This window comes from Streptomyces kronopolitis (assembly GCF_014646275.1).
GTDB lineage: Bacteria > Actinomycetota > Actinomycetes > Streptomycetales > Streptomycetaceae > Streptomyces > Streptomyces kronopolitis.
This window is the reverse complement of the sequence record NZ_BMND01000013.1, coordinates 56,453-113,674: the sequence shown is the minus strand read 5'-3', so window position 1 is coordinate 113,674 and position 57,222 is coordinate 56,453. Positions and strand designations below refer to the sequence as shown.

The 57,222-nt window shown below is 71.8% G+C and carries 52 protein-coding genes, 1 tRNA gene and 1 pseudogene (2 of these 54 only partly in view); 38 read left to right on the top strand and 16 right to left on the bottom strand.

Translation table 11 applies throughout. The features are described 5' to 3' along the window. On the bottom strand, nt 1-190 hold the start of the coding sequence (locus tag IEY78_RS16630) for a lysozyme (protein ID WP_189099003.1). Its footprint begins 686 nt before the window's first position; 190 of the gene's 876 nt are visible here — the first part of the coding sequence; its start codon is at nt 188-190; its stop codon lies off the left edge, out of view. A 295-nt stretch (nt 191-485) separates the two neighbouring features. Here IEY78_RS16630 and IEY78_RS16625 point away from each other — a divergent pair, with 295 nt between their 5' ends. Further along, complete coding sequence (locus IEY78_RS16625; RefSeq protein ID WP_189099001.1) at nt 486-986, top strand: MarR family winged helix-turn-helix transcriptional regulator; 501 nt, start codon at nt 486-488, stop codon at nt 984-986. Between the two features lie 109 nt (nt 987-1,095). Here IEY78_RS16625 and IEY78_RS16620 read toward each other — a convergent pair whose 3' ends face one another. Beyond that, a complete protein-coding gene (locus tag IEY78_RS16620; protein WP_189099000.1) occupies nt 1,096-1,941 on the bottom strand; it encodes a protein phosphatase 2C domain-containing protein in 846 nt (281 codons plus the stop codon). A 619-nt stretch (nt 1,942-2,560) separates the two neighbouring features. Between IEY78_RS16620 and IEY78_RS16615 the strand changes: the two genes are divergently transcribed. The 5 genes from IEY78_RS16615 (at nt 2,561) to IEY78_RS16595 (ending at nt 8,299) form a co-directional block, all read left to right on the top strand. Beyond that, complete coding sequence (locus tag IEY78_RS16615) at nt 2,561-5,419, top strand: nitrate- and nitrite sensing domain-containing protein (RefSeq protein WP_189098998.1); 2,859 nt, start codon at nt 2,561-2,563, stop codon at nt 5,417-5,419. Further along, nucleotides 5,416-5,910 (top strand): roadblock/LC7 domain-containing protein, encoded by a 495-nt coding sequence (locus IEY78_RS16610; protein WP_189098996.1) that lies wholly within the window; start codon nt 5,416-5,418, stop codon nt 5,908-5,910. Before IEY78_RS16615 ends, IEY78_RS16610 begins: the two co-directional genes overlap by 4 nt. After that, nucleotides 5,907-6,302 carry a DUF742 domain-containing protein gene (locus IEY78_RS16605; protein ID WP_189098994.1) on the top strand — a complete coding sequence of 132 codons (396 nt, stop codon included), beginning with the start codon at nt 5,907-5,909 and terminating at the stop codon, nt 6,300-6,302. The genes IEY78_RS16610 and IEY78_RS16605 overlap by 4 nt, the downstream gene beginning before the upstream one ends. After that, nucleotides 6,283-6,957: a GTP-binding protein gene (locus IEY78_RS16600; RefSeq protein ID WP_189098992.1), complete on the top strand. Its 675-nt coding sequence runs from the start codon at nt 6,283-6,285 to the stop codon at nt 6,955-6,957. Before IEY78_RS16605 ends, IEY78_RS16600 begins: the two co-directional genes overlap by 20 nt. An 88-nt stretch (nt 6,958-7,045) precedes the next feature. Next, entirely contained in the window at nt 7,046-8,299 is a 1,254-nt protein-coding gene (locus IEY78_RS16595) for a styrene monooxygenase/indole monooxygenase family protein (protein WP_189098990.1), read from the top strand. Between the two features lie 40 nt (nt 8,300-8,339). Here the strand turns inward: IEY78_RS16595 and IEY78_RS16590 are convergent, their stop codons facing one another. The 3 genes from IEY78_RS16590 to IEY78_RS16580 all read right to left on the bottom strand — a co-directional run bounded on the left by IEY78_RS16590 (nt 8,340) and on the right by IEY78_RS16580 (nt 10,400). Continuing rightward, on the bottom strand, nt 8,340-8,603 hold the full coding sequence (locus tag IEY78_RS16590; RefSeq protein WP_189098989.1) for a DUF8847 domain-containing protein: 264 nt from the start codon (nt 8,601-8,603) through the stop codon (nt 8,340-8,342). A gap of 36 nt (nt 8,604-8,639) precedes the next feature. Then, nucleotides 8,640-9,380 carry a TetR/AcrR family transcriptional regulator gene (locus tag IEY78_RS16585; RefSeq protein WP_189099099.1) on the bottom strand — a complete coding sequence of 247 codons (741 nt, stop codon included), beginning with the start codon at nt 9,378-9,380 and terminating at the stop codon, nt 8,640-8,642. Between the two features lie 72 nt (nt 9,381-9,452). Further along, the gene (locus IEY78_RS16580) at nt 9,453-10,400 is read right to left on the bottom strand and encodes an AurF N-oxygenase family protein (RefSeq protein WP_373294171.1); all 948 of its coding nucleotides are present in this window, start codon (nt 10,398-10,400) and stop codon (nt 9,453-9,455) included. A gap of 166 nt (nt 10,401-10,566) precedes the next feature. Here IEY78_RS16580 and IEY78_RS16575 point away from each other — a divergent pair, with 166 nt between their 5' ends. Next, nucleotides 10,567-11,676, top strand: a complete 1,110-nt coding sequence (locus IEY78_RS16575) for a ferritin-like domain-containing protein (protein WP_189098987.1) — start codon at nt 10,567-10,569, stop codon at nt 11,674-11,676. Nucleotides 11,677-11,798: 122 nt separating this feature from the next. Here IEY78_RS16575 and IEY78_RS16570 read toward each other — a convergent pair whose 3' ends face one another. The 5 genes and pseudogenes from IEY78_RS16570 to IEY78_RS16550 form a co-directional block, all read right to left on the bottom strand. Then, nucleotides 11,799-12,656, bottom strand: coding sequence for an ABC transporter ATP-binding protein (locus IEY78_RS16570; RefSeq protein WP_373294169.1), 858 nt, complete (start codon nt 12,654-12,656; stop codon nt 11,799-11,801). Nucleotides 12,657-12,756: 100 nt separating this feature from the next. Next, the gene (locus tag IEY78_RS16565; RefSeq protein WP_229699995.1) at nt 12,757-13,242 is read right to left on the bottom strand and encodes an HD domain-containing protein; all 486 of its coding nucleotides are present in this window, start codon (nt 13,240-13,242) and stop codon (nt 12,757-12,759) included. An 80-nt stretch (nt 13,243-13,322) separates the two neighbouring features. Next, nucleotides 13,323-14,777 (bottom strand): penicillin-binding transpeptidase domain-containing protein, encoded by a 1,455-nt coding sequence (locus IEY78_RS16560; protein WP_189098985.1) that lies wholly within the window; start codon nt 14,775-14,777, stop codon nt 13,323-13,325. A 296-nt stretch (nt 14,778-15,073) separates the two neighbouring features. Next, nucleotides 15,074-16,459, bottom strand: a pseudogene (locus IEY78_RS16555) (FtsW/RodA/SpoVE family cell cycle protein); the annotation flags it as partial. A gap of 197 nt (nt 16,460-16,656) precedes the next feature. Continuing rightward, entirely contained in the window at nt 16,657-17,040 is a 384-nt protein-coding gene (locus IEY78_RS16550) for a hypothetical protein (protein ID WP_229699994.1), read from the bottom strand. A gap of 879 nt (nt 17,041-17,919) precedes the next feature. Between IEY78_RS16550 and IEY78_RS16545 the strand changes: the two genes are divergently transcribed. Further along, nucleotides 17,920-19,206: a cytochrome P450 gene (locus IEY78_RS16545; protein WP_189098983.1), complete on the top strand. Its 1,287-nt coding sequence runs from the start codon at nt 17,920-17,922 to the stop codon at nt 19,204-19,206. Nucleotides 19,207-19,632: 426 nt separating this feature from the next. On the opposite strand, the gene IEY78_RS16540 is transcribed toward IEY78_RS16545, so the two are convergent. Next, nucleotides 19,633-19,704, bottom strand: a tRNA-Arg gene (locus IEY78_RS16540). Nucleotides 19,705-19,914: 210 nt separating this feature from the next. On the opposite strand from IEY78_RS16540, the gene IEY78_RS16535 reads away from it, so the two are divergent. From IEY78_RS16535 to IEY78_RS16415, 25 genes are all read left to right on the top strand, one after another. Then, nucleotides 19,915-20,436 carry a response regulator gene (locus tag IEY78_RS16535; RefSeq protein WP_373294168.1) on the top strand — a complete coding sequence of 174 codons (522 nt, stop codon included), beginning with the start codon at nt 19,915-19,917 and terminating at the stop codon, nt 20,434-20,436. A 297-nt stretch (nt 20,437-20,733) separates the two neighbouring features. Next, nucleotides 20,734-21,963 carry an ArgS-related anticodon-binding protein NrtL gene (gene nrtL, locus IEY78_RS16530; protein ID WP_189098979.1) on the top strand — a complete coding sequence of 410 codons (1,230 nt, stop codon included), beginning with the start codon at nt 20,734-20,736 and terminating at the stop codon, nt 21,961-21,963. Nucleotides 21,964-21,986: 23 nt separating this feature from the next. Beyond that, nucleotides 21,987-23,378: a diaminopimelate decarboxylase gene (gene lysA, locus IEY78_RS16525; protein WP_189098977.1), complete on the top strand. Its 1,392-nt coding sequence runs from the start codon at nt 21,987-21,989 to the stop codon at nt 23,376-23,378. A gap of 136 nt (nt 23,379-23,514) precedes the next feature. Further along, nucleotides 23,515-24,807, top strand: coding sequence for a homoserine dehydrogenase (locus IEY78_RS16520; RefSeq protein WP_189098975.1), 1,293 nt, complete (start codon nt 23,515-23,517; stop codon nt 24,805-24,807). Between the two features lie 8 nt (nt 24,808-24,815). Beyond that, nucleotides 24,816-25,901, top strand: a complete 1,086-nt coding sequence (gene thrC, locus IEY78_RS16515; protein ID WP_189098973.1) for a threonine synthase — start codon at nt 24,816-24,818, stop codon at nt 25,899-25,901. A 411-nt stretch (nt 25,902-26,312) separates the two neighbouring features. Then, nucleotides 26,313-27,230, top strand: a complete 918-nt coding sequence (gene thrB / locus IEY78_RS16510) for a homoserine kinase (RefSeq protein ID WP_189098971.1) — start codon at nt 26,313-26,315, stop codon at nt 27,228-27,230. Between the two features lie 386 nt (nt 27,231-27,616). After that, entirely contained in the window at nt 27,617-29,653 is a 2,037-nt protein-coding gene (gene rho, locus IEY78_RS16505) for a transcription termination factor Rho (protein ID WP_189098969.1), read from the top strand. Nucleotides 29,654-30,064: 411 nt separating this feature from the next. Continuing rightward, nucleotides 30,065-31,189 (top strand): LCP family protein, encoded by a 1,125-nt coding sequence (locus tag IEY78_RS16500; protein WP_189098967.1) that lies wholly within the window; start codon nt 30,065-30,067, stop codon nt 31,187-31,189. Nucleotides 31,190-31,364: 175 nt separating this feature from the next. Beyond that, nucleotides 31,365-31,586, top strand: coding sequence for a 50S ribosomal protein L31 (rpmE, locus tag IEY78_RS16495; protein WP_189098965.1), 222 nt, complete (start codon nt 31,365-31,367; stop codon nt 31,584-31,586). A 112-nt stretch (nt 31,587-31,698) separates the two neighbouring features. Next, complete coding sequence (gene prfA / locus IEY78_RS16490; RefSeq protein ID WP_189098963.1) at nt 31,699-32,778, top strand: peptide chain release factor 1; 1,080 nt, start codon at nt 31,699-31,701, stop codon at nt 32,776-32,778. Between the two features lie 94 nt (nt 32,779-32,872). Further along, complete coding sequence (gene prmC, locus IEY78_RS16485; protein ID WP_189098961.1) at nt 32,873-33,718, top strand: peptide chain release factor N(5)-glutamine methyltransferase; 846 nt, start codon at nt 32,873-32,875, stop codon at nt 33,716-33,718. Nucleotides 33,719-33,785: 67 nt separating this feature from the next. Next, a complete protein-coding gene (locus IEY78_RS16480) occupies nt 33,786-34,433 on the top strand; it encodes an L-threonylcarbamoyladenylate synthase (protein WP_189098959.1) in 648 nt (215 codons plus the stop codon). Next, nucleotides 34,433-35,104, top strand: coding sequence for an arsenate reductase/protein-tyrosine-phosphatase family protein (locus tag IEY78_RS16475; RefSeq protein ID WP_189098957.1), 672 nt, complete (start codon nt 34,433-34,435; stop codon nt 35,102-35,104). Before IEY78_RS16480 ends, IEY78_RS16475 begins: the two co-directional genes overlap by 1 nt. Before the next feature lie 104 nt (nt 35,105-35,208). Next, entirely contained in the window at nt 35,209-36,588 is a 1,380-nt protein-coding gene (glyA, locus tag IEY78_RS16470) for a serine hydroxymethyltransferase (RefSeq protein WP_189098955.1), read from the top strand. A gap of 99 nt (nt 36,589-36,687) precedes the next feature. Beyond that, nucleotides 36,688-38,037, top strand: coding sequence for an MraY family glycosyltransferase (locus IEY78_RS16465; RefSeq protein WP_189098953.1), 1,350 nt, complete (start codon nt 36,688-36,690; stop codon nt 38,035-38,037). Between the two features lie 289 nt (nt 38,038-38,326). After that, nucleotides 38,327-38,764, top strand: a complete 438-nt coding sequence (locus IEY78_RS16460; RefSeq protein WP_189098951.1) for a Cg1360 family ATP-synthase-associated protein — start codon at nt 38,327-38,329, stop codon at nt 38,762-38,764. 279 nt (nt 38,765-39,043) lie between these two features. Continuing rightward, nucleotides 39,044-39,841, top strand: a complete 798-nt coding sequence (gene atpB, locus IEY78_RS16455; RefSeq protein ID WP_189099090.1) for a F0F1 ATP synthase subunit A — start codon at nt 39,044-39,046, stop codon at nt 39,839-39,841. Between the two features lie 76 nt (nt 39,842-39,917). Continuing rightward, entirely contained in the window at nt 39,918-40,178 is a 261-nt protein-coding gene (atpE, locus tag IEY78_RS16450; RefSeq protein WP_085922929.1) for an ATP synthase F0 subunit C, read from the top strand. Between the two features lie 41 nt (nt 40,179-40,219). Then, complete coding sequence (locus IEY78_RS16445; protein ID WP_189098949.1) at nt 40,220-40,786, top strand: F0F1 ATP synthase subunit B; 567 nt, start codon at nt 40,220-40,222, stop codon at nt 40,784-40,786. Continuing rightward, nucleotides 40,783-41,598, top strand: a complete 816-nt coding sequence (locus IEY78_RS16440) for a F0F1 ATP synthase subunit delta (protein ID WP_189098947.1) — start codon at nt 40,783-40,785, stop codon at nt 41,596-41,598. Before IEY78_RS16445 ends, IEY78_RS16440 begins: the two co-directional genes overlap by 4 nt. Nucleotides 41,599-41,812: 214 nt before the next feature. After that, nucleotides 41,813-43,405 (top strand): F0F1 ATP synthase subunit alpha, encoded by a 1,593-nt coding sequence (gene atpA / locus IEY78_RS16435; RefSeq protein WP_189098946.1) that lies wholly within the window; start codon nt 41,813-41,815, stop codon nt 43,403-43,405. Between the two features lie 20 nt (nt 43,406-43,425). After that, nucleotides 43,426-44,346, top strand: coding sequence for a F0F1 ATP synthase subunit gamma (locus tag IEY78_RS16430; RefSeq protein WP_189098944.1), 921 nt, complete (start codon nt 43,426-43,428; stop codon nt 44,344-44,346). A 5-nt stretch (nt 44,347-44,351) separates the two neighbouring features. Continuing rightward, nucleotides 44,352-45,794 (top strand): F0F1 ATP synthase subunit beta, encoded by a 1,443-nt coding sequence (atpD, locus tag IEY78_RS16425; RefSeq protein ID WP_189098942.1) that lies wholly within the window; start codon nt 44,352-44,354, stop codon nt 45,792-45,794. 108 nt (nt 45,795-45,902) lie between these two features. Beyond that, nucleotides 45,903-46,286, top strand: a complete 384-nt coding sequence (locus IEY78_RS16420; protein WP_189098940.1) for a F0F1 ATP synthase subunit epsilon — start codon at nt 45,903-45,905, stop codon at nt 46,284-46,286. 145 nt (nt 46,287-46,431) lie between these two features. Further along, the gene (locus IEY78_RS16415; RefSeq protein WP_189098938.1) at nt 46,432-46,878 is read left to right on the top strand and encodes a DUF2550 domain-containing protein; all 447 of its coding nucleotides are present in this window, start codon (nt 46,432-46,434) and stop codon (nt 46,876-46,878) included. Between the two features lie 210 nt (nt 46,879-47,088). Here IEY78_RS16415 and IEY78_RS16410 read toward each other — a convergent pair whose 3' ends face one another. Beyond that, nucleotides 47,089-47,802 (bottom strand): response regulator, encoded by a 714-nt coding sequence (locus tag IEY78_RS16410; RefSeq protein WP_189098936.1) that lies wholly within the window; start codon nt 47,800-47,802, stop codon nt 47,089-47,091. After that, complete coding sequence (locus tag IEY78_RS16405; RefSeq protein ID WP_229699993.1) at nt 47,799-49,043, bottom strand: sensor histidine kinase; 1,245 nt, start codon at nt 49,041-49,043, stop codon at nt 47,799-47,801. The genes IEY78_RS16410 and IEY78_RS16405 overlap by 4 nt, the downstream gene beginning before the upstream one ends. Before the next feature lie 202 nt (nt 49,044-49,245). On the opposite strand from IEY78_RS16405, the gene IEY78_RS16400 reads away from it, so the two are divergent. Next, nucleotides 49,246-49,833 carry a hypothetical protein gene (locus IEY78_RS16400; RefSeq protein WP_189098934.1) on the top strand — a complete coding sequence of 196 codons (588 nt, stop codon included), beginning with the start codon at nt 49,246-49,248 and terminating at the stop codon, nt 49,831-49,833. A 99-nt stretch (nt 49,834-49,932) separates the two neighbouring features. Here the strand turns inward: IEY78_RS16400 and IEY78_RS16395 are convergent, their stop codons facing one another. After that, nucleotides 49,933-50,505 (bottom strand): cob(I)yrinic acid a,c-diamide adenosyltransferase, encoded by a 573-nt coding sequence (locus IEY78_RS16395; protein ID WP_189098932.1) that lies wholly within the window; start codon nt 50,503-50,505, stop codon nt 49,933-49,935. Between the two features lie 538 nt (nt 50,506-51,043). Here IEY78_RS16395 and IEY78_RS16390 point away from each other — a divergent pair. The 3 genes from IEY78_RS16390 (at nt 51,044) to IEY78_RS16380 (ending at nt 55,286) form a co-directional block, all read left to right on the top strand. Then, on the top strand, nt 51,044-51,892 hold the full coding sequence (locus IEY78_RS16390; RefSeq protein ID WP_189098930.1) for a 3-hydroxyacyl-CoA dehydrogenase family protein: 849 nt from the start codon (nt 51,044-51,046) through the stop codon (nt 51,890-51,892). 145 nt (nt 51,893-52,037) lie between these two features. Continuing rightward, nucleotides 52,038-52,361, top strand: coding sequence for an STAS domain-containing protein (locus IEY78_RS16385; protein ID WP_006603077.1), 324 nt, complete (start codon nt 52,038-52,040; stop codon nt 52,359-52,361). A 360-nt stretch (nt 52,362-52,721) separates the two neighbouring features. After that, complete coding sequence (locus tag IEY78_RS16380; RefSeq protein WP_189098929.1) at nt 52,722-55,286, top strand: ATP-binding protein; 2,565 nt, start codon at nt 52,722-52,724, stop codon at nt 55,284-55,286. A 128-nt stretch (nt 55,287-55,414) separates the two neighbouring features. On the opposite strand, the gene nucS is transcribed toward IEY78_RS16380, so the two are convergent. Beyond that, on the bottom strand, nt 55,415-56,077 hold the full coding sequence (gene nucS, locus IEY78_RS16375) for an endonuclease NucS (protein WP_189098927.1): 663 nt from the start codon (nt 56,075-56,077) through the stop codon (nt 55,415-55,417). 249 nt (nt 56,078-56,326) lie between these two features. On the opposite strand from nucS, the gene IEY78_RS16370 reads away from it, so the two are divergent. Next, nucleotides 56,327-56,719: an SCO5389 family protein gene (locus IEY78_RS16370; RefSeq protein ID WP_189098925.1), complete on the top strand. Its 393-nt coding sequence runs from the start codon at nt 56,327-56,329 to the stop codon at nt 56,717-56,719. 155 nt (nt 56,720-56,874) lie between these two features. Here IEY78_RS16370 and IEY78_RS16365 read toward each other — a convergent pair whose 3' ends face one another. After that, a protein-coding gene (locus IEY78_RS16365; RefSeq protein ID WP_189098923.1) for an LLM class flavin-dependent oxidoreductase crosses the window boundary here: on the bottom strand, nt 56,875-57,222 show its final stretch. The gene runs 702 nt beyond the window's last position; the window shows 348 of its 1,050 coding nt (coding positions 703-1,050); its start codon lies off the right edge, out of view — the gene reads right to left on this strand; its stop codon occupies nt 56,875-56,877.

Here is a 57,222-nt window from a genome sequence, read left to right as displayed (position 1 = left end):
AGCCGGCCCAGTCCTGGTCGGGGTGGCGGGGCTCGGGCGCGCGCCGGACATCCGCGGCGCCCGCGGTACCGGCGAGGCCCAGGAGGAGCGCGAGGAGCGCGAGGAGGGAGAGAAGGGAAAGGAAGACCCCGGCCGCGGTCGCCGTGGTGCGGGCGGGCCGGTGGGGGGAGCCGGATCTGAGCACGGACATACGTGCCTCCGAAGAGCTCGGGGGGAGGAGCTGAGGGGGGAGGAGCTGGGGGGGGGGAGCCGACGGCATGACCCGGGCGTGCGGACACAAGGGGGGTGCGGCGTGCGGGACCGCGGCGGACCCGCCGGCGTCCGGGGCCGAAGGTACGGCCATACCGGAAATGACGGTACGCGCGTAGACCGGTGTGCCAAAAGGGGGTGCGCGAGCTGCCGTTGGTCTAATCCTGCGAAATACTGGCCGAGCTGCGGCTTCAGCCGCCGAGGGCGGAAACTTTCAGGTGAGGGAAAGCGGAAGAATGGGCGCTGACGTGCACGACACCGGAGCCGACGGGGCGGCGGAGGGCGAACCGGTCGGGGTGGACCACGTATTCCTCGCCCTGGAACGTGAATTGGCGGTGTTCCTCCGCCGGGCCCGCGCCTCGTCCGGCGAACTGGCCCGGGAGGTGCATCCCGATCTGGAGCCTGCCGCCTACGGCCTCCTCTTCCGGCTGGCCGACGCCGGCGCCCAGCGCGCCACCGCACTCGCCGGCTTCTTCGGCGTCGGCAAGGCCACCATGAGCCGCCAGCTGCACGCCCTGGAGAAGCTCGGACTGGTCGCCCGCGAGCCCGACCCGGCCGACGGCCGCGCGGTCCTGGTGCGCCTCACCGACGAGGGTCACGCGCGCTTCACCCGCGTCCGCACCGGCCGCCGCGCCCGCTACGCCCGCAACCTGGCCTCCTGGGACCGCGGCGAGGTCGCCGAACTCGCCCGCCTGCTGCACCGGCTGAACGCCGAGCAGGAGTGCGACGAGGCGTAGGGCGGGTACGGGGCGCCCCCTAGCCGCGGTCCGCCGCTCCGTCACCGTCCGCGGCCGTCGAGGCGGCGCGCCGCGGCGGCGGGGGAAAACCGTACCCGCCGGTGATTTGTCACGGCGCCACAAAAATCACCGCCGCGTCGTCGCGCGCCTTGCCGCGCGGATACGCCGCGCCCGCGGGGTCGGCCGCCTCCGCCGCGCGGACCCGGTCGATCAGCGCCTGGGGACCCTGCCCGGCCACCAGGGCCACGCAGTCGGCCCAGGAGCCCTCCCGGAAGACCTCCACCCAGCGGCTCGCGCCGTCGCTGAGCGCGGTCAGCGAACGGACCGCGGAGCGCGGGGTGGTGCCGGTGACCGCACGGGCGGCCACCGAGGGGTCGGCGGCCGCGGTGAAGAAGCCGCCCTCGGCGTTGCGCAGCGCCTCGACCGCGCGGACGTACTCCCGGCCCGCCGCCGCCCGCTCCGCCGAGCCGCGCGGCAGCGCCCGCACGGCCGCCCGCAGCTCCCCCACCGCGGGCGGCAGTTCGTCCAGCCGGGGGTCCAGCACCGGCAGCACCGAGCCGTCCGTCCGCTCCAGCAGCAGCACCGAGTCGGACAGCACGAGATGCTCGACGGTGTGCTCGGACCACCGCGCGGCGACCACGGTTGCCTGCGGAGTACGTGGGTGAGAAAGGTCACAGGAGGCGCGGTGTCCGTCGGCCGTCCGGGAGATGGCCGCGGCGAGTGCCTTCGGGAGCGTCATATCCGGGTGTGAAACCGACAGTTCGAGCATTGCGCCGCCCAGCCGCGCGGTGAACCACGGCACCGTGTGCACACAGCCGTGGTCGTCCTCGGGCGGTGTCACCCCGTCCAGCAGGACCAGGACCCCGCCCTGGCCGGAGGCCGGAACGGCTACCGATGCGTAGTCCTCGTTCGGGTGTTGGGGGTCGCCCGGCTCGGTGGCGAGTGCGAGTTGCATGGCCGCCAGTCTGCCGGAGGGCGTGCGCGCGCCCCGCGGGCCGGACACGCACGGCCGCGCCCGGTACGGGAACACCACAGATGTGCAGGGATCGTGTGGACCGCGGCCCGGCGGCGTGCGGGCGCGCATCCTGCCAGGACCCGGACGCATCTCCAAACCCGTCCGGGGGTTGCCCGACGTTGCGGCCGAAAACCTTCGCGCGCGGAAGTTGATGGCCAAACTCCGATTGATGTTCACTCGTTCAGGTGGCCGGGCATGTGTTGCCGAGCCACTGCGCGGCGCCGGTGGAATGGTCGTTGCCCGGATCATGGGGTGGGGCCAGGACGCTCGTCGCGACGCGCAGAGCCGGGCTGCTTCCCCTCGCGGACGTGTGCGTTGCTGCGGTTTTCGCGCAGATCCGCCCCGCCCCCGCGAGCGGAGAGCGAGCCGGGTCCGCGACGCCACAGGGCGCGAGCAGGGCGAGACAGGAATGCGAGCAGCGGTGCGGAAGATGCGGCTTCGGGGCGGCGCAGGGAAGCCGGAAACACCGGCCGGTTCGAGCACGGGCACGGGCTCGGCTCCTGGTAAGGGCACGGGCACGGCGGACGGCGCGGGCCGCCCGGGACGGCGACCCGCGCGGGTGCGCAACCGCCTCCTCGGGGCGGTGGCCGTGGTGGCCGCCGCGGTCCTCGGAGCAGGCGCCCCCGGCCTCGCGGCGACGGCCGACGACGCCACCACCGGACAGCACCTGGTCGACCTGGCGGAGCTGAACGTCCGCGCCGTCGCCCTGGCGCACTCCCTCGCCGACGAACGCGACGGCATGACCGCCTACGCCGCGGGCCACCGCGGCGCCGCGGCGACCGGCGCCCGGGCCGCGGCGGCCACGGCCACCCGGACCCAGCGCGCCCAGGTGGACCGGCAGATCGACGACCTGCGCACCGAGGCCCAGGACGCCTCGGGCGACACCGCCGCCTACGACACCGCCGCCAAGCTGCTGGCCGCCCTCCCCGGGACCCGGCAGAAGGCGCTGTCCCGCACGGCCTCGGCCGACCAGGTCTACGGCGCCTACACCCGCACCCTCCAGGCGCTCGGCACGATCGGCGACGACATCGCCCGCGGGCTGCCCGCCCGCGCGGACGCCGCCGACGCCGACCTGCGGGCCCTGCCCGCGCTGGGCCGTGCCACCGAACAGGCCGCCGGGACCCGCGCCCTGCTGCTGGCCGCCCTCGACGCGGGCGGCGGCCAGCCCGGGCTGACCGCCCTCGCCCAGGTCGCCCACACCCGCGCCCAGGGCGCACTGGGCGACTTCGAGCAGGCCGCGAGCGCGCGCGCCCGCGACCGCTACGTCGCCACCGTCAACGGCGCGGACGTCACCGACGCCGAGCGCTATCTGACCCGGCTGACCGACCAGCCCCGGCTGGACGCGGCCGATCTGCGGCTGAACCGCGCGCGGGTGCGCAGCACCCTGACCACCCGTGTCGGGCTGATGCGCGGCGTCGAGTCCGCCATGGCCACCGCGGACGTCCAGCGGCTCGGCGTGCTGCGCGACGACGCGGTGACGGAGCTGGAGATCCGCATCGGGCTGGAGGCGCTGTGCCTGCTGCTGGCCGTCGGCGCCGGCGTCTGGGCGGCCCGCTCGCTGACCCAGCCGCTCGCGGCGCTGCGGATCGGCGCCAAGCGGCTGGCCGCCGACCCCGCCCACGAGGAGCCCCTCGCCTACAAGGGCCGCAACGACGAATTCGCCGCCGCCGTGGGGTCCGTCAACGCGCTGCACGCCCAGGTCGGCGAGCTGGCGCGGCGCACCTCCGAGCTGGAGGGCGAGCGCAAGCGGCTGATCGGCGGCCGGCAGCGGCTGGTCGCCGAACGCGAGGTGCTCCAGGAGCAGGGCGAGACGCTCCGGGAGGAGATCGCCGATCTCACCGAGCGGCTGGCGGCCCTGCACAGCGGCGTGCACGGCCGGTTCGTGAACCTCTCGCTGCGCACCCTGGGCCTGGTGGAGCGCCAGCTGGGCGTCATCGAGTCGCTGGAGGAGAGCGAGCAGGACCCCGAGCGGCTGGAAACCCTCTTCAAGCTGGACCACTTCGCCGCCCGGATGCGCCGCAACAGCGAGAACCTCCTCGTGCTGGCGGGCGCCGAGCAGCACAGCACCAACCACCAGGGGCCGGTGCCGCTGCTGGACGTGCTGCGCGCCGCGATCAGCGAGATCGAGCGCTACGAGCGGGTGCGCATCCAGTCGCTGCCGCCGCACTCCCAGGTCGCCGGGTTCGCCGCCGACGACCTCAGCCACCTGGTCGCCGAACTCCTGGAGAACGCCACCGCGTTCTCCCCGCCGAACGCCCATGTCGAGCTGTCCGGCTGGCTGCTGGAGAGCGGTGAGGTGATGCTCTCCGTCGAGGACGAGGGCATCGGGATGACCGCGGAGCGGCTGGCCGAGCTGAACGAGCGGCTGGTCGACGTCGAGGCCGCCTCGTCCTCCGAGACCATCGACGAGGCGCTGGGCCTGGGGCTGTACGTCGTGGTGCGGCTGGCCGCCCGGCACGGTGTCCGGGTCCAGCTGCGGGACGGCAAGCACGGCGGGGTCACCGCCGTCATCGTGCTGCCCGGCTCGATCCTGCCCACCCGCCCGGCGCCGTCCGGCCCCCCGGCGTCGGCCTCCCCGGACCTGGCGCACTCCCCGGGGCTGCCCGGCTCGGTCGCCGAGGCCAACTCCAACGCGCTGCCGGCGCGGGGGGCGCGCACCGGACCGGCGGCCCGGGCCGCGGCTCCGGCCCCCGCGTCCCCGGCCCCCGCCTCCCCGCCCCTGGGCGACCGCGACCCGGCCGCCGGCGCCGGGCCCTCCGACGCCCCCGCGGCCGCACCGGAGCCCCGCGACGAGAACACCGCGGCGGCCCCCGGCGCCGACCCGTTCGTCGCCGCCGCGGAGCGCGCGATCGACGCCGCCGGGCTCGGCGGCCCGGAGGAACCGGCGCCCGCGGCGCAGCCGTCCGGCCCGACCACCTACTCCCCGTCGGAACCGAGCCCGTACGGCCCGCGGTCGCCCGGACCGTACGCCGCCACCACCCACGGCACCGGTGACCACCTCCCGGACGGGGACGGGGGGCGCCCCGACCCGGCGCCCGCCGCCCCGGCACCGGCTCCCGCGCCGGCCCCCGACGCCGAGGCACCGCCCGCCGCGGAGCCCGCGGCCGGCGAGCCGGCCGACCCAGAGACTGCCGCCGCCCCCTCGGGGAAGCGGCGGACGGCCACCGGGCTGCCCAAGCGCACGCCCAAGGTCGTGGCGCAGCAGCAGGCGCCCGCCGCACCGCGCAAGAGCGGTGCGGCAAACGCCGAGGCGCTGCGGCGCCGGCTCGGCGGGTTCCAGGCGGGGGCGCGAGTCGGCCGGCGTGAGGTCGAGGCCGAAATCGCGGAGCGTACAACGGAGCAGACCATCCCACAGACGGACACCGACGGAGCGGGGGCCCCGGGAGAGAGCCACGTTGTCGAGGAGGCACGCGATTGAACGCGCAAGCGCCCACTGCTTACGGACACGGCCTGAGCAGCCAGGCCCAGAACCTGCACTGGCTGTTGACGAACCTGGTGGACGAGGTACCGGGCATCCGCTCGGTGGCGGTCGTCTCCTCCGACGGCCTGCTGCTGCTGTCCTCCGACCCCGACCGCACGGACGAGGGGGCACGGCCGGGCGAGCGTGACGGGCCGCGGGGCTCCAGCGCGGATCTGGCCACCATCGTCTCCGGGCTCGGCAGCCTCACCAACGGCGCCGCGAAGCTGATGGAGGGCGGCGCGGTCAAGCAGACGATGATCACGATGGACGAGGGCAGCCTGTTCGTCATGTCGATCAGCGACGGGTCGCTGCTCGGCGTGCACGCCACCCCCGACTGCGACATGAACGTCATCGCCTACCACATGGCGCTGTTCGTCGGCCGGGCCGGACATGTCCTCACCCCCGAACTCCGCAGTGAATTGCGCAAGTCGATGGAGAACGCCAAGTGAGTACTCCCAAACTCCCCGTACGCGGGGACCGGAAACCCTCGCGCGTGCGGCCGTATTCGCTCACCGGCGGCCGGACGCGATTCGGCCATGTGCTGCTGGTGGAGACGTTCGTGGCCGCGCTGGAGGCGCCCGAGGAGCGCCGCGAGCTCACCTCCGGGGGCTGGGGTGACCGGGTGATGCCCGAGATGCGGGCGATCGTCGAGCTGTGCCGGCGGATGCGCTCGGTCGCGGAGATCTCCGCGCTCCTCAAGATGCCGCTGGGCGTGGTCCGGGTACTGCTCAGCGACCTCGCCGACCAGGGAAAGATTCGCGTCTACGGCACCGGGCACGGCTCCGGCCGGCCCGACCGCGCGCTGCTCGAAAGGGTGCTGAGTGGACTTCACAGGCTCTGACACGATATCGGCCGGACCGGCGGCGACCGCCGGATCCGCGGGCCGGTCCGACCCCGCGGCCGAGGCGGCCGACGCGGGGCTGCAGAGCTGGCAGACGGACCGTTCGCAGGCGCCGATCGCCACCAAGATCGTGGTGGCGGGCGGCTTCGGCGTCGGCAAGACCACGTTCGTCGGATCGGTCTCGGAGATCACCCCGCTCCAGACCGAGGCGGTGATGACCCAGGCCAGCGAGGACACCGACGATCTGACCGCCACCCCGGAGAAGACCACGACCACGGTCGCGATGGACTTCGGGCGGATCACCCTCGACCAGGAACTGGTGCTGTACCTCTTCGGCACGCCCGGGCAGCAGCGCTTCTGGTTCATGTGGGACGACCTGGTGCGCGGGGCGATCGGCGCGATCGTGATGGCCGACACCCGCCGCCTGGAGGACTGCTTCCCGGCGCTGGACTACTTCGAGAGCTGCGGACTGCCGTACGTCGTCGCGGTCAACCACTTCGAGGGGACCGACTCCTACGACGCGGAGGACGTCCGCGACGCGCTGACCGTCCCGCCGCACGTGCCCGTGGTGGTCATGGACGCACGCCGGCGGGCCACGGTCATCGAGGCGCTGCTGGCGCTGGTCGGCCACGCCCTGGAGACCGCACCCGAGTAGCGGCCGCCGCGGAGGTCCGCCCCCGCGGGCGGCCCGCCACCCCCCACTCCACCCCCGAACACCCGCAGTAGCAGAGAAGAGTGCCGCCATGCGGAAAATACTCATCATCGGGGCCGGCCAGTCCGGTCTCCAGCTGGCCCTCGGCCTCCAGTCACAGGGCTATGAGGTCACCCTCATGTCCAACCGCACCGCCGATGAGATCCGCGCGGGGCGCGTGATGTCGACCCAGTGCATGTTCCACACCGCCCTCCAGCACGAGCGCGATCTCCAGATCAACTTCTGGGAGAGCCAGGCTCCGCGCATCGAGGGCCTCGGCGTCTCGGTCGCCGCCCCCGGCAGCCACGAGTCGCCCGAGGGCTCGCAGCGCGCCATCGACTGGGTCGGCCGGCTCGACGGCTACGCCCAGTCCGTCGACCAGCGCGTGAAGATGGCCGGCTGGATGGAGACCTTCGCGCAGCGCGGCGGGCAGCTCGTCATCCACGGCGCGGCCGTCTCCGACCTGGACTTCTTCGCGAGCCGCTACGACCTGACGCTGGTCTCGGCCGGCAAGGGCGAGCTGGTGTCCATGTTCGGCCGGGACGCCGCCCGTTCCCCCTACGACGCCCCGCAGCGCGCGCTCGCCGTCTCCTATGTGCACGGCATGGGCCCGCGCCCCGAGCACCCCGAGTTCGACGCGGTGCGCTGCAACCTGGTGCCCGGCGTCGGCGAGCTGTTCGTCATGCCGACGCTCACCACCTCCGGCCGCGCCGACATCCTCTTCTGGGAGGGCATACCCGGCGGCCCGCTGGACGCCTTCCAGGGTGTCAAGGACCCCCGGGAGCACCTGGCCGTCACCCTGGACCTGATGAAGACCTTCCTGCCCTGGGAGTACGCCCGGGCCACCGAGGTCGAACTGACCGACGCCAACGGCACCCTGGCCGGCCGCTACGCCCCCACCGTGCGCAACCCCGTCGGCCGGCTGCCCTCGGGCGGTCTGGTGCTCGGGGTCGCGGACGTCGTGGTCGCCAACGACCCGATCACCGGCCAGGGCTCGAACTCCGCCGCCAAGTGCGCCGCGTCCTATCTGGCGTCCATCGTCGAGCGCGGCGCGGAGCCGTTCGACGGGGAGTGGATGCGGGCCACCTTCGAGCGCTACTGGAACACCGCCCAGCACGTCACCAAGTGGACCAACGCGATGCTGGCCCCGCCGCCGGAGCACGTGCTGAACGTCATCGGCGCGGCCGGCCAGCTCCAGCCCGTCGCCGACCGCTTCGCCAACGGCTTCGACGACCCGTCCGACTTCGAGAACTTCTTCTACGAGCCGGAGAAGGCGAACGCCTACCTGGCGTCGCTGACGGGCTGATCCCTCGGCGGTGCGCCCCCCCTCGCGCGGGGCGCACCGCTCAGCGGGGCCTGCGCCAGGGCCACCGCGGCCCGTCGCCGGCCTCGGCCTCCGGGTCGTACTCGTAGCGCCAGCCGCTCGGCAGCCCCAGCCGGCCCACCCGCCCCGGCACCCGCCGGTAGACATACCGCCGCGGCGGCCCCTGGCCGTCGTCCGGCACCGGGACCTCGTAGGTCTTCGGCGGCTGCCCGGTCATGCCGACCAGTACGGGCAGTACCCGGCCGTCCAGCGGCCCGCCGACGAACGGGGTGTTCTCGCTTCGCACGCCGTCAGTCTCCCACCGACACTGCGGGGCGGCAGCTCACAGCAGATGCGTGGCGTCGCTCACCACGGGCAGCAGCCGGCGGGCCAGCGCGCCGGCCGGGCCGTCGGCGGCCTCCAGCTTCAGCGCAGCCCGCGTCACCCGGGCGGTCTGCGTATCGCGGGCCGCGGTCGCGGTCAGCAGGGCGATGAAGTGGTCGACCAGCCAGTCCCGCAGCTCGTCGAGGCCCGGCTGCTTGTCCTCGTCGAGCCAGATCAGCGAGGCGCCCTCGACGGCCGTGATCCACATGCGCACGGTCATCCGCAGCCGCAGGCCCGGCTCGGGCTCGCCCAGATGCCGCAGGATCTGGTCGGCCGCGGCCCGCCGCACCTCGTCCACGATGGCGCCGGTGCGGGCGGTCTCCACGACGCTGCCGCCCTGGAGCAGCGCGCTGAAGCCCGCGTCGTGCTCGTCGACGAACGCCAGATAGCGATCCAGCGCGCGCGACAGCCGCTGGGTCAGCGGTCCGCTCTCCGGCTCGGCGAAGCAGCGCTCCAGCATGTCGGCCGCGCTGCGCAGCGCGGCCTCGTACAACTGCTGCTTGCCGCCGGGGAAGTAGCGGTAGACCAGCGGGCGTGAGACCTCGGCCGCGTTCGCCACGTCGTCCAGCGAGACGTCCTCGGGGGCGCGCTGGGCGAACAGGCCCAGGGCGGCGGTGAGCAGTTGGCTGCGGCGCTGCTCGACGCTCAGCCTGCGGTAGGCGGGTCGGGGTACTGCTGGGGCGGTGCCGCTGCCGTTCATGAACAGCAGCGTATCCGGCCCGGATTCCGCTTCGGACAGCCGCTCGGTTACCGGACGGTTCACAAGGATCCTTCAGGCCAGCAGGCCCGAGCGGCGCCACAACCTGCGTCCCACGCCGCTCAGTACGCCGATGTCGTCCAGGAAGTCGGTGAGCCGCTTCGCGCCGGACTGCATCACCTCGCGGCGGTGGCCGCTGGCCTTGACCTGGGCGAGGGCCGCGCGCCGGTCCAGCCCGACCCGGGAGTAGACGTCGGGGTTGACGAAGGCGAGCGAGAAGACCCGGGCCGCCTCGCCGGAGCTGACCCGGGTCAACTCCCGCTCCCAGCGCGGTGCGGTGATCATCTGGCGGCGCAGCTCCTCACGGGCGTAGCGCACGTGCCGGGCCTCCTCGACGACATGGATGCGGGTCACCCCGCGCACGATCGGCTGCACCCGCTCGTCCGGGAAGGTCAGCCGCTGCATCCAGTCCAGGATCTCCTCGCCGAGCAGGGTGCAGGCGAACGAACCCGGGGTGGTGGAGACGGTCTTGAGGACGCGGGCGAGGTTGTGGTGCACCCGCGAGACCGGGTACGCGGGGGTGCCGCCCTTGTGGATCATGCGGGCGAACATCTTGGAGTGCCGGCACTCATCGGCGATCTCGGTGAGCGCGTAGCGGACGTGCGCGCTGGTCACCGGCTTGTCGTAGATGTGCCGCACCAGCAGCTGCATCAGGATGATCTCGAACCAGATGCCCAGCGAGGCGAGCGAGGCGGCCTCGTGCCGGGCGAGGTCCTGCTGCTGCTCCAGGGACATCCTCCGCCACAGCGGGGTGTCGTAGAGCGAGACCAGCTCCGGCGGCCAGAACCACTTGTCCTCCTCCAGGGGCGCGTCCCAGTCGAGTTCGGTGTCGGGGTCGAAGGAGTGCCGGGCGGAGGAGTCCAGCAGCCGCTCGGCGACCTGCTCCCGGTCCTTGAGCAGACCGAGGGCGTCCCGCAGGACCTCGGTGTCCGTCTCGGTCATGTCGGTGGGCGCGCTCGTCATGATCTGGCTACCTCGCTCCTGGGTTTCCCGCGTTCCCTCTTATGAGACTGCTTGTCAGCAAGCGCGTCAATCCCCCGTGCGCGACTTATTGACCCGCCGGTAAGAAGCGTGTGAGCCTGCCAACGACCGCCCGTGACAAGGCGTTTGGCGAGCCGAGGAGGCGTCCGTGTCGACCCGAGACCTCTATGTGCACGACCCAGGCGACCCCGTGTGGAAGGTGCCCGCCTCCGGCGCGGCCCGCTTCAGCTGGGACTACGACGACGGACGCGAACGGCTGCTCGCGCTCTACCAGAAGGGCAAGGACAAGCAGTGGGACGCCACCCTGCGGATCGACTGGGACCTCGAAGTGGACCCCCAGGACCCGCTCGGCACCCCGGACGAGTCCATGTCCCTGTACGGGACCCGGTACTGGGACAAGATGACCGAGAAGGACCGCGGCGATCTGCGCCGGCACTACACCTCCTGGCAGTTCAGCCAGTTCCTCCACGGTGAGCAGGGCGCGATGGTCTGCGCGGCCCGGATCGTCGAATCCGTCCCGGACCTCGACGCGAAGTTCTACTCCGCCACCCAGACCATGGACGAGGCCCGGCACGCCGAGATCTACAGCCGCTTCCTCCAGGAAAAGGTCGGGATGCTCTACCCGATCAATGACAACCTCCAGGCGCTGCTGTCCGACACCCTGAAGGATTCCCGCTGGGACATGCCGTACCTCGGAATGCAGGTGCTGATCGAGGGCCTGGCGCTGGCCGCATTCGGCATGATCCGCGACACCACCACCAAGCCCCTGCCCAAGCAGATCCTCGCCTATGTCATGCAGGACGAGGCGCGGCACGTCGCCTTCGGACGCATGGCGCTGCGCGATTACTACCGGCAGCTCACCGACGCCGAACTCCGCGAGCGCGAGGAATTCGTCATCGAGGGCTGCTACTTGATGCGCGACCGGCTGCGCGGCCTGGAAGTCCTGGAGAACTTCGGTATTCCGTCGAAGGAGGCCGCCGAATTCACCGAGAACTCCGAGTTCCTGCACCTCTTCCGGAAACTGCTGTTCAGCCGCATCGTGCCCTGCGTCAAGGACATCGGGCTGTGGGGCGAGCGCCTCCAGCGCGCCTATGTGGACATGGGCGTCTTCGAGATGGGCGATTCCAACCTCGATCTGCTGATGGCCGAGGACGAGGAACTCGCCGAGAAGCTGGACGCCGAGCGCTTCGCGGCCGAGGAGCAGGCCCGTACGGCGGAGGTCGCGGCGGCCATCGAGGAGGGGGCGGCGCAGGACTGACCGGCGGGGCGGGCCGGGCCGGTGGGATGGGACGGGCCGGTGGGATGGGACGGGCTCGCGGGGTGCGACGGCCCGGCACGGCCCCGCACCGGATCAGCGCGGCCCCGCCCCGGTTCAGCGGGTCAGCGCTTCCCCGACCGCGCCAGCCAGCGCCCCTCGTGCCGCGAGACCTCGATCGGCCGGCCGAAGCAGGCCGTCATCCGCGCCCCGGTCAGCACCTCGTCCACCGGGCCGCGCGCCTGCACCCGGCCCTCGCGCAGCAGCAGGGCGTGGCCGATGGCCGGGGACAGCTCCTCCAGGTGATGGGTGACCGTCACCGTCGACAGCTCCGGCCGCCCCGCCGCCAGCCGGTGCAGCGCGTCGATCAGGTCCTCGCGGGAGGGCAGGTCGAGCGCGTTGAACGGCTCGTCGAGCAGCAGCAGCCGGGGCTCGGCCATCAGCGCGCGGGCGATCAGGATCCGGGCCCGCTGGCCGCCCGAGCACACCCCGTACGGCCGGTCCGCCAGCTCCTTGCAGTCCAGTTCGGCGAGCAGCTCATGGGCGCGCTCACGGGTGGCCCCGTCGTACTTCCGCCACAGCGGCTGCACGGTGCCGGTCGCGCCGGTCAGCACGACGGTGTGGCCGGTCGCGTCCTGTGGGACCTTCTGCGCGCCGGAGACCAGGCCGATGGCGGCGCGCAGTTCCCGCACGTCCACCGAGCCGAGCCGGTGGCCCAGCACCTCGACGCTGCCGACGGTGGGGAACATCAGCGCCCCCACGAGGCGCAGCACGGTGGTCTTGCCGGCACCGTTCGCGCCGAGCAGCGCCCAGTGCTCACCGGACCGCACGGTCCAGTCGACGGCGTCGAGGATGACCTGCCCCGTGGTGTGCCGGCGGACGCCGACGCCCTCCAGGGCGGCGATCACACGGGCGGCTCCCGGGTCCGGCGGCGGTGCGGACGGCGCGGGCTCCGGGGGCGGCGAAGGCTGCGGAGTGGTCATCACCGCAGACTAGCTGCGTATGACACCTTTCTGCGGAGCTGTCCGATGTGTGGACCCCCGGGGCCGGTCGCGGCCGCCCGGCGGCCGGGCCCCGCGCCGGTCACGGGCCGGTCAGCCCCAGCAGGGCCCGCACCCGCGCGTACTTCTCCGCCAGCCGCTCCCGGGTCGGCGCGTCCAGGACGGCCAGCCGCTCCGGATCGGCGTTGTGCGCCAGATCCGACTCCTTGATCAGCAGCGCCCCGGGGGTGGCCAGGATGCGGGCGGTGTACTCCTCGACCGGTTCGTCCGGCGCCTTGGTGACCGCCAGGATCATCGCCTTGACCGGCTGGCTCAGCGCCGCACCGGCCAGCCACTCACGGCTCAGCGCCCCGTCCTCGACCGCGTCGTGCAGCCAGGCCGCGGCGATCTGCTCCTCGCTGCCGCCCCGCTCCCGCACGCCCGCCGCGACCGCGGCCAGATGCTCGGTATAGGGGCGGCCGGCCTTGTCGGTCTGGCCGGAGTGCACCCGCCGGGCCAGCGCCTCCACCTCGGCCAGGGACAGCATCGGGGGCGGAGCCGGTTCCATGGGCGGGATCGCATCAGCCATACGGCCATTGTGACCCGGCGCCGAGGCCGGGCGACGGCGGGTCCGGCCGCACGATCCCGCACGGGGCGGCGCACCGCGCCTCAGCCCAGCGCCGCCGCCATCACCGCCTGCGCGATCGGCGCCGCGCTCCCGCCGCCGCTGATGTCCGCGCGGTCGGCGGCCGCGTCCTCAACCACCACGGCCACCGCCACGGCCGGCTGGTAGCTGTCCTTGGCCCGCGCCCAGGAGATGAACCAGGCGTAGGGCATGCCCTCGTTGCGCACCCCGTGCTGCGCGGTGCCCGTCTTGCCGCCGACCGTGACGCCCTTGAGCGCGGCGCGCCGGCCGCTGCCGTGCGCGACCACGTCGACCATCATCTCCTGGAGCTGCTGGGCCGTGACCGGGCCGATCACCTGGCGGGTGGCCGGGCGCGGACCGTCCTCGACCAGCACCCCCCGGGCGTCGGTCACCTTGTCGACGAGGTACGGCGGTGCCAGCCGCCCCCCGTTGGCGACCACCGCCGAGACCATCGCCATCTGGAGCGGCGTGGCGGCGGTGTCGTACTGGCCGATGGCCGACAGCGCGACCTGCGAGGGGTCCATCCGGGTGTCGAAGTTGCTCGGCGCCACGAGCGAGGGGATCCGCAGCCGGCGGTCGTTGAAGCCGAACTTCCGGGCGGTGGCGGCCATGCCGCGCAGCCCGACCTCGGCGCCCAGCCGTGCGAAGACGGTGTTGCACGAGGCCCGGAAGGCGTCCTTGAGCGGGGCGTCCGCACAGCCCTTGGCGGCATTGCCGAGCCGGGTGGCGGTGCCGGGCAGCGGATAGGGGTCGGGGGAGTCCGTCGGGGCGTCGATATCGGTGACCGCGCCGCTCTCCAGCGCGGCCGCCGCGGTGACGACCTTGAAGGTGGACCCGGGCGGATAGGTCTCCCCCAGGGCCCGGTTGAGCATCGGCCGCCGCTCGGCACCGTTCAGCCGCCGCCAGGCCGCACCGGCCGCCCGGCCGTTGCCGGACAGCTCACCCGGGTCGTACGACGGCGTGCTGACCAGCGCCAGCACCCGGCCGGTCTGCGGCTCGATGGCGGCCACCGCGCCCTTCTTGTCCCCCAGGCCCTCGAACGCGGCGCGCTGCATCCGGGGGTCGATGGTGGTGTGGACCCGGCCGCCCGCCCGGTGGGTTCCGGTGAGACGGTCCCACCAGGGGAAGGCCGCGAGCCGGTCGTCGGCGCCGGAGAGCACCCCGTCCTCGGCGCTCTCCAGCAGCGAGGTCCCGTAGATCTGCGAGGAGTAGCCGGTGACCGGCGCGTACAGGGGGCCGTCGGTGTAGCTGCGCTCGTAGCGCAGCCGCCCGCCGCTGTCCCGGGAACCGGTCACCGGGCGGCCCGCTACGAGCAGGGCACCGCGCGGCTGCGCGTAACGGGCGATCGCGGTGCGGCGGTTGGCCGGGCTGTTCCCGTAGTGCTCGGTCTCCAGGATCTGCACCCGGGCCGCGTTGACCAGCAGCGCCATGAGCAGCAGGAACGAGAAGGCGGCGGTGTGCCGGATGCAGCGGATCACCGGCCGGCCTCCGGGGCGGAGGCGTCATCGGCGGGGGCGGCCGGGGCAGCGGGGGCGGCTGGTGCGGCCGGTGGGGACGAAGGGGCGGACGCGGCCGACGGGGGCCGGCTCCGGGCCGCCGGGGAACCGGTCGGCTTCAGGAAGCCCACCACCCAGCTGCCCGACCCGAACAGCCCGTCCCGCCCGGCCAGGGCCCCTGCACCGCTCGCGCCGTGCGCCGCCTCTCCTGCCGGGACCGCAGGGGGCCCGGCCGTCGAGCCACCGGCCTCCGCGCCCCCCGCCGCGGAGCCGCCGTCTGCCTCTCCCGCCTTTCCCGTCTCGCCCTCCCCCTCCTTCCCCGGCATCCGCGCCCGGTTACTGATCCGCAGCAGCAGCGCGACGATGATCCAGTTGGTGACGACCGACGACCCGCCCTGCGCGAGGAACGGCATCGCCATCCCCGTCAGCGGAATCAGCCCCATCACCCCGCCCGCGATGACGAAGACCTGGAGGGCGGGGAGCGCCGCGAGGCCCACCGCCAGCAGGCTGCCGAACGCGTCCGGCAGCCCGAGCGCGGCCCGGTAGCCGCGGGCCACCAGCAGCGCGTACAGCAGGAACAGCGCGGTCAGCCCGGCCAGCCCGAGCTCCTCGCCGAACGTCGCCAGGATGAAGTCGGACTTCATCGCGAAGCCGATCAGATACGAGTGCCCCTGGCCGAGGCCGGTGCCGAACATCCCGCCGGCCGCGAACGCGAACAGCGACTGGGCGAGCTGCCCCGGCCCCTGGCCCGCCGCGATCCCGGCGAACGGATGCTGCCAGTCCTCGACCCGGACGTGCACATGCGGCTCCAGCGTGCCGACGGCGGCCGCCCCGATGCCCGCCAGGAGCAGCCCGACCGCGATCCAGCCGGTCCGCCCGGTGGCCACGTACAGCAGCACGACGAAGATCCCGAAGAACAGCAGCGAGGTCCCCAGATCCCGTTCGAGGACCAGCACGGCCACGCTGACCAGCCAGATCGCCACCACCGGCCCCAGCACCCGGCCGGCGGGCAGCTGCAACCGCCCCATACTGCGGCCGGTGCGCGCCAGCACCCCGCGGTTGGCCGCGAGGTAGGCCGCGAAGAAGACGGTGATCAGCACCTTGGCGAACTCACCGGGCTGAATGGAGAATCCGGCCAGCCGGATCCAGATCTTCGCCCCGTTGACGGCGGGGAAGAGGATCGGCGAGGCCATCAGCAGCAGCGCGAGCGCCGCACAGCGCGCGGCGTGCCGCTGCAGCGTCCGGTGGTCGTCCAGCAGCACCACCACCGCGATGAAGAGCACGAACCCGACCGTCGACCACACCAGCTGGGTGGGTGCGGCATGGTCCGCCGGGGTGTCCAGATCGAGCCGGAAGATCAGCACCAGCCCGAGCCCGTTGAGCAGCACCGCGGTGGGCAGCAGCAGCGGATCGGCGTACGGGGCGCGGAAGCGGACGGCGAGATGCGCCAGCAGCGCGAGCCCGCCGAGCCCTGCCCCGTACCGCAGCGCCCCGGCCGGCAGCGCATGCCACCGGGCGAGCCCCACGACGACGTACCCGCAGACGCTGATCAGGACGGCGCCCGCCAGGAGGGCCAGTTCGACGCCCCGTCGCCGGGGCAGTAGCGGCAGCGGTGGGGGAGTGTCCAACGGGCGCGCGGCGGCCGCCCTTGCCAGTGCCGTCATGCCTGGCAACGTAGCAAGCTGTGGCCGCTATTTCCGTTATGTCGGATACGGCGTCCGGTGCGTCCGAAGAGGCTGGAGAGTTCCGGGCGTGCGGGGCACGTACGCCGCCGCACGCCCCGGACTCCGCGACCGGGGGCGACCCCGAGGCCACCCCGGGACGTCCCCAGGAGTATCCCCGGGGCGCACGCCCGGCCGCCTCAACACCAGCGGGGCGGCTCCGTCCCGACCCGCACGATGTGCCGCTCCGAGGACCAGACGTACGAGGAGTCGCTGAGCTTGTACCAGACCCGGTTGCCCTCGACCTTCTGCCCGTTGAGCCTGCAGGCGATCCCCACCACCGCCCCGTAGCCCTTCGAGCCCACCGCGCTGAACTCGTAGCTCGGCCCGGTGCGCAGCACCACCCCCGCCTTGGCGACGATGTGCGCCTCGTACGGGGCGAGGCTGCCGTCCCCGTCAGCCGCCCGCGCCGGACCCGCCACGACGGCCCCGGTCAGTGCACCGGACAGCACGCACAGGGCGAACGCACCGGCCACGCCGGTCTTCGGCCTCGGAAACAGGCCGGTCTTCGGCTTCGGAAACATGCGCTTCCTCCTGCGAAGGGGAGAGCCCCGGGGGAGTCCCCACGGGGTGGATCGAGTGGTGTCACCGGGCGTCACCTGACGGACGGGCCGGGGCCTGTGCCCCACCGGCGGTGCTCCTCGCACCCTTCCCCGGCAGCGAGTGCGGCTCCTGCCTGCCGTGCGCCACGCTCCCGCGACGCGCCCTGCCGCCTGCCTCACCTCTCCTTTCACGCTAGGGAGACACCGGACGGTACGCAACTCGTCACTTTGGGTAACGGGGTGGGAGGGGGTGTCAGGGTCCCGCGGGACGGCCTCGCTCCCGGGGGTGCGGGGGCCGGGAGCCTCAACTGTTCATCGCCGGAACGTATTTGACCGGCGCGGAAGTGGAGCGGGCTCGCACGCCGGCTCGCCGGGTTGCCGGGTCTCTGGGCTGCCAGGCCGCCGGTTCGCCGGTTCGTTGCGGCCTGTAGAAAAGTGCAGAATCGCGGGCCCAGGAGGACACCGTCGCGGATCCAAGAGGGCACTGCCACCGGCCCGGCGTCACGGCCCCCGGCCGGTGGTCGCGACCTCCGAACCACTGGTCACCTCAGGGGAGAATCAGGGATCGCCCCGGGGTGACTCGGGGGCATTCCGGGTTGTTCCGCGAACGCGCCCAATGGCACTTTGTAAACTCGTCCAGACCGAAGAGAAGAAGAAGGCCGAGGCCGAGCTCGTCACGCTGATGCGGATGACCGAAGACACCGGTCGATGGCATGGACCTGGTCCATGACCACCGTGAGCGAGGGGCTATGGCGTACGTCACACCCGTGCACGCCGAGTGGAGGGCCCGTGCCGTCCCGCCTGTTGCGGGCCGCGGAGCGCGGGTGACCGTCCCCCTCGACGAAAGGCAGTATTAGCGTCATGACGACTCTCCGTTCCCGGATCATCGCCTGGGCCGGCCGTATGTATCTGGCGAGAACGCGCAGGAAAGGATTCGACCTGTCTCGAATGTCTTTCTTGCCCGAGTCCGTCCTGATGCCATTGCGGCGCGATGGCCTCGACCCCGTGGGCGATTTGGCGGCCGTCCGGGAGGAGGAGCCGATCAGCCGGCTTCCCGTACCCATAGCCGCCAACGTCTGGCTGGTCACCGGCTACGACGAGGTCAAGGCGGTACTGGGAAAGGCCAATGCCTTCAGTTCGGACTTCACCAACCTCGTCGGCAAGGCCGGCGCGGGCGCCGAACAGAACCCCGGCGGGCTGGGATTCGCCGACCCGCCGGTGCACACCCGCCTCCGGCGCCTTCTCACGCCCGAATTCACCATGCGCCGGCTCGGCCGGCTCACCCCCCGCATCCACGAGATCGTCGAGGAACAGCTCGACGCCATGGAAAAGGCGGGCAGGGACGGCGATCCGGTCGACATCGTCCACTCTTTCGCCCTGCCCATCCCCTCCCTCGTCATTTGCGAACTCCTCGGCGTCCCTTATGAGGACCGCGCCGACTTCGAGCGCCTCAGCGCCGCCCGCTTCGACCTTTTCAGCGGCGCCAATGCCTCCTTCGGCGCCATATCGGAATCCCTTTCCTATTTCCGGGACATCGTCAAGAAGCAGCGTGAGAACCCGGGTGACGGTCTGCTCGGGATGATCGTGAAGGAACACGGCGACTCGGTCAGCGACGAGGAGCTGGCCGGCCTCGCCGACGGCGTCCTGACCGGCGGCTTCGAAACCACCGCCAGCATGCTGGCGCTCGGCGCCCTGGTCCTCCTCCAGGACCCCAAGCACTTCGCGGCCCTGCACGACGGCGACGACGTCGTCGACCGCTACGTCGAGGAACTCCTGCGCTACCTGACCGTCGTACAGGTCGCCTTCCCGCGCTTCGCCCGCGAGGACCTGGAGATCGGCGGCGTCCAGATCACCGCCGGCGACGTGGTGCTGTGCTCCCTGAGCGGCGCGGACCGCGATGGCGATCTGGGCCCCGACATGGAACGCTTCGACCCCTCCCGCAACGTCCCCTCCCACCTTGCCTTCGGCTACGGCATCCACCGCTGCGTAGGCGCCGAACTCGCCCGCATGGAACTCCGCGCCGCCTACCCCGCCCTGGTACGCCGCTTCCCCCACATGCGCCTGGCCACCACCCCCGAAGCCCTCGAATTCCGCAAACTCTCCATCGTCTACGGCATCGAGTCCCTCCCGGTCCACCTGAACGGCTGACGCCGGGAAACTCCCCGCCGACCGGGCGCACGGCCACCGAGCCGGCTGCCGGTCGCTGTGTCGCCACGGCGACGCCGAGAGAAGCCGCGACGCACTCACTCCCGACGTGCCCCGTCTGCCTCAACTCCCCAAATATTCGGCGAGTTGGGGCCGCTGTGCTGTGAGCGTTCCGCACGGCAGGCGGGCTGGACTGCGAGGGGGATTCCGCACTCGTGCACCGACTCCCGGCGGGCGGGCGGCCAGGCAGGCCGCCAAGGCGGATCTCAATCTTCGCGACCTGGCGGAGAGGCGGCGCGGGGGAGTTCCGAGGTCCTCGTCCACGGCATCACCGCAGGTCCGCCTCCGGCTGGACCTGTCCGCACATACGCGAAGACCCCGGCCTCAGCGTTTCCGCTGATGTCGGGGTCTTGGGCACCTCATACAAGGTGCCCCCGGCAGGATTCGAACCTGCGCACACGGCTCCGGAGGCCGTTGCTCTATCCCCTGAGCTACGGGGGCGTTGCCGCCGGTTTGTGCGGCGACGGGTAGAACCCTACCAGCTCTGATGGGGTGTTCATGAACAGGTTTGGTGGGTGGCGGGGGAGGGGCTCCCGGGGGCTTAGCGCATGGGTGGTGGGTGGCGGTGGCGGTCGGGGAAAGGTCCCTCACACGGGGGCGGAAGTGGGGAAAACCGGGACGCAGTCGCAGGTGGGGTCCTAGTCTCATGGTGTGCCTGGCTTGTCCGGTCGGATCCTTGTAGTCGATGACAACAAGGTGATCCGGCAGTTGATCAGGGTCAATCTCGAGCTGGAGGGCTTCGAGGTCGTGACCGCGGCTGATGGTGCCGAGTGTCTGGATGTCGTGCACCACGTGAGACCTGATGTCGTGACCCTTGATGTCGTGATGCCGCGACTCAACGGTCTGCACACCGCGGCGCGGTTGCGCTCCGATCCGCGGACGTGGGACATCCCGATCGCCATCGTCAGTGCGTGTACCCAAGGCGAGGTGGACAACGGGGAGTCGGTCGGGGTGGACGCGTTTCTGGCGAAGCCGTTCGAGCCGGCCGATCTGGTGCGGACCGTGGGGAAGCTGGTGCGCGAGGGGCGGCAGCGGCAGCGTGGGCCCCAGGGCGGTGCCGACGACGAGGACGGGGAAAGCGACGGGGGCGGGGGAGTGGCGGAGCGCGGTGCTTCGTCCGGTGGGGTCGCGACATCCGGTGGGGTCGGCATGGTGGACGCGGGTGGGGAGTGAGGGACGCCCTGATGCCCTCCGGGAGGCGCGTCCTGGTTCGCCCGCCCCTCTTTGACCGCTGATCTTCGAGCGCTGGTCTTCGCGTGCTGATACCCGTCGGCCTCTGACTGCTGATTCCCGTGATTCCCGCTGATCTGTGACCGCTGATTTCCGGCGTCTGAGTGCGGTGCTGCGCCGCTGGGTGGCGCCGGGCGCTGATCGGTTCGGTCTCGTGTTGCCGGGTGGATCGGGGTGCCGACTGTCCACAGGGCGAAACCGGGTCGCACGGGTACCCCCGGTCTCCCATACGCTTGTCCTGTGACACCCGCTGAGCTCTCCCGTACCGTCCTGCGCTCCGTGCGTGGTGCGGTGGAGGAGCAGGAGCTCTCCGTGGCCGTGCCGGCGCGGATCGTGGTGCAGCCGCCGCCGCGGCCCGGCTGTGGGGACTACGCCTCCAATGTCGCGCTGCAGCTCGCCAAGCCGGCGGGCCGGCCCGCCCGTGAGGTGGCCGAGATTCTGCGGAAGCGGCTGGCCGGGAGCCCCGGGATCGCCCGGGTCGAGATCGCCGGGCCGGGGTTCTTGAACTTCACGCTGGGGGATGATGCGCAGGTCGCCCTGGTGCGGCAGGTGCTGGCCCAGGGGGCCGGATACGGCGATCGGAGTGCCGCCGAGGGTGCCGCTGTCGCCCCTGCCCCCGCTGATTCCGTTTCCCCCGCTGATCCCCTCGCTGGTCCCGGTGCCGTCGTCGCCCCCCGTTCTCCCGCCGCCCGTAGTGCCCGCGAGGCAGTGGTGGCCGAGGTCCTCGCGCGGATCGACGCGGCGGCCGGAGTGCCGGACCGGCGGCAGGACCGGGCCGACACCCGCCCCGCCCCCGCGACCCTCCCGCCGAACGGTCCCGCGGACCCCCTCGCCCCCGTCGGCCCCCACGCCCCCGCCGACCTCCTGGACCTCCTCCGCCGCCTCGGCTCCGACGAGGCGCGCTGGGTGCTGTTGCGGCCGGCCGCGCACGATCCGGTGCGGGCGCCGGAGCGGCCGGTGCAGCGGGAGAGCAATCCGCGGTTCCGGGTGCAGTACGCGCATGCCCGGGTCAGGGCGCTGCTGCGCAACGCCGGTGAGCTGGGGTTTTCCGGGGAGCCGGGGGACGTGGGCCCGCCCGTGACCGAGGGCTTTCCGGAGGTCCCGGACGAGGCGTCTCGACGGTCCGCATCCGGTGGTGGCGGGAGCCGCCTGCCGGACGCCCCCGCCCGTCTGCCCCGGACGCAGGACGCCCCCGCCCGGGCCCTTCAGGGGTTCCTCGCGCTGCTTGCCGCCTATCCCTCCGCCGTCGAGGCCGCCGCGCGGCTGCGGGCGCCGGACCGGGTGGTGCGGCATCTGGAGGCGACGGCGGACGCGTTCTTCCGCTGGCACGACGAATTTCCGCCACTGCCCGTCGGGGAGCAGAAACCCTCGGCCGTGCACCGGGCCCGGCTGGCGCTTGCCGAAGCCGGCGGGACGGTGCTCGCCAACGGCCTGCGTCTGCTCGGCATCTCCGCTCCCGAACACCTCTGAACCATGGTGAGGATCTCTCCGCTATGAGCCGTTCCGCGCATCCCGCAGGGCCCCGGCACGCCGACGTGCTGCCCGAGGGGCACTACGCAGGCCCGCCCGCCGATCTCAACACTCTGGACCCGCGCGTCTGGTCCCGTACCGTCCGGCGCAATGCCGACGGTGTGGCCACCGTCGGCGGGCTGGACGTCACCGCGCTCGCCGAGGAGTTCGGCACGCCGGCGTACTTCCTGGACGAGGACGACTTCCGGGCGCGCTGCCGGGCCTGGAAGGACGCCTTCGGGGCGGACGCGGACGTGTTCTACGCCGGGAAGGCCTTCCTGTCGCGGGCGATCGTGCGGTGGCTGAACGAGGAAGGGCTGCATCTCGACGTCTGCTCGGGCGGGGAGCTGGCCACGGCGCTGGCGGCGGGCATGCCGGCCGAGCGGATCGCGCTGCACGGCAACAACAAGAGCACCGAGGAGATCACCCGGGCCGTCGAGGCGGGGGTCGGGCGGATCGTGCTCGACTCGTTCCAGGAGATCGTCCGGGTCGCGCACATCGCGGAGCGGCTCGGCCGGCGCCAGCGGGTGCAGATCCGGGTGACGGTCGGTGTCGAGGCGCACACGCACGAATTCATCGCGACCGCGCACGAGGACCAGAAGTTCGGCATCGCGCTGGCGGGCGGGCAGGCGGCCGAGGCCGTCCGGCATGCGCTCAAGCTGGACGGGCTGGAACTCATCGGAATTCACAGCCATATCGGGTCGCAGATTTTCGATATGGCCGGATTCGAGGTTTCCGCCCGCCGCGTCGTGCAATTGCTGACCGAGGTCCGCGACGAGCACGGCGTCGAGCTGCCCGAGATCGACCTCGGTGGCGGCCTGGGCATCGCCTACACCTCGGACGACGACCCGCGCGAGCCGCACGAGATCGCGGCGGCGCTGGGCGACATCGTGCGCCGCGAGTGCGCGGCGGCCGGGCTCGCGGTGCCGCGGCTGTCGGTCGAGCCGGGCCGGGCGATCGTGGGGCCGACGGCGTTCACGCTGTACGAGGTCGGCACGGTCAAGGAGCTGGAGGGCCTGCGGACGTATGTGTCCGTGGACGGCGGGATGTCGGACAACATCCGCACCGCGCTCTACGACGCGGAGTACAGCGTGGCCCTGGTCTCGCGGACCTCCGACGCCGAGCCGATGCTCTCGCGGGTGGTCGGCAAGCACTGCGAGAGCGGGGACATCGTGGTGCGCGACGCCTTCCTGCCGGCCGATGTGGCGCCCGGGGACCTGCTCGCGGTGCCGGCCACCGGTGCGTACTGCCGTTCCATGGCGAGCAACTACAACCACTCGCTGCGGCCGCCGGTCGTAGCTGTCAGGGACGGTGCGGCCAGGGTGATCGTCCGGCGGGAGACAGAGGAAGATCTCCTGCGGCTGGACGTGGGCTAGGACCGGATCGCCGGGCCCCGGCCCGGGATGAAATAAATGTCTCGGTATCCGGACGACGAACGGAATTCGCCGTCCGGTGCGTGAGACTGGTGCATGAGCAACCGATAATCGCCGATCGATGAGAAGCAGGGGTCGAATGATGCGCACGCGTCCGTTGAAGGTGGCGCTCCTGGGCTGTGGAGTTGTCGGCTCAGAGGTGGCGCGCATCATGACGACGCACGCCGACGACCTCGCCGCCCGCATCGGCGCGCCCGTGGAACTCGCCGGGATCGCCGTACGCCGCCCGGACCGGGTGCGCGAGGGCGTCCCGGCCGAGCTGGTCACCACCGATGCCACCGCGCTGGTCAAACGCGGCGACATTGATGTCGTGATCGAGGTGATCGGCGGAATCGAGCCGGCCCGCGCGCTCATCACGGCCGCCTTCGAGCACGGCGCGAGCGTGGTCTCCGCCAACAAGGCGCTGGTCGCGGCGGACGGCGCGGCGCTGCACGCGGCGGCCGAGGCCAACGGCGCGGACCTCTACTACGAGGCCGCCGTCGCCGGCGCGATCCCGCTGGTGCGGCCGCTGCGCGAGTCGCTGGCCGGCGACAAGGTCAACCGGGTGCTCGGCATCGTCAACGGCACCACCAATTTCATTCTCGACAAGATGGATTCGACCGGCGCCGGCTACAGCGAGGCGCTGGACGAGGCCACCGCGCTGGGCTACGCCGAGGCCGACCCGACCGCCGATGTCGAGGGCTTCGACGCCGCCGCCAAGGCCGCGATCCTGGCCGGTATCGCCTTCCACACCCGGGTGACCATCGACGATGTGCACCGCGAGGGCCTCACCGAGGTCACCGCGGCCGACATCGCCTCCGCCCAGCGCATGGGGTGCACGGTCAAGCTGCTGGCGATCTGCGAGCGGGCCGCGGACGGCGCGTCCGTGACCGCGCGGGTGCACCCCGCGATGATCCCGCTGACGCATCCGCTCGCCTCCGTCCGCGAGGCGTACAACGCGGTCTTCGTCGAGGCCGACGCGGCGGGTCAGCTGATGTTCTACGGGCCGGGCGCGGGGGGCTCGCCGACCGCCTCCGCGGTCCTCGGCGACCTCGTGGCGGTCTGCCGCAACAAGCTCTCCGGCACCACCGGGCCCGGCGAGTCCGCCTACACACGGCTGCCCGTCAGCCCCATGGGCGCGGTCATCACGCGGTACCACATCAGCCTCGACGTGGCCGACAAGCCCGGTGTACTCGCGCAGGTCGCGACCATCTTCGCCGAACACGGCGTATCGATCGATACGGTCCGTCAGCAGGGCAAGGACGGCGAGGCATCGCTCGTCATCGTCACCCACCGGGCGGCGGACGCGGCCCTGTCGTCGACCGTCGGGGCTCTGCGCGAGCTCGACACCGTCCGCGGTGTCGCCAGCATCATGCGGGTCGAAGGGGAGTAGAGGAACCCATGTCAGCCAATTCCACCGTGTCCACGACGAGCAGTCAGTGGCGCGGAATCATCGAGGAATACCGCGGCCGGCTCCCGGTCAGCGACACGACCGAGGCCGTCACCCTCCGGGAGGGCGGCACCCCCCTCGTACCGGCCCAGGTCCTCTCCGAGCGCACGGGGTGCGAGGTGCACCTCAAGGTCGAGGGCGCCAACCCCACCGGTTCCTTCAAGGACCGCGGCATGACGATGGCCATCACCCGCGCCAAGGAGGAGGGCGCGAAGGCGGTCATCTGCGCGTCCACGGGCAACACCTCCGCCTCGGCCGCGGCCTACGCGGTCCGCGCGGGCATGGTCTGCGCGGTGCTCGTCCCGCAGGGCAAAATCGCGCTCGGCAAGATGGGCCAGGCCCTGGTCCACGGCGCGAAGATCCTCCAGGTCGACGGAAACTTCGACGACTGCCTGACGCTGGCCCGCCGGCTCTCCGACAACTACCCCGTCGCACTCGTGAACTCCGTGAACCCGGTGCGCATCGAGGGCCAGAAGACCGCGGCCTTCGAGATCGTCGACATGCTCGACGACGCGCCGGACATCCATGTGCTGCCGGTCGGCAACGCCGGCAACATCACCGCGTACTGGCGCGGCTACCAGGAGTACGCGGCCGACGGCATCGCCTCCCGCACCCCGCGCATGTGGGGCTTCCAGGCCTCCGGCAGCGCCCCGATCGTGCGCGGCGAGGTCGTCAAGGACCCGACGACCATCGCCACCGCGATCCGCATCGGAAACCCCGCCTCGTGGGCGAACGCCGAGCGGGCGCGGGACGAGTCCGGCGGCTTCATCGATGACGTGACCGACCGTCAAATCCTGTCCGCCTACCGCCTGTTGGCCGCGCAGGAGGGCGTCTTCGTGGAGCCCGCCTCGGCCGCTTCGGTGGCCGGCCTGCTCAAGGCCGCCGAGGAGGGCAAGGTCGACCCCGGCCAGCGCATCGTCTGCACGGTCACCGGCAACGGCCTCAAGGACCCGGACTGGGCGGTGGCCGGCGCGCCGCAGCCGGTGACGGTCCCGATCGACGCGGACGCCGCCGCCGAGCGCCTCGGCCTCGCCTAGGACGCCGCCGTGCGGGCGGGGCCGCCCGCACGGCATCCGGTGGCGGGACGCGATGTGCGTCCCGTCACCTCCGCGCGGCGCCCTGCTGCGCAGCCGCAAAGCCAGCAATGCCGCGAAGGCGGCGAAGTCGGCCCGGCCGGCGCGGCCTGCAAAGGCCGCAAAGGCCGCAGAAGCCGGGGAACGCGGCGCCGGTGCACGAGGCGGTGCGCGACACGCATCGTGCGCCTCCTGTGCGCCCTATGTCGCGACAGAACCTTCCTTCGATAGGCTGGCAGCCAACTCCCCTCCCCACGGCATGACGCAGTGGTGTGCAGGGCAGGTCAGAACGGTCCCCATGAGCCGGCCGGGCGCCTCGGCGCCGCGGCGTTCCGGGGCAGTACCGCAGCATCAATCAAGGAGAGTCATCGAGCGATGGCCGGTCCCGCGTTCCGCGCCGCCGCCGTCCGGGTGCGCACCCCCGCTACCAGCGCCAATCTCGGTCCCGGCTTCGATGCCCTGGGTCTTTCCCTGGGCCTGTACGACGATGTCGTGGTCCGGGTCGCCGACTCCGGCCTGCACATCGACATCGCAGGTGAGGGCGCCGACGGCCTGCCCCGCGACGAGAGCCATCTGCTCGTACGGTCGATGCGCACCGCCTTCGAGCTGCTCGGCGGACAGCCGCGCGGCCTGGAAATCGTCTGCGCCAACCGCATTCCGCACGGCCGTGGCCTGGGGTCCTCCTCCGCCGCCATCTGCGCCGGCATCGTCGCCGCGCGCGCCGTGACGATAGGCGGCGAGCAAAAGCTCGACGACACCGCACTGCTGGAACTGGCCACCGAGATCGAGGGCCACCCCGACAATGTCGCCGCGTGCCTGCTGGGCGGATTCACGCTCGCCTGGATGGACTCCGGAACCGCACGCGCGATCCGGATGGATCCCGCCGATTCCATCGTTCCGGTGGTCTTCGTGCCCGGAAAGCCGGTGCTCACCGAGACCGCCCGCGGACTGCTGCCGCGCACCGTCCCGCATGTGGACGCCGCGGCCAACGCCGGTCGCGCCGCACTGCTCGTCGAGGCCCTGACCAGGCGCCCCGAGCTGCTGCTCGCCGCGACCGAGGACCGACTCCACCAGGAATACCGCGCTCCGGCGATGCCGGAGAGCGTGGCCCTGGTGAACCGGCTGCGCGCGGACGGCGTCCCCGCAGTCGTGTCCGGTGCGGGCCCCACCGTGCTCGCGCTGGTCGAGGACGCGGCGGCCGAGAAGGTCGCGGCACTGGCGGGCGAGGGGTGGGCGGCGAACCGCCTGGCCCTCGACGCGGCGGGCGCCTGCGTACTGCCGCTCGCCGGGTGAGCACGCAGGTGGCCGACGATTGCCGGTCTTGGAGAGGGGGAATGTTTGTTGGATCCGGTAGTGTTAACCTCAAGTCAGTACTCGACGCCTGAGCGGCGCGGTGCTTCGTGTCCCCCATCGGGACCACTTTCTTCCGGGAGCCTCCCAAATTGCTTGGCGCAATTGTCGAAACCGGCAATTGCCTGAGCGGGAGTGAGCACGCTCCGGAATCGGCGTGGTGAATGGCCACTCTGCATCTCCTCACGCCGGCGCCATGAACTGATCTCTCCGCCATTTCCGGCGGGACCACCGCCCCGGCCCGGTCCAGCAGACCAAGGACCCAGCCGGACAGCACAACCGGTCGCCGAGCCAGACAGGCCGACGCCCGCTCCAGGGAAGGACCCTTCGTGAGCGACACCACCGATCTGATGGGCGCGCGTACCGATGGCAGTGCCACCGCGCCCGCCACGGACGCTCCCGCTGCGCCTGCAACCACGCGGCGCCGCCGTTCCGGCACCGGCCTTGACGGCATGGTCCTGGCAGAGCTGCAGCAGGTCGCCTCCGGCCTCGGCATCAAGGGCACCGCGCGGATGCGCAAGAGCCAGCTGATCGAGGTCATCAAGGAGAAGCAGGCCGGAGGCTCCGGCGCCAAGGCCGACGCGTCCGCCGACACCGAGACCAAGCCCAAGCGCCGTGCGACCTCCAAGGCCCGCACCGGCGACGACGGCGCGGAGCAGGCCGCCGGCAAGGCGGCCGCGTCCGACAAGGGCGCCAAGGCCGCCGAGAAGGCCGGGGCCCAGCAGCAGATCGACATCCCCGGCCAGCCGGTCAGCGACGAGCAGCCGGCCGGCGAGCGCCGCCGGCGCCGCGCCACCGCCGCCGCGGGCAGCCCCGAGGCCGTCTCCGGCGACCTCAAGACCGACACCAAGGTCGAGGTGAAGACCGACACCCGCACCGAGGCCAGGACCGACACCGCCGTCTCCCCGCAGGAGACCGGCGAGGGCCGTCCGGGCAAGGGCGAGCGCCAGGAGCGCGGGGACCGCCAGGACCGCGGCCAGAAGGGCGACCGCGGGGACCGCGGCCAGCGCCAGCGCGACCGCGGCGACCGCCGCAAGGGCGACGCCGGCGACGGCGGCGGCCAGGGTGGTCAGGGCGGCCAGCGCCAGCGCGACCGCCGCAATGACAACGACGACGACGACTTCGAGGGCGGCCGCCGGGGCCGTCGCGGCCGCTACCGCGACCGCCGCGGCCGTCGCGGGGGCCGCGAGGACTTCGGCAACGAGCCGCAGGTCTCCGAGGACGACGTGCTGATCCCCGTCGCGGGCATCCTCGACATCCTCGACAACTACGCGTTCATCCGGACCTCCGGCTACCTCCCGGGCCCGAACGACGTGTACGTCTCGCTCGCCCAGGTCCGCAAGAACGGCCTGCGCAAGGGCGACCACGTCACCGGCGCGGTCCGCCAGCCCAAGGACGGCGAGCGGCGCGAGAAGTTCAACGCGCTGGTCCGCCTCGACACGGTCAACAGCGTGGCGCCCGAACAGGGCCGCGGGCGGCCGGAGTTCGGGAAGCTGACGCCCCTTTACCCGCAGGAGCGACTGCGCCTGGAGGGTGAGTCGGGCGGGCTGACGACCCGGATCATCGATCTGGTCACCCCGATCGGCAAGGGCCAGCGCGGTCTGATCGTGGCCCCGCCGAAGACCGGCAAGACCATGATCATGCAGGCGATCGCCAACTCGATCACCCGCAACAACCCCGAGTGCCACCTGATGGTCGTCCTCGTCGACGAGCGTCCCGAAGAGGTCACCGACATGCAGCGGTCGGTGAAGGGCGAGGTCATCTCCTCGACCTTCGACCGCCCGGCCGAGGACCACACCACCGTCGCCGAGCTGGCCATCGAGCGCGCCAAGCGCCTCGTCGAGCTGGGCCACGACGTGGTCGTCCTGCTGGACTCGATCACCCGTCTGGGACGTGCGTACAACCTCGCCGCCCCGGCCTCCGGCCGCATCCTGTCCGGTGGTGTCGACTCGACCGCCCTCTACCCGCCGAAGCGCTTCTTCGGTGCGGCGCGCAACATCGAGGACGGCGGCTCGCTGACCATCCTGGCCACCGCGCTGGTCGAGACCGGCTCGCGGATGGACGAGGTGATCTTCGAGGAGTTCAAGGGCACCGGCAACCTGGAGCTCAAGCTCGACCGCAAGCTCTCGGACAAGCGCATCTTCCCGGCGGTGGACGTGGACGCGTCCAGCACCCGCAAGGAGGAGATCCTGATGGGCAGCGACGAGCTGGCCGTCGTGTGGAAGCTGCGCCGGGTGCTGCACGCCCTGGACCAGCAGCAGGCCATCGAGCTGCTGCTGGACAAGATGAAGCAGACGAAGTCCAACGCGGAGTTCCTGCTCCAGATCCAGAAGACGACGCCGACCACGGGCAACGGCAACGACTGACGCCCGCGGGCGCGTCCGCGCCGTCCACCGAGCCCCCCTCGCCGCCGCGGCGAGGGGGGCTTCGTGCTGCCCGCCGCCTCACTGCCCGCCGCCTTCCCGGGCGGCAGGGGCGCACTGTGACCTGCGCCCCTGTCCGGCCGGGCCCGCGGACGCCGGGTTTGAGACGTTCCGCACAGATCCACTGCTCTCCGGGCGGTTTCGGCCACGGCGGAAAACGGGACGAAAGCCCAGGTGGGGAGGACGAAAGTCCCGGGTAGGCGGATCTTGTCGCCGCGACTTTCTAAGAAAGCGCTCATGACTCGCTGTGCAACCCTTCCCGTCGACCTCCCGTCTGACAGGGCGCACCGGGCATGACAACGCGCTGTCCGATGGCGGCGGGGCGCAGCCGAGCGAACGAGGACTGAGGAGCAGATGGCGGACAGCAACGGGACCGCGAAGACGGCCGAAAGCCGTGCCCGCGGCATACGGGCCACGGGCCGTCGGCGCAAAGGGCCCACCCGACGCCGCCGGATACTGACCATCACCCTGTGCGTGGCGGTCAGCGCCGTGCTGCTGGGTGGCGCCGGGCTCGGCTACGTCTACTTCAAGCTCAACGGCAACCTCAAGGGCGTCGACATCAACTCCGCCCTCGGCCACGACCGGCCGAAGAACGTCGACAACGGCTCGATGGACATCCTCGTCATGGGCTCCGACTCCCGGGCCGGCAAGAACGGGGAGTACGGCAAGGACGAGGGCGGCGCGCGCTCCGACACGGCGATGATCGTGCACGTCTACAAGGGCCGCAAGAAGGCCAGCGTGGTGAGCATCCCGCGCGACACCCTGGTCAAGCGCCCGGACTGCAGCAGCAACGGCAAGGACGTCCCCGGGCAGGACCGGGCGATGTTCAACACCGCCTTCGAGGTCGGCGGCCCGGCCTGCGCCGTGAAGACCGTCGAGTCGATCAGCGGGGTCCGGATGGACCACTTCATCGAGGTCGACTTCACCGGCTTCAAGAAGCTGATCGACGCGCTGGGCGGGGTGGAGGTCACCACCAAGAAGTCGATCAACGACAACAACAGCCATCTGCACCTGCCGGCCGGCACGCACACCCTGAACGGCGAGCAGTCGCTCGGCCTGGTCCGCACCCGGCACGGCGTCCCCGGCGGCGACGGCAGCGACCTGGGCCGCATCCAGCTCCAGCAGACGTTCCTGAAGGCCCTGATGAACCAGGTCAAGAACGTCGGGGTGCTCACCAACCCCACCAAGCTCTACGACATCGCCGACACGGCCACCAAGGCCATCACCACCGACACCGACCTCAACTCGGTCAGCGAGCTGACCGGACTGGCCAAGAGCCTGGGCAACATCGGGTCGGACAACATCAACATGGTGACGCTGCCGGTCACGTACGACAAGACCAACCCCGACCGGGTGGTGCCGCTGGAGAAGCAGAGCCGCCTGGTGTGGGACGCGCTCCGGCAGGACCGGGAGATCCCGAAGTCCGCCACCAAGGGCTCGGCCGGTGACCAGGGCGGCACGGACCGGTACGTGAAGTAGCCGGACGCCGTCGCTCCGGGGGCCCGCCGGCCCGCGCAGGCGGCCCGGGAATAGTCGAGGCTCCACCCCGGTTTTGGGAGATACGGCTAGTCCTGGCAGACTGGACCGTCGGCCCCGGTTCACGTGACGCAACCCGCGACACGACCCGGTGCACTCCCGAACCTAGGAGAATCCCTTGAAGCGCGACATCCACCCGGATTACGTCGAGACCCAGGTCAGCTGCACCTGTGGCGCGTCCTTCACCACCCGTAGCACCGTCGCCGGCGGCACCATCCGCGCCGACGTCTGCTCCGAGTGCCACCCGTTCTACACGGGCAAGCAGAAGATCATGGACACGGGCGGCCGCGTGGCCCGCTTCGAGGCCCGCTTCGGCAAGGGCGCCGCTGCCAAGAAGTAGCGACCCTCAAGGCGCCGGTCTCCGGTCGCCCCTGCTCAGGGGTGACCGGACCGGCGTCTTTGTTTGCGTCGTACCAGGCCCCCGGTAGTCACAGCCAGCAGAGGAACCCACGATGTTCGAGGCGGTCGAAGAACTGATCGGCGAGCACGCCGATCTCGAGAAGCGGCTGGCCGACCCCGCGGTCCACGCCGACCAGCGCGAGGCCATGCGGCTCAACAAGCGCTACGCCGAGCTGACCCCGATCATCACGACCTACCGCGGCTGGAAGCAGACCGGCGACGACATCGAGACCGCGCGCGAACTCGCCCAGGGCGACCCGGACTTCGCCGACGAGGTCAAGGAGATCGACGCCCTGCGCGAGCAGCTGACCGAGAAGCTGCGGCTGCTGCTCGTCCCGCGCGACCCCAGCGACGACAAGGACGTCATCCTCGAGGTCAAGGCCGGCGAGGGCGGCGAGGAGTCCGCGCTGTTCGCCGGCGACCTGCTGCGGATGTATCTGCGCTACGCCGAGCGGGTCGGCTGGAAGACCGAGATCCTGGACGCCAACGAGTCCGACCTCGGCGGCTACAAGGACGTCCAGGTCGCGGTGAAGACCAAGGGCGGCAACGGCGCCACCGAGCCGGGGCAGGGCGTCTGGGCGCGGCTGAAGTACGAGGGCGGGGTGCACCGCGTCCAGCGGGTGCCCGCCACCGAGTCGCAGGGCCGCATCCACACCTCCGCGGCCGGTGTGCTGGTCACGCCGGAGGCCGAGGAGGTCGAGGTCGAGATCCTCGCCAACGACCTGCGGATCGACGTCTACCGCTCCTCCGGGCCCGGCGGCCAGTCCGTCAACACCACCGACTCCGCGGTCCGCATCACGCACCTGCCCACCGGCATCGTGGTCTCCTGCCAGAACGAGAAGAGCCAGCTCCAGAACAAGGAGCAGGCGATGCGCATCCTGCGGTCGCGGCTGCTGGCCGCCGCCCAGGAGGAGGCCGAGCGCGAGGCGTCCGACGCCCGGCGCAGCCAGGTCCGCACCGTCGACCGCTCCGAGCGCATCCGGACGTACAACTTCCCGGAAAACCGCATCTCGGACCACCGGGTCGGCTTCAAGGCGTACAACTTGGACCAGGTGCTCGACGGCGAGCTCGACCCGGTCATCCAGGCCTGTGTCGACGCCGACTCGGCCGCCAAGCTCGCCGCCGCCCAGTAAGACCGCACCAGCCGGTATCCACCGGGCGCGCTCCGCGGCCCCGGCCGGCGGCGGACCGCACCACGAAGACGCAGCGCACTAGGAGGAAGGCCCCGTGAACCTTCTGCTCGCCGAGGTGGCCCAGGCCACCCAGCGGCTGGCCGACGCCGGTGTGCCCTCGCCGCGCTTCGACGCCGAGGAACTGGCCGCGTTCGTGCACGCCGTCAAACGGGGTGAGCTGCACCACGTCAAGGACGCCGACTTCGACGCCCGCTACTGGGAGGCCGTCGCCCGCCGCGAGGCCCGCGAGCCGCTCCAGCACATCACCGGACGCGCGTTCTTCCGCTACCTCGAACTCGCCGTCGGGCCAGGGGTGTTCGTGCCCCGCCCGGAGACCGAGTCGGTGGTCGGCTGGGCGATAGACGCGGTGCGGGCCATGGACGTCGTCGAGCCGCTGATCGTCGACCTGTGCACCGGCTCGGGCGCCATCGCACTGGCCCTGGCCCAGGAGGTGCCCCGCTCCCGGGTGCACGCCGTCGAGCTGTCCGAGCAGGCCCTGGACTACGCCCGCAAGAACGTCGAGGGGTCCCGCGTCGTTCTCCATCACGGCGACGCGCTGACCGCGCTTCCCGAACTGGACGGGCAGGTCGACCTGGTCGTCTCCAACCCGCCGTACATCCCGCTGACCGAGTGGGAGTACGTCGCACCCGAGGCCCGCGACCACGACCCCGAGCTCGCGCTGTTCTCGGGCCAGGACGGCCTGGACACCATCCGTGGCATCGAGCGGACCGCACACCGCCTACTGCGGCCCGGTGGCGTGGTCGTCATCGAGCACGCCGACACCCAGGGCGGACAGGTTCCGTGGATCTTCACCGAGGAGCGGGGCTGGGCCGACGCGGCCGACCACCCGGACCTCAACAACAGGCCCCGTTTCGCCACCGCCCGCCGGGCGACGCCATGACGCGTCCCGCCCCGGCGCCGGCGGCCGACGCAACCGAAGTATTCGTTTCGCACGAGGAGGTCCCGTAATGGCACGGCGATACGACTGCAGCGACGCGACCGACCGCACTACCGGTCTGCGCGAGGCCGCCTCCGCCGTCCGCCGCGGTGAGCTGGTCGTGCTGCCGACCGACACCGTCTACGGCATCGGCGCGGACGCCTTCAGCGCCGAGGCCGTCGGCGACCTGCTGGAGGCCAAGGGCCGCGGCCGCGGGATGCCCTCCCCGGTCCTGGTCGGGTCCCCCAACACCCTGCACGGCCTGGTCACCGACTTCTCCGAGCAGGCCTGGGAGCTGGTCGACGCCTTCTGGCCCGGCGCGCTCACCCTCGTCGCCCGGCACCAGCCGTCGCTGACGTGGGACCTCGGCGAGACCCGCGGCACGGTCGCGGTGCGGATGCCGCTGCACCCCGTCGCGATCGAGCTGCTGACCGAGTTCGGCCCGATGGCCGTCTCCAGCGCCAACCTCACCGGCCACCCGTCCCCCCAGGACTGCGACGCCGCACAGGAGATGCTGGGCGACTCGGTCTCCGTCTACCTCGACGGCGGCCCGACGCCGGCCGCCGTGCCGTCCTCGATCGTCGACGTCACCGGCAAGACCCCGGTGCTGCTGCGCGCGGGCGCGATCAGCGCGGAAGAGCTGCGCAAGGTGGTACCCGAGCTCGAGGTGGCCAATTGATGTCGCCCCTCGGGCGTGGCATAGCGGGACCAGGCGACGGCTCTTCCCCCTCCGCATCCGTTTTCCGGATTCTCCACGTCAGCACCGGCAACGTGTGCCGCTCACCGATCACCGAGCGGCTGCACCGCCATGCCCTGGAACTGCGGCTGGGCGCGGCCCGCAGCGGCGGGCTGCTGGTGGAGAGCGCCGGCACCTGGGGCCACGAAGGCGCCCCCATGGAGACCCACGCCGCGACCGTGCTCACCGACTACGGCGCGGACCCGGACGGCTTCCTGGGCCGTGAGCTGCTCGACGAGCACGTCATCCGCGCCGACCTGGTGCTCACCGCCACCCGCGACCACCGCGCCCAGGTCATCTCGATGGGCCACTCCGCGGGGCTGCGCACCTTCACCCTGAAGGAGTTCAACCGCCTGGTGCGGGCCATAGACCCCGCCACCCTGCCCGAGCCCGACCCGCACCGGCCGGACGGCGGGCTGGTCGAGCGCGCCCGGGCACTGGTCGGCGCCGCCGCGGCGCTGCGCGGCTGGCTGCTGGCGCCCAACCCCGAGTCCGACGAGGTCTACGACCCCTACGGCGCCCCCATCACCTTCTTCCGCTCCATCGGCGACGAGATCAACCAGGCCCTCGACCCGGTCGTCACCGCCCTCACGGGAGTCCCGGCGCGCGCCTGACGCCCCGGGACGCGCCCGTGGCCCCTGTGGCCCGCACACCGCGCCCGATCGCCCTGCCGCGCCTACATTGGGACTACGTCCCCGTACGAGGCCCGGAGCAAGCGATGCCTGCCACCACCGCGTCACCCCGCAGCGAGACCCCGGACGCCCCCTCCCGGACCACCGGGCAGGCCGGCGCCGGCCCCTCCGAGACCCTCGCGGACCGCGCCCGGGCCGCCGCCGCGGACGCCGTCACCCGGCCGGCCGGCTCCCCGGACTTCGCCGCCCTGCTGCGCCAGGACCCGGAGATCGCCGGCGTCCTGCTCGGCGAGAGCGCCCGGCAGAGCGACGGACTCCAGCTGATCGCCGCGGAGAACTTCACCTCACCGGCCGTCCTCGCCGCCCTCGGCTCCCCGCTGGGCAACAAGTACGCCGAGGGCTACCCGGGCGCCCGGCACCACGGCGGCTGCGAGATCGTCGACCTCGCCGAGCGGATCGCCGTGGAGCGCGCCAAGGCCCTCTTCGGCGCCGAACACGCCAACGTCCAGGCCCACTCCGGGTCTTCGGCCGTGCTGGCCGCCTACGCCGCCCTGCTGCGCCCCGGTGACACCGTCCTGGCCATGTCCCTCCCGCACGGCGGACACCTCACCCACGGCTCGCCCGCGAACTTCTCCGGCCGCTGGTTCGACTTCGCCGGCTACGGCGTCGACGCGGAGACCGGGCTCCTCGACTACGACGCGATCCGCGAGCTGGCGCGCGCCCGCCGCCCCAAGGCCATCGTCTGCGGCTCGATCTCCTACCCCCGGCACCTCGACTACGCCGCCTTCCGGGACATCGCCGACGAGACCGGCGCCTATCTGATCGCCGACGTCGCCCATCCGCTCGGCCTGATCGCCGGGGGAGCGGCCCCCAGCCCCGTCCCGTACGCCGACGTGGTGTGCGCAACCACACACAAGGTGCTGCGCGGGCCGCGCGGCGGGCTGATCCTGTGCGGGGCGAAGCTGGCCGAGCGGATCGACCGCGCGGTGTTCCCGTTCACCCAGGGCGGCGCGCAGATGAACGCCGTCGCCGCCAAGGCCGTCGCCTTCGCGGAGGCCGCCACGCCCGCCTTCGCCGCGTACGCCCACCAGGTCACGGCCAACGCCCGCGCACTCGCCGAGGCGCTGGCCGGACACGGCCTGACGGTCACCACGGGCGGCACCGACACCCATCTGATCACCACCGACACCGCCCCGCTCGGCCTGGACGCGCGCACCGCCCGCGGCCGGCTGGCGGCCGCCGGGATCGTCCTGGACACCTGCGCGCTGCCCTGCGCCGAGGAGCCGGCGCGGGGCCGCACCGGCATCCGCCTGGGCACCGCCGCGGTGACCACCCAGGGGATGGGTGAGGCGGAGATGGCGCAGGTCGCGAAGCTGATCGTGGCGGCGCTGGAGGAGGACCCCGCGGCCCGCTCCGCGACTGTCGCTTTGGTCCGCGGCTTTCCGCCTTATCCCGATCACGGGTGACGGCCGGAACCGTTCGCCGGCATCCCGCGTCTTCCCCTGTATTCACGGCCGGGGGGCGGACACGCATAGGGTGTGGGGCTGTGATGGCCAGCTATACCGATGGGGCAGCCCGTGCGTGAATACCTGCTGACGCTGTGCGTCACGGCCGCGGTGACCTACCTGCTGACGGGGCCGGTGCGGAAGTTCGCGATCGCGGCCGGCGCGATGCCGGAGATCCGCGCCCGCGACGTGCACCGTGAGCCGACCCCGCGGCTCGGCGGGATCGCCATGTTCGGCGGGCTGTGCGCCGGTCTGCTGGTGGCCTCGCACCTGACCAACCTCAAGAGCGTCTTCGAGAACTCCAACGAGCCGCGGGCGCTGCTCTCCGGCGCCGCGCTGATCTGGATCCTCGGCGTCCTGGACGACAAGTGGGGCGTGGACGCGCTGGTCAAGCTCGGCGGCCAGATGATCGCCGCGGGCGTGATGGTCCTCCAGGGCCTGACGATCCTGTGGATCCCGATCCCCGGCGTCGGCACGGTCTCGCTGACGCCGATGCAGGGCACGCTGCTGACCGTCGCCCTGGTCGTCATCACCATCAACGCGGTGAACTTCGTGGACGGCCTGGACGGCCTCGCCTCCGGCATGGTGTGCATCGCGGCCGCGGCGTTCTTCATGTACGCCTACCGGATGTGGTTCGGCTACGGCATCGAGGCGGCCGCGCCCGCAACCCTGTTCTCGGTCGTTCTGATGGGCATGTGCCTGGGCTTCCTGCCGCACAACATGCACCCGGCGCGGATCTTCATGGGCGACTCCGGCTCGATGCTGATCGGCCTGGTGATGGCCGCCGGCGCGGTCTCGGTGACCGGCCAGGTCGACCCGGACCTGCTCAACCTGAAGGCCGGCGGTCTGCGCGAGGCGACCCACGCGATGGTGCCCGTCTACATCCCGCTGCTGCTGCCGCTGACGGTCATCGCGGTGCCGGTCGCCGACCTGATCCTGGCGATCGTGCGGCGTACGTGGAAGGGCCAGTCGCCGTTCGCCGCCGACCGCGGCCACCTGCACCACCGGCTGCTGGAGATCGGCCACTCGCACAGCCGGGCGGTGCTGATCATGTACTTCTGGTCGGCGCTGATCGCCTTCGGCGCGGTCGCCTACTCCGCGAACAACGCGAGCATGTGGATCGTGCTGGGCATCGTGCTGCTGAGCGCGGTGGGCCTGGTGCTGCTCCTGCTCCCGCGCTTCACCCCGCGTGCGCCGCAGTGGGCGGAGCGCATGGTGCCGCCGCGCTACCGCCGGCTGGCCCGCGCGGTGGTGGACCCGGCCGGAGCGGCCGCGGAGGCCGAGGCCGAGGCCGCCGCGGCGGCGGCGGAGGAGGAGCGCGAGCCGGTCCCGGCGGGCATCAACGGTGCCACCGCGATCGGAGACCGGTCACGCTTCGTGGACCGCCGGCGGGCGAACAGTCACCACTGATCCCGCCATCTTGTCGCCCGAACGTGCGTCAGGAATCGGGAGAGTTGACCCCATACCAGACAAAATTCGAGCTGTCAGTGCACCAACGCGCAGGTTCACGCTCACGTGTGACAGGGTCCACACGACCAGGTAAAGACCTCATCAAATAGTTTGTGATACCGTTCACGAAACCCGGCGACAGAGCCGGAGGGCCCTAGTGCGACGGCCCTCGGGCCTCAGGTTCCGCCTCAAGGCCGGGTCTACGCTCGTCCCTGACGAACACACCCCCATTTTTTGCCGGAGCGCCGCCATGCAGTCGAATGACGCCCGACTACTCCTTCACGCCCTCGTGCCCACGCTCGCCCTCGGCGCTGTCGCCGTCGGCGTGAGCGTCGCGGTCGCAGGCGCGAAAGGAGCGCTCGGCGCTGTCGTCGGCACCCTGCTGGTGGCGCTCGTCATGGGGGCCGGCCTGCTGGTCCTGCAGAAGACCGCAAAGAGTTTTCCGCAGCTGTTCCAGATGATGGGTCTGCTGCTCTACACGACGCAGATCCTGTTCGTGCTGGTGTTCCTGATCGTCTTCAAGGACACAACGCTCTTCGACACCAAGGCATTTGCGTTCACCCTGCTCGGCGCCACCCTCGTATGGATCGCGGCCCAGACCCACGGTCATATGAAGGCGAAGACTCTGTACGTGGAACCCGACTCCGCCGGGACGAAGAAGGCGGAGACGGCGGGGTCGCCGACGTGACACGTAGGGCCGAGATAAATGCCCACATGCGGGCCTGCTATCGTCCGGTGCCAACTGCGGCGCAGATGGCGCAGGCGGCTGAGCTCCCGGGTTCCACGCGCTGGAACGGGCAGTTCTCGCGGCCGATGCCTGTGATGTGGCCGGGCCCAGCGCCTGCCAGCCGCCCCCTAATCCGTAAGACCAGTCCAGTGCCGCTCCGTGGCTCAACGCCGCGCCGACACAACGAGGTTGCCGTACCCATGCGCCACGCTGAAGGAGCCCGCGGTGAGTGCTGAAACGATGCTCGCCTTCGACACGGAGTGCCACCTCTTCATTCCGGGGTGTGGCTTCGAGGCCCCGGGCCTTCATTCGTTCGTATTCGAACCCCTCTTCACCATCGGTGGCTACGAGTTCAACAAGCCGATGCTGCTGGCGTTCCTCAGCACGATCGTGGTGGTGGGGTTCTTCTGGGCCGCATTCGGTCGGGCCAAGGTCGTGCCCGGCAAGCTGCAGATGATCGGCGAGGCGGGCTACGACTTCGTGCGCCGCGGGCTCGTCTATGACGCGCTGGGGAAAAGGGAGGGTGACAAGTACGTCCCCTTCATGGTCTCGCTGTTCTTCTTCGTGTGGATGATGAACCTCTGGTCGATCATCCCGGTCATGGCGTTCCCGGTGACGTCGGTCATCGCGTTCCCGGTGGGCATGGCCCTGATCGTCTACGTCCTGTGGATGTACCTGACGTTCAAGAAGCAGGGCTTCGTCGGCGGCCTGAAGAACATCTCCGGCTATGACAAGTCGCTCGGCTGGGTGCTGCCGCTGATCATGGTGCTCGAGCTGCTCCAGCACCTGATCATCCGCCCGTTCACGCACGCGGTCCGGCTCTTCGCGAACATGTTCGCGGGTCACCTGCTGATCCTGCTGTTCACGATCGCGAGCTGGTACATGCTCAACGGCGTCGGCATCGTCTACGCGGGCGCGTCCTTCGTGATGACCATCGTGATGACCGCCTTCGAGCTCTTCATCCAGGCCGTCCAGGCGTATGTCTTCGTTCTCCTGGCCTGCAACTACGTCCAGGGCGCGCTCGCCGAGCACCACTGAGCACCCCGTCTCCCAGCCCAACAGCTGTCCGGTGGCCAACCCCCACCGGTACGTGAAATGAGAAGGAAGTAACGGCATGTCCGCTGCTCTCGAAATGGTCAACCTCGCCGCCGGCTCCGCCAAGACCAACGTCGTCGGCAACGTCGCCTCGATCGGTTACGGCCTCGCCGCGATCGGCCCCGGCGTCGGCGTCGGCATCATCTTCGGTAACGGCACCCAGGCCCTGGCCCGTCAGCCCGAGGCGGCCGGCCTGATCCGCACCAACCAGATCATGGGTTTCGCCTTCTGTGAGGCGCTCGCCCTGATCGGCATCGTCATGGGCTTCGTTTACCAGTAAACGAACCGCATCGACTATCCATTCAGACGGAAGGCACTGATGTGAACGCCCTGGCGAACATGGCGGCGGAGGTTCCCGAGAACCCCCTGGTCCCGCCGATTCCAGAGCTGGTCATCGGCCTGATCGCTTTCTTCATCGTCTTCGGCTTCCTGGCCAAGAAGTTCCTCCCGAACATCAACAAGGTTCTGGAAGAGCGCCGGAAGCAGATCGAAGGCCGCATTGAGGAGGCCGAGGCGACCCAGGCCGAGGCTCAGCAGGTGCTCGCGGACTACCGGGCCCAGCTGGCCGACGCCCGCCACGAGGCCGCGCGTCTGCGCCAGGAGGCGCAGGAGCAGGGCGCGACGCTCATCGCTGAGATGCGCGCCGAGGGCCAGCGGCAGCGTGAGGACATCATCGCTGCCGGTCACGCCCAGATCGAGGCTGACCGCAAGCAGGCTGCGCTGTCGCTGCGCCAGGACGTGGGCAAGCTCGCCACCGAACTGGCCGGCAAGCTCGTCGGCGAGTCCCTAGAGGACGCCGCCCGGCAGAGCCGGACCATCGACCGCTTCCTCGACGAGGTCGAGGCCAAGGCGGCGTCGGACACGACGAAGGCTGAGGCCGGCCGATGAACGGAGCGAGCCGCGAGGCACTCGCCTCCGCACGGGAGCGTTTCGACGCGCTGACGGACAACACCTCCGTCGACGCGGCGAAGCTCGCCGAGGAGCTTGCTGCCGTCACCGCTCTGCTCGACCGCGAGGTGTCGCTGCGTCGGGTCCTGACCGACCCGGCGCAGGCCGGTGAGGCCCGCGCCGAACTGGCCGGACGGCTGCTCGGCAGCCGGGTCGGCGGTCCGGCCGCCGACCTGGTGACCGGCATGGTCCGCTCCCGCTGGTCGCGCTCGCGCGACCTGACGGACGCGCTCGAGGAGCTGGCCTACAGCGCCGACCTCGTCGCCGCGCAGCGGGCCGGCCAGCTCGACGACGTCGAGGACGAGCTCTTCCGGTTCGGCCGCATCGTCAGCTCGAACCCCGAGCTGCGCCGTGCGCTCACCGACCGGAACGCGACGGTCGCGGCCAAGACGGACCTGCTGCACACGCTGCTGGGCGGCCGGGGCAACCCGGTCACCGAGCGTGTGGTGATCCGTCTTGTCGCACAGCCGCGGGGTCGTAGCCTGGAGGCGGGGCTCGACGCCCTCTCCAAGCTGGCGGCGAGCCGCCGGGACCGGATGGTCGCGGTGGTCACCTCCGCGGTGCCCCTCAGCGAAGGGCAGCGGCAGCGCCTGGGCGCTTCCCTGGCGCAGCTGTACGGACGGCAGATCCACCTGAACCTCGACGTGGACCCCGAGGTCCTCGGCGGCGTCCAGGTGCGGATCGGCGACGAGGTCATCAACGGGACCATCGCGGACCGTCTCGACGAGGCGGCCCGGCGGATGGCCGGCTGACCCAGCCACCAACTCAAGAGCTGCACAACCGGCGGCCAGCCGCCGGACCAGCCGGCCGGACCGAGAGGTCCGGCTGCGGTCCGGAACCGGCCCCGGGGACCAGCACAAGCATGACGGCGGCCCGAGTTGGGCCGTAAGCGGAAACCCCCCGGGGGACAGCCCCCCGGACACCCGCAAGTAACTTCGGGCCCAACAAGGAGAGCAGGGAACCCAGATGGCGGAGCTCACGATCCGGCCGGAGGAGATCCGGGACGCGCTGGAGAACTTCGTCCAGGCGTACAAGCCGGACGCGGCCTCGCGCGAGGAGGTCGGCACGGTCAGTGATGCCGGAGACGGCATCGCGCATGTCGAGGGCCTTCCCTCGGCGATGGCGAACGAACTGCTGAAGTTCGAGGACGGCACCCTCGGTCTTGCGCTGAACCTGGAAGAGCGCGAGATCGGTGCGGTCATCCTCGGTGAGTTCAGCGGCATCGAGCAGGGCCAGCCGGTGCAGCGCACCGGCGAGGTGCTGTCGGTCGCCGTGGGCGAGGGCTACCTCGGCCGCGTCGTCGACCCGCTGGGCAACCCGATCGACGGCCTCGGCGAGATCGAGTCCGAGGGCCGCCGCGCCCTGGAGCTGCAGGCCCCGGGCGTCATGGTCCGCAAGTCGGTCCACGAGCCCATGGAGACCGGCTACAAGGCCGTCGACTCCATGGTGCCGATCGGCCGCGGCCAGCGTCAGCTGATCATCGGCGACCGCCAGACCGGCAAGACCGCCCTGGCCGTCGACACGATCATCAACCAGCGCGACAACTGGCGCTCGGGCGACCCGAAGAAGCAGGTCCGCTGCATCTACGTCGCCATCGGCCAGAAGGGCTCCACCATCGCGTCCGTGCGCGGTGCGCTGGAGGAGGCCGGCGCCCTGGAGTACACCACCATCGTCGCCGCCCCGGCGTCCGACCCGGCGGGCTTCAAGTACCTCGCGCCCTACACCGGCTCGGCCATCGGCCAGCACTGGATGTACCAGGGCAAGCACGTCCTGATCATCTTCGACGACCTCTCGAAGCAGGCCGACGCCTACCGCGCCGTGTCCCTGCTCCTGCGCCGTCCGCCGGGCCGCGAGGCCTACCCGGGCGACGTCTTCTACCTGCACTCGCGTCTGCTGGAGCGCTGCGCCAAGCTCTCCGACGAGATGGGCGCCGGCTCGATGACCGGTCTGCCGATCGTCGAGACCAAGGCGAACGACGTGTCGGCCTTCATCCCGACCAACGTCATCTCCATCACCGACGGCCAGTGCTTCCTGGAGTCGGACCTCTTCAACGCGGGCCAGCGCCCGGCGCTGAACGTCGGTATCTCCGTCTCCCGTGTCGGTGGCTCGGCCCAGCACAAGGCCATGAAGCAGGTCTCCGGCCGGCTCCGCGTGGACCTCGCCCAGTACCGCGAGCTGGAGGCCTTCGCCGCCTTCGGTTCCGACCTGGACGCGGCCTCCAAGGCGCAGCTGGAGCGCGGTAAGCGCATGACCGAGCTGCTCAAGCAGGGTCAGTACGCCCCGTACTCCACCGAGGACCAGGTCGTCTCCGTCTGGGCCGGCACCAACGGCAAGATGGACGACGTCCCGGTCGAGGACATCCGCCGCTTCGAGCGGGAGCTCCTCGACCACCTCCACCGGGAGAAGAAGGACCTGCTGACCAGCATCCGCGAGGGCGGCAAGATGTCCGATGACACCATCGGCGCGATCGCCGAGGCCGTCGACGGCTTCAAGCGGCAGTTCGAGACCTCGGACGGCAAGCTGCTCGGCGAGGACGCCCCGGCCGGCACCAGCAAGTGACGACGGAAGGGACCTGATCCATGGGAGCCAAGCTCCGGGTCTACAAGCGTCGCATCCGCTCCGTCACCGCGACCAAGAAGATCACCAGGGCGATGGAGATGATCGCCGCCTCGCGCGTCGTCAAGGCGCAGCGCAAGGTGGCGGCATCGACGCCGTACGCGAGTGAACTGACCCGCGCGGTGACAGCGGTTGCCACGGGCTCGAACACCCAGCACCCGCTGACCACCGAGGTGGAGAACCCGACCCGGGCCGCGCTGCTGCTCATCACGAGCGACCGCGGCCTGGCCGGCGGCTACTCCGCCAACGTCATCAAGGCCGCGGAGCAGCTCACCGAGCGCCTCAAGGCCGAGGGCAAGGAGGTCGACGCCTACATCGTCGGCCGCAAGGGCGTGTCGTACTACAGCTTCCGCGAGCGCAAGGTCGTGGAGTCGTGGACCGGCTTCACCGACAGCCCGGTGTACGCGGACGCGAAGGCGATCGCCGCACCGCTGATCGAGGCCGTCCAGAAGGACACCGCCGAGGGCGGCGTGGACGAACTCCATATCGTCTACACCGAGTTCGTCTCGATGATGACGCAGACGGCGCTCGACGACCGGCTGCTGCCGCTCAGCCTGGACAAGGCCGTGGCGGAGTCCGAGGAGTCGGTCAAGGGCGAGATCCTTCCGCTCTTCGACTTCGAGCCGTCGGCCGAGGACGTCCTGGACGCCCTGCTGCCGCGGTACGTCGAGTCGCGGATCTACAACGCGCTTCTGCAGGCCGCCGCCTCCAAGCACGCCGCCACGCGCCGTGCGATGAAGTCGGCGACCGACAACGCAGAAGAGCTCATCAAGTCGCTCTCGCGGCTTGCCAATGAGGCCCGCCAGGCCGAAATCACCCAGGAAATCAGCGAGATCGTCGGTGGTGCCAGTGCTCTGGCCGACGCGACCGCGGGGAGTGACTGACCACTATGACCACCACTGTTGAAACGGCCACGGCAACGGGCCGCGTCGCGCGGGTCATCGGCCCGGTCGTCGACGTGGAGTTCCCCGTCGACGCGATGCCGGAGATCTACAACGCGCTGACCGTCGAGGTCTCCGACCCGGCCGACGCCGGCAAGAAGAAGACCCTGACCCTCGAGGTAGCCCAGCACCTGGGCGAGGGCCTGGTCCGTGCCATCTCGATGCAGCCCACCGACGGCCTGGTCCGCCAGGCCTCGGTGACCAACACCGGCGCGGGCATCACCGTGCCCGTCGGCGACATCACCAAGGGCAAGGTGTTCAACACCCTCGGTGAGATCCTCAACAAGCCGGAGGCGGCTGCCGAGGTCACCGAGCGCTGGCCCATCCACCGCAAGGCGCCCGGCTTCGACCAGCTCGAGTCCAAGACCGAGATGTTCGAGACCGGCATCAAGGTCATCGACCTGCTGACCCCGTACGTCAAGGGCGGCAAGATCGGTCTGTTCGGTGGTGCCGGTGTCGGCAAGACCGTTCTGATCCAGGAAATGATCTACCGCGTGGCCAACAACCACGACGGTGTGTCGGTGTTCGCCGGTGTCGGCGAGCGCACCCGTGAGGGCAACGACCTCATCGAGGAGATGTCGGACTCCGGCGTCATCGACAAGACCGCGCTGGTCTTCGGTCAGATGGACGAGCCGCCGGGCACCCGTCTGCGTGTCGCCCTGGCCGGTCTGACCATGGCGGAGTACTTCCGCGATGTGCAGAAGCAGGACGTGCTGTTCTTCATCGACAACATCTTCCGGTACACCCAGGCGGGTTCCGAGGTGTCGACCCTGCTCGGCCGGATGCCCTCCGCGGTGGGCTACCAGCCGAACCTGGCCGACGAGATGGGCCTCCTCCAGGAGCGCATCACCTCGACCCGTGGTCACTCGATCACCTCCATGCAGGCGATCTACGTCCCCGCGGACGACCTGACCGACCCGGCGCCGGCGACCACCTTCGCCCACCTGGACGCGACCACCGTTCTGTCGCGTCCGATCTCGGAGAAGGGCATCTACCCGGCGGTGGACCCGCTGGACTCGACGTCCCGGATCCTGGACCCCCGCTACATCTCGCAGGACCACTACGACTGCGCCTCGCGCGTCAAGACGATCCTGCAGAAGTACAAGGACCTCCAGGACATCATCTCGATTCTGGGTATGGACGAGCTCGGCGAGGAGGACCGTCTCACGGTCTACCGCGCCCGGCGGATCGAGCGGTTCCTGTCGCAGAACACCCACGTGGCCAAGCAGTTCACCGGTGTGGACGGCTCAGACGTGCCGCTGGACGAGTCGATCGCGGCCTTCAACGCGATCGCCGACGGCGAGTTCGACCACTACCCGGAGCAGGCCTTCTTCATGTGCGGTGGTCTTGAGGACCTCAAGAACAACGCCAAGGAGCTGGGCGTCTCCTGACCCCGGTATCGGCCCCGGGGGCGGCCCTGGCCGCCCCCGGTGTGCACGACCACTAGTATTTGACCCAACACCTGCCGAACCAGGCAGGTGGAGACCCGAGGAGCCATCGTGGCTGAGCTGCACGTCGAGTTGGTCGCCGCGGACCGCAAGGTCTGGTCGGGCAAGGCCAGCCTGGTCGTCGCGCGCACCTCGTCGGGCGACATCGGCGTCATGCCCGGACACCAGCCGCTGCTGGGCGTGCTGCAGTCGGGCCCGGTGACGATTCGTACGACCGGCGAGAGCGGGGACGGCACCGTCGTCGCCGCGGTGCACGGCGGCTTCATGTCGTTCGCCGACAACAAGCTGTCTCTGCTCGCGGAGATCGCGGAACTGTCCGACGAGATCGATGTCCAGCGCGCGGAGCGGGCCCTGGAGCGAGCGAAGTCGGAGGCCGACGCGGCCGCCGAGCGCCGCGCCGATGTCCGGCTGCGTTCGGTGACGGGCGTTCACTGAGCCCCGGCACCGTCGAGATCGATCCTCAGCCGCGGGCTGCCCGGAACACTCCGGAGCGGCCCGCGGCTGAGGCAATGCAGGTGCGTTTCCCTGCTCCCGGGCTCGGCCCGGGGGTCCCCCCACCGAGGCGAGGAGGTCGGTCGAGATGGTCCTCGCTCTGCTTGTGAGCGGCGCGGTCGTGGTGGTCCTGGTGCTGCTGGGACTGTTCGTCTTTGGACTCCGACGGCGGCTCATCCAGCGCTCCGGCGGCACCTTCGACTGCAGCCTGCGCTGGAACGTGCCGGAGAAAGAGTCCGGCGGCAAGGGCTGGATCTACGGTGTGGCGCGGTACAACGGCGACCGGATTGAGTGGTTCCGGGTGTTCTCCTACGCGCCCCGGCCACGCCGGACGCTGGAGCGCTCCGCCATCGAGGTCCTGGAGCGCCGCACTCCCCAGGGCGAGGAGGAGCTGGCGCTGCTCTCCGACTCGATCGTGCTGGCCTGCCGGCACCGCGGCACCCGCCTGGAACTGGCGATGAGCGAGGACGCCCTCACCGGCTTCCTCGCCTGGCTGGAGGCGGCCCCGCCCGGGCAGCGGGTGAATGTGGCGTGAGACGGGGGCGCGCGGGGGCGTGATCAGCTGTCGCCGTTCGCTTGAGCCTGCCGCCTGCCGCCTGCCGCCTGCCGCCTGATGCCCTGACGGCCGGGCACCGGCCCAGGGGGTTCGCCCGTGTCGGCTGCCCCGGGAATGTTGCCCGGGCTCGTCGCGTTGAGGCCCCGAAGGGGGCGCCGGTGACCCCTACGGGATCTGTTCGGCAGCCCCCTACGGCCCCTCCACCCCCAACTCCCGTGCCAGTACCGCCGCTTGCATCCGGCTGCGCAGGGCCAGTTTTCCCAGTAGCCGGCTGACGTGTGTCTTCACGGTGGCCTCCGCCATCACCAGCCGCCGCGCGATGTCGGCGTTCGACAGCCCGTGGCCCAGGCACCCCAGTACCTCCCGCTCGCGCGGCGTCAGCGCGTCCAGGACCCCCGGATCGGGGGCCGTCCCGTCCGCCGGCCGCGTCGCCGTAGGGCGACCGGCGAACTCCGCGAGCAGCCGCCGGGTCACCGCCGGCGCGATCAGCCCCTCGCCGGACGCCACGGTGCGCACCGCGGTCAGCAGCGTGGCGGCGTCGCTGTCCTTGAGCAGGAAGCCCGCGGCCCCCGCCCGCAGTGCCCCGAAGACGTATTCGTCCAGGTCGAAGGTGGTCAGCACCAGCACGTCCGCGAGCTGTTCGGCGACGATCCGGCGGGTGGCGGACACCCCGTCGAGCCGGGGCATCTGGATGTCCATGAGGACCAGCGCGGGGCGCAGCGCGCGGGCCAGCCGTACCGCCTCCTCGCCGTCCGCGGCCTCCCCGACGACCTCGATGTCGGGGGCGGAACGCAGGATGAGGACGAGTCCGGCCCGGACGGCGGACTGGTCCTCGGCGACCAGCACCCGGACGGGTTCCGCCGAGCCTCCGGTCCGCGCGTCCGTCGTGCCGCGGGTGGTCACGATGCTTCCTCCTCGGCGGGGAGTGCTGCCCGGACCAGCCAGAACCGGCCGTCCGGTTGCTGGGCCGGACCGGCCTCGAACGCCCCGCCCAGCAGGGCGATCCGCTCGCGCATCCCGATCAGGCCGGTGCCGGAGCCGGGTGCCCGGGGGCCGGGCCGCTCGGCGAAGGGGCTGCGGACGGCGACGGTGAGCGTCCCGTCGTGCTCCCGGGCGAGGCGGACGCGCACCTCGCCGGGGGCGGCGTGCTTGAGGGCGTTGGTCAGTGCTTCCTGGACGATGCGGTACGCGGCCAGCTCGACCGGGGCCGCGGGCCTCGGCGCGGCCCCGGTGCCGTGCGGGGCGCGGGCGTCGTCCAGCACGAAGGTCAGCCCGCTGCTCGCGCCGCCGGTACGGGCCTGGTCGAGCAGGGCGTCCAGGCCGTCGAGGGCGGGGGTGGCGGCGGGCGCGTCCTTCGCGCCGGTGGGCGCCGGGTTCCGCAACAGCCTGATGAGACGGCGCATTTCGGACAGACCTTGCACGCTGTTCTCGCGGATCACCCCGAGCGCCTCACGGGTCGCCGACGGGTCGTCGATGGACTGCGCGGCGGTGGAGTGGATCGCGATGGCGGACAGATGGTTGGCGACCACGTCGTGCAACTCGCGCGCCATCCGGGCCCGCTCGCCGGCCACCGCCCGCGCCCGGTCCCGTTCCGCCAGCAGCGCGATCCGCTCGGCCCGCAGCCGGGCGGCCTCCGCGGCGTCGCGGTGCTCACGGAGCATCAGGCCGGTCCACGCCGGGGCGATGGTGATCAGCGCGAGGCCGATCGCGACCAGGACGACCTGCGGATTGCGCCACACCGCGGTCAGTACGCCGGTCCCCAGGACCGTCACCAGGACGCAGTGCAGCGAGATCCGGCGGGCCGCGCCCGGCGGACCGTGGAGCACCGCGGCGTAGACCACGTCCGTGAACATCAGGACGGTGACGACCAGGTTGGCGGTGCAGACGTCCAGCGCCAGCGCCGGTACCGCGACGGCCAGCGCCACCAGCGGGGCCGTCCGGCGCATCAGCTCCGCCAGCGACATCGCGGCGAGCGCGAGCAGGGTCAGCGCGGGCGGCAGACCCAGCTGCGGGGGACCGCCGTGCTGCCCCAGCGTCCACAGCAGCAGCCCGCCGAGCAGCCCGCCGCCCGCGAGGAGCACATCGAGGCGGTGCGGCCGGCGGGCGATGGCGGTGGCGGCGTCGGTGGGGGATCGGGCGATCACCCCTCCATCCAACACGGCGGCGCGGCCCGTCGCGTCCCCGTTGGGGACACCCGCGGGGAGGCGGGCTACATCGAAAGATGCAGCCCCGGATCGTCGCGGGCGAGGAGGTGCCGGGCGGCGGCCGCTGACAGGCTCAAGTGGTGCGGCTCAGGAGACTGTGCGGACAGTCCATGGGGCCGGGGGAAGGGAAAGGGGGACAGCCGTGGTCGTCACGCTGATCATCGTCTGCGAGGTCGGTTTCTGGGTGCTGCTGGCAGCCGGTCTGGCGCTGCGCTACCTGGCCGGGATGCGGCGCACCGGTGCCGCGGTGCTGCTGCTGGAGCCGCTGCTGGAGCTGGTGTTGCTGGTCGTCACCGCGATCGACCTGAGGAACGGGGCGACGGCGGACTGGAAACACGGGCTGGCCGCCGTCTACATCGGCTACACCGTCGCCTACGGCCACTACACGATCACCTGGGTCGACGCCCGGGTCGCGCACCGTTTCGCGGGCGGCCCGCCGCCGGTCAAGCCGCCCCGCTACGGGATGGCCCGCGCCCGGCACGAGGGCCTGCTGTGGCTGCGTACGGTGCTGATGGCGGTCGTTGCCGCCGCGCTGCTGCAGTGCGCGATCCGGTTCGTCGGCGACGGCGACACCGGCTCGCTGCGCGGCTGGCAGGCCGTCACGCTGCGCGCCGTCGTTCTCCACGGCGTGATCGCGCTGACCTATCTGCTCTGGCCGAAGAAGGACCCGGGCCGCGGTGCCGCCGCCGACGGCGAGGCGGCCGGGCCGCGGCACAAGACGCTCCGTTAGGCCGCCGGTCCGCCGGTCCGCCGGTCCGCCGGTCCGCCGGTCCGCCTGTCTGCCGGACCGCCGCGCGCCCCGCCCGGCCCGGGCAGGGCGCAGGAGGGCTCAGCGCTCGCCGCCCGGCACCCACAGCACGTCCCCGACCTCCTTGTTGGCCGTGCGCGCCAGGATGAACAGGAGGTCGGAGAGGCGGTTGAGGTAGGTGGCGGTCAGCGGGTTCATCGTCTCGCCGTGCTCCTCGAAGGCCGCCCAGGTCGCGCGCTCGGCACGGCGGACGACCGTGCAGGCCTGGTGCAGCAGCGCGGCGCCGGCCGTCCCGCCGGGGAGGATGAAGCTGCGCAGCTTCTCCAGCTCGGCCAGGAAGCGGTCGCAGTCGGCCTCCAGCTTGTCGATGTAGCTCTGCTCGACGCGCAGCGGCGGGAACTCCGGGTTCTCCACCACCGGTGTGGAGAGGTCAGCGCCGACGTCGAAGAGGTCGTTCTGCACCCGCAGCAGCACCGCGGTGACGTCCTCGGGCAGCGAGCCGAGCGCGAGGGCCACACCGAGCGCCGCATTGGCCTCGTTGGCGTCCGCGTACGCCGCGATCCGCGAGTCGGTCTTGGCGGTACGGCTCATGTCGCCCAGGGCGGTGGTGCCCTTGTCGCCGGTCCGGGTGTAGATGCGCGTCAGATTCACCATGCGGACGAGCCTACGCGGCCGACCTGCGGAAGGCCCGGGTGCGCGGGCGGGGTGGCCACTCCTCGCGGCCCGTCCCCGGCCGCTCCGGGAGGGGGACGCGACCACCGGGGGGAGAGAGGCCGGTGCCCCAAAGGGCGCCCGGGTGCCGGGCTGATGCCGGGCCAGATCACCCGGTCCCACCGGAGCCTGACGCACTGGAGGGCGCAGTTGCCGCCCGCCGGCCGGGACCCGCGCGGGCCTCCCGGGAGGCGCCGGTCCCCCTCGGCGAGAGGGCGGGGACGCCACGGGGCAAAGGTGCTCAACTGCGCCGTACGGTCAGCCGGCTGACGGCGGAGTGTCCGGATCGTTCCCCCGCGGCGCACCCCGTCGGTGTGATGTCCGTCATGGATAATCGGCGCCGTGGCCCGAAGCGCCTCGTTACAGGCCGGTGGTCGGGTGACGGGCGGGCGTGACGCGCATCTCTTACTCTCCAAAGGATCGCCCACGACCGCTAACGTCACCCACGACCGTCAAAAGCACAGGGTGTGAGGGGACAGCAGTGGCAAAGAAGCTCGCCGTCATCGGCGCCGGACTCATGGGGTCCGGTATCGCGCAGGTCTCGGCCCAGGCGGGCTGGGACGTGGTCCTCCGCGACGTGACGGACGAGGCGCTGGCCCGGGGCAAGGGCGGCATCGAGGCCTCGTACGAGAAGTTCGTCGCCAAGGGCAAGCTCGCGGCGTCCGACGCCGAACAGGCGCTGGCCCGCATCACCACCACGACCGACCTGGAAGCCACCGCCGAGGCCGACATCGTCGTCGAGGCCGTCTTCGAGCGGATCGACGTCAAGCGGGAGATCTTCCAGACGCTGGACAAGCTCGTCAAGGACGAGGCGGTACTGGCCTCCAACACGTCCGCCATCCCGATCACCAAGATCGCGGCGGCGACCTCCCGCCCCGAGCGGGTCGTCGGTGCGCACTTCTTCTCGCCGGTGCCGATGATGCAGCTGTGCGAGTTGGTGCGCGGCTACAAGACCAGCGACGAAACCCTCGCCACCGCCCGGGAGTTCGCCGAGTCGGTGGGCAAGACCTGCGTCGTCGTCAACCGCGACGTCGCCGGTTTCGTCACCACCCGCCTGATCTCGGCGCTGGTCGTCGAGGCCACCAAGCTCTACGAGTCGGGCGTGGCCAGCGCCGAGGACATCGACACCGCCTGCAAGTTGGGCTTCGGCCACGCGATGGGACCGCTCGCCACCGCCGACCTGACCGGCATCGACATCCTGATGCACGCCACCGACAACATCTACACCGAGTCCCAGGACGAGAAGTTCGCACCGCCGGAGATCATGCGCCGGATGGTCGATGCGGGCGATATCGGACGCAAGAGTGGGCAAGGCTTCTACACGCACTGATGCCGGGTCAGGGCCGTCGGCCCGATCGGCTCACCCCGCGGGGTGAATTCGGGTATCGGTTCGCTTACAGGCGGCAACTTCGCCGCATGAGAGGCAGTCAGATCTGTAGACGTCCAGGCACCACCCATGACACCGGGGAGCGCATATGCACATCAGGGGCGACCACGCCGAGCTGGTCGTCGGGGGCCGCCTCGACGTCCGCAGCGCGGCGGACGCCCGAACGGCCCTGCACGCCGCCGTCGACTCCGGTCGCGGCGATCTCGTGCTGGACCTGACCGAGCTGGATTCCTGGGACGCCACCGGCCTCGGCGTGATCATGGGCGCGCACCGCCGTGCGGGCCGGGTCAACCGCAGGCTGGTGCTGCGCGGAGTGCCGCCCCAGATGCAGCGCCTGCTGGTCGCCACCCGGCTGCACCGCATCCTCGCGATCGAGGGCGGCATCGAAGCGGAAACGCTTCCCCGGGTGTGAGGCGGGGCGCCACGCCGCCCGGACGGCCCGCGCACGGCGCCGGGACGGGGACCGGGCGATCACCACAGCACGGCACAGCGCGAAAAGCGTGCCGCGCCGCGTAAGAAAAATGTCGTAAAGAGCGCGATACCGGCCAATCCCGGAACTTCCGGTCAGGACCGGGCCCCGGCGGCGTGCCGGTCTCGCGCCAGGTCTAGGGTTTGGATCCCGCCCGTATGTCACCATCCGCGGCGGGATCCGGACCGGACGCGACGGCGAACGACCAGCCGCCGGAGCCGGACAAGCGCAGCCGGCACGACGCCCGGCCTCCTGGGTGCCCGTCGGAGGCGGCGCGGAACGAAGCATCTGGGAGCTTTCAGCATGGACCCGAACACGCACCGGGGGCCCGAGGAGTACGGCGAGCAGGACGGCCCCACCGAGCCGCCGGTCCCCGCGCCCGCCGGCCCGCAGAGCGGCTCCAGGGGGCTCGCCCGCGTCGTCCGGGTCGTCTCCGGCGGCTACCTCCTCACCGTCAATCCCGTCGACGGCAGCGAAATAGAACCCTGCCCGCCGGGTGAGGTCCCCGCGGCCCCCGACAAGCTCGGCCAGGAGGAGCGCGACGCCGCCGCCCGCGCGGCGGCGCCCCCGCAGCCCCCGGGCCCGGACCGGCCCGCCGGGCGGCAGACCGTCCTCGAAGAGCGCACCGAGGACACCGAGCGCCTGGTCCGGCTGCTCTCCCGGGGCCGCTCGGTGCGCCTCACCGGCCCCTCCGGCTCGGGCCGCACCCGGCTGCTGGACGCCGTCTCCGAGGCCTGCGCCGACCTCGCCCCGGACGGGGTGATCCGGCTCTCCGGCTACCACCGCAACACCACCGACCTGCTGTACGCACTGTTCGCGGCCGTCCACCGGGCCCCGCAGCACCGCCCCGACCGGGCCGGGATGCTGCGCCGGGTCGCCGACATCGGCGCCATCGTCGTGCTGGACGACCTGGAGTTCGGCGGCGCCGCGCTCGACGAGCTGCTCGACGCCACCCCCGAGTGCGCCTTCCTGATCGCCGCCACCCCCGACGTCGCGGCCCCCAGCCCCGCCTCGCACCTCGAAGAGGTCTTCCTCGGCGGCCTGGGCCGCGGCGGCTGCGTGCGGATGCTGGAGCGCGCCGTGGAGCGGCCGCTGACCGACGACGAGGAGGCCTGGGCCGCCGACCTCTGGTTCGAGTCCGAGGGGCTGCCGCTGCGGTTCGTGCAGGCGGCCGCCCTGCTGCGGCAGCGCGACCGGCTGCTCGCCGGGCCGGGCGCCCTCGACGACGGCTACGGCCTCTTCCCCGCCGAGGCGCCGGACGCCGGCGCACCGGACGCCGGGGCGGGCGAGGACCCCGAGGTGCCGCTGCCGTCCCTCGGCGAGGCCGCCGCCCCCGCCCCGCTGCTGGCCTCCCGGCTGAGCGGGGCCGCGCGCGAGACGCTGCGGCTGGCCGTCGCCCTCGGCGGCGAGCTGCCGCACCCGGCGCATCTGCCGGCCCTCACCGAGGACACCCATGCCGACGCGGCCCTCGGCGACCTGCTGGACTGCGGGCTGATCACCCCGGTCGCGGGCCACTACCGGCTCGCCGCCACCGTCCAGGACCAGCTGACCGCGGCCGGCTACGCGGAGGGCGCCGCCGCCCGGGCGCACACCGTCGCCCAGCACTACGCCTGGTGGGCCGGCCACCCCTCGGTCACCCCCGAGCGGGCCGCCGCGGAGTCCGACGTGGCGTTGGCCGCGATGGGCGTGCTGACCGGCAGCCGGGAGAGCGGGCACACCAGCGCGGCCGTGCTGCTCGCCCGTACGGCCGCCCCGGCGTTCGCCGCGGCGCTGCACTGGAACGCCTGGGAGCGCACCCTGCGGCACGGCCAGGAGGCCGCACGGCTGGCCGGCGAGGTCGCCGAGGAGGCCTACTTCCACCACGAGCTGGGAGTGCTGGCGCTGTGCACCGGCAACCTCGACCGGGCGCGCGCCGAACTGGAGGCCTCCATCGGGCTGCGCGGGGTGCTCTCCGACCGCGACGGCGCGGTGGCCGGCCGCCGCGCCCTGGCGCTGGTCACCGACAGCTCCCGGGCCGCTGCCGCCGCCGCGGCCACCACCACCCTTCCGAAGGCTCCCGGCGCCGCCGCGCGCAAGCCCGACCTGGCGAAGAGCCCGGCGGCCACCCCGCCCGGCGGCGTGACGGCGGCGACACCGCGGGCCGCCGGCGCCGAGGAGGCGGCGACCGTCGTCGTCCGCGAATCCGCCCCGGCCGCCGCCACGACGGCCGCCCCGGCCGTGACCGTGAGCCACCGGGCGGGCGGCAGGCGGATGTTCGGCAGAGCCCGCCGCAATGTCGTGGCCGCCGGCGCGGGCGCCCTGCTGGCCGCCGTCCTCGGCACCGTCGTCAGCCTCGGCATGTCGTCCGGCAACGAGCGTCACGACGACAAGGTCAGCACCGAACAGACCACGGACGACGACGGCGCCGCCACCGACACCCCGGCGGAACAGCCCGCCACCGGCACCGACCAGCTGCCGTTGCGGCCCGGCGACCCCCACCCCGGCACCCCCGGGCACCCGGCGTCCCCGTCCCCGTCGTCCGGCAGCCCCAGCGCCAGTGGTTCGCCCGGCGGACCGAGCACCGGCCCGACGGACCCGACGACCGGCCCCACCGAACCGACCGGACGGCCCACCACGCCCACCGGCCGGCCGACGCGTCCCACGAAGCCGCCGACCGGCGAGCCGAGCAGTCCCCCGCCGTCGGACGAGCCGACCGACAGCCCCAGCCCGACGCCCACCAAGTCCTCCACGGGCAAGCCGTCGACGGAGAGCCCCTCCCAGTCCGCTGCCGCCCCCTCCGGCGGCTCCACGGGGGGCCGCACGCCCGGTGGCATGCCGTCGGACGGCGGTGCCTCCTCCGGCGGCACGGCGAGTTCCCCGGCGGGCTGACGGCCCGCACACGACAGCGCGACGGCCCGGTCCATGACCGGGCCGTCGCGCTGTGCGATGCTCCGCTGTGCTCCGGGGTTCTGCCCCGGGGGGATCATGGCCGAGAAGCCCCCCGGGGGCCGGCGGGGTCAGAACAGGCGCAGCTTGTCGTCCTCGATGCCGCGCAGTGCGTCGTAGTCCAGGACGACGCAGTCGATACCGCGGTCGGTGGCCAGCACCCGCGCCTGCGGCTTGATCTCCTGAGCGGCGAAGACGCCCTTCACCGGGGCCAGATGCGGGTCGCGGTTGAGGAGTTCGAGATAGCGGGTGAGCTGCTCGACACCGTCGATCTCACCGCGGCGCTTGATCTCCACGGCGACGGTCCGGTGATCGGCGTCCCGGCACAAGATATCCACCGGGCCGATGGCAGTGGGGTATTCACGCCGAATCAGGGAGTATCCCTCGCCGAGGGTTTCGATCCGGTCCGCGAGCAGCTCCTGGAGGTGCGCCTCCACCCCGTCCTTGATGAGGCCGGGGTCGACGCCGAGTTCGTGCGAGGAGTCGTGCATGACCTCCTCCAGGGTGATGATGAGCTTCTCGCCGCCCTTGTTCTCCACCGTCCACACGTCCCCGTCGCCCTCCTTGAGGGTGCACGGCGGCGACATCCAGTTGAGGGGTTTGTAGGCCCGGTCGTCCGCGTGAACGGAGACGGAGCCGTCGGCCTTCACCAGGATGAGGCGGGGGGCCGAGGGGAGGTGGGCGGTGAGCCGGCCCGCGTAGTCCACGGAGCAGCGGGCGATGACGAGACGCATGGGGCGAAACGCTACTCGACCGGAGGCCCCGCACGCGATTCGCCCTGGGTCACTGTGCCTTTACGGGGGAAATCCCCGCACCCCCGGCGCCCGCCAATGGCCGGTTGTATGTGCAATCTCCTGGTGCGGGCACCTTGCGCGGCATACCGTTGAAGCGGGGGGTCGTGAGGCGAACACGCTGTGTCGCGAAACCCCTTGTCCCGTCCCTAGGCCCCGTCCGTCCCGGCGGGGCCGCGAGAGGAGAACCTCATGTCGCTCGACGTCTCACCGGCCCTCCTCGAACAGGCCGAGCGAGGCGAGGTCGACGAAGCCGCATTTGTCGACTGCGTCCGGACCTCCCTGCCCTATGCATGGGGGATGATCAGCTCTCTGGTGGCTCAGCTGAAGGTCGACGGCGGAGAGTTCGCCGACAATCAGACGCCTCCGCCGGACGAGCAGGCGCGCGGGCAGCTGCTTCGCGCACTGGCGAGTGACGCCATCCGTGGTTCGCTGGAGCGCCACTTCGGTGTGCGACTCGCCTTTCAGAACTGCCACCGGGTCGCCGTCTTCCCGCTCGACCCGGCGGTGGACGACCGTCTGGCCCGCTTCATCTCCATACGGGGCCAGCTGCTGAATCAGTCGCCGCAACTCCGCGACTGCTGACCGCCGTTGCTGCCGCTGCGCACAGGGTTGTGAGACGCACCGTTCCGGTGTGCCAGCGGCAGCACTCTCCCAGGACGGGGACAACTCCCGGGCACGGCGCGGGGCTTCACCGCGCGCGGGTGCCCCCACCCGCGCACGGCGGCGCCCCGGACCTCTCACTCCACCTGCGGCAGGACTTCCGCGCCCAGCCGGCGCACATTCTCCTCCGTCGCCGCGAGATCACCGGAGCCCTCGACGAGCAGCGCGAAGCGGGTGATGCCCGTGCGCTCCGACGTCGCCGCCAGCCGGTCCGCACACATCCGCGGCGGGCCGACGGGGTGCAGCCCGCACAGCAACTCCGTGTACGCCAGCGGATCACGCATCGCGCGGTAGCGGCCGTCGACGGTCACATGCGCGCCCAGGCCCTGCCGCAGCCAGCCGGGCATCGCCTTGGTCAGGGACTCCCGCGCGGCCTCCCGGTCGTCGGCGATCTGGACCACGCCCGCCGAGACATGCGCGGCCGC

What these genes read in the sequence shown, in the direction of transcription:
- IEY78_RS16585 (WP_189099099.1), bottom strand. Translation starts at nt 9,380, where the DNA reads ATGAACGGCAGCGGCACCGCCCCAGCAGTACCCCGACCCGCCTACCGC.
- IEY78_RS16595 (WP_189098990.1), top strand. Translation starts at nt 7,046, where the DNA reads ATGCGGAAAATACTCATCATCGGGGCCGGCCAGTCCGGTCTCCAGCTG.
- IEY78_RS16570 (WP_373294169.1), bottom strand. Translation starts at nt 12,656, where the DNA reads ATGACCACTCCGCAGCCTTCGCCGCCCCCGGAGCCCGCGCCGTCCGCA.
- atpA (WP_189098946.1), top strand. Translation starts at nt 41,813, where the DNA reads ATGGCGGAGCTCACGATCCGGCCGGAGGAGATCCGGGACGCGCTGGAG.
- IEY78_RS16545 (WP_189098983.1), top strand. Translation starts at nt 17,920, where the DNA reads ATGACGACTCTCCGTTCCCGGATCATCGCCTGGGCCGGCCGTATGTAT.
- IEY78_RS16550 (WP_229699994.1), bottom strand. Translation starts at nt 17,040, where the DNA reads ATGTTTCCGAAGCCGAAGACCGGCCTGTTTCCGAGGCCGAAGACCGGC.
- IEY78_RS16415 (WP_189098938.1), top strand. Translation starts at nt 46,432, where the DNA reads ATGGTCCTCGCTCTGCTTGTGAGCGGCGCGGTCGTGGTGGTCCTGGTG.
- atpB (WP_189099090.1), top strand. Translation starts at nt 39,044, where the DNA reads ATGCTCGCCTTCGACACGGAGTGCCACCTCTTCATTCCGGGGTGTGGC.
- IEY78_RS16430 (WP_189098944.1), top strand. Translation starts at nt 43,426, where the DNA reads ATGGGAGCCAAGCTCCGGGTCTACAAGCGTCGCATCCGCTCCGTCACC.
- IEY78_RS16475 (WP_189098957.1), top strand. Translation starts at nt 34,433, where the DNA reads ATGTCGCCCCTCGGGCGTGGCATAGCGGGACCAGGCGACGGCTCTTCC.
- IEY78_RS16520 (WP_189098975.1), top strand. Translation starts at nt 23,515, where the DNA reads ATGATGCGCACGCGTCCGTTGAAGGTGGCGCTCCTGGGCTGTGGAGTT.
- nucS (WP_189098927.1), bottom strand. Translation starts at nt 56,077, where the DNA reads ATGCGTCTCGTCATCGCCCGCTGCTCCGTGGACTACGCGGGCCGGCTC.
- IEY78_RS16465 (WP_189098953.1), top strand. Translation starts at nt 36,688, where the DNA reads ATGGGGCAGCCCGTGCGTGAATACCTGCTGACGCTGTGCGTCACGGCC.
- IEY78_RS16385 (WP_006603077.1), top strand. Translation starts at nt 52,038, where the DNA reads ATGCACATCAGGGGCGACCACGCCGAGCTGGTCGTCGGGGGCCGCCTC.
- IEY78_RS16625 (WP_189099001.1), top strand. Translation starts at nt 486, where the DNA reads ATGGGCGCTGACGTGCACGACACCGGAGCCGACGGGGCGGCGGAGGGC.
- IEY78_RS16460 (WP_189098951.1), top strand. Translation starts at nt 38,327, where the DNA reads ATGCAGTCGAATGACGCCCGACTACTCCTTCACGCCCTCGTGCCCACG.
- IEY78_RS16395 (WP_189098932.1), bottom strand. Translation starts at nt 50,505, where the DNA reads ATGGTGAATCTGACGCGCATCTACACCCGGACCGGCGACAAGGGCACC.
- glyA (WP_189098955.1), top strand. Translation starts at nt 35,209, where the DNA reads ATGCCTGCCACCACCGCGTCACCCCGCAGCGAGACCCCGGACGCCCCC.
- IEY78_RS16620 (WP_189099000.1), bottom strand. Translation starts at nt 1,941, where the DNA reads ATGCAACTCGCACTCGCCACCGAGCCGGGCGACCCCCAACACCCGAAC.
- IEY78_RS16370 (WP_189098925.1), top strand. Translation starts at nt 56,327, where the DNA reads ATGTCGCTCGACGTCTCACCGGCCCTCCTCGAACAGGCCGAGCGAGGC.
- prfA (WP_189098963.1), top strand. Translation starts at nt 31,699, where the DNA reads ATGTTCGAGGCGGTCGAAGAACTGATCGGCGAGCACGCCGATCTCGAG.
- lysA (WP_189098977.1), top strand. Translation starts at nt 21,987, where the DNA reads ATGAGCCGTTCCGCGCATCCCGCAGGGCCCCGGCACGCCGACGTGCTG.
- IEY78_RS16480 (WP_189098959.1), top strand. Translation starts at nt 33,786, where the DNA reads ATGGCACGGCGATACGACTGCAGCGACGCGACCGACCGCACTACCGGT.
- atpE (WP_085922929.1), top strand. Translation starts at nt 39,918, where the DNA reads ATGTCCGCTGCTCTCGAAATGGTCAACCTCGCCGCCGGCTCCGCCAAG.
- IEY78_RS16565 (WP_229699995.1), bottom strand. Translation starts at nt 13,242, where the DNA reads ATGGCTGATGCGATCCCGCCCATGGAACCGGCTCCGCCCCCGATGCTG.
- atpD (WP_189098942.1), top strand. Translation starts at nt 44,352, where the DNA reads ATGACCACCACTGTTGAAACGGCCACGGCAACGGGCCGCGTCGCGCGG.
- thrC (WP_189098973.1), top strand. Translation starts at nt 24,816, where the DNA reads ATGTCAGCCAATTCCACCGTGTCCACGACGAGCAGTCAGTGGCGCGGA.
- IEY78_RS16580 (WP_373294171.1), bottom strand. Translation starts at nt 10,400, where the DNA reads ATGACGAGCGCGCCCACCGACATGACCGAGACGGACACCGAGGTCCTG.
- IEY78_RS16380 (WP_189098929.1), top strand. Translation starts at nt 52,722, where the DNA reads ATGGACCCGAACACGCACCGGGGGCCCGAGGAGTACGGCGAGCAGGAC.
- thrB (WP_189098971.1), top strand. Translation starts at nt 26,313, where the DNA reads ATGGCCGGTCCCGCGTTCCGCGCCGCCGCCGTCCGGGTGCGCACCCCC.
- IEY78_RS16440 (WP_189098947.1), top strand. Translation starts at nt 40,783, where the DNA reads ATGAACGGAGCGAGCCGCGAGGCACTCGCCTCCGCACGGGAGCGTTTC.
- IEY78_RS16500 (WP_189098967.1), top strand. Translation starts at nt 30,065, where the DNA reads ATGGCGGACAGCAACGGGACCGCGAAGACGGCCGAAAGCCGTGCCCGC.